The following is a 46,606-nucleotide window of genomic DNA, read 5'->3' as shown; positions in this document are numbered from 1 at the left end:
ACCAAGCACGATCCCTTGAAGAAATTCTGAAGCGGGCGGAAGAGTTAGCATCACAAGAGGTGGGGCTGTCCCCGAACACGATCAATCGTAATGCGACGATCATTCAAGGCTTCTTGAAATACGCTAAATCTCGGGGGCTAGGGCTGATCAGGTCGCGCCTGCAAAGGTGTTGCGAAAGTGTCGCGATGCTGCACGACGGGGCGATACGGCGAAGAAGAGGGCGAAGGATTGAGAGCGCGTGGGGCGACAGGGCGTTGGCGCGCGGGTTCAGTGCATTATGAACACGAGAGAAAATTCCGGGAAAAGTGGTGAAGAGCGAGCCGCATAACGGCGGCTCCGGAAAAGACCGGCTGGTGCCAGAGGCAGAGTTGAAGGCCAGAGTTTGAACTGTAACCCAGCTTGATCACGGGAAGACCCAGAAGAGATAGCCTGAGGATATAGATCTGGCTTGGCTTCGACGCCCAACTTTCTTCACAGCTCGCACAGTTTACATCGCCATACCTCATATTACCGACCGCACGTCTTGCGCGTGTCCACAGATATGCTCATAGCGGCGATAACCGGCGGTGTTCCGGACAGCCGCACCGGGCAACTGCCAATCATTTAACTCTGCGTCAGCCGCATACCGCGCCTCAAGACGCCAACCACACCCCAACTGATGCCCCTGCGGCGGCAGCTTCCACGCAGTGGTATTGTCGCCGGTCGATGTGATCCACAAGCAAACTCGAAGGGCCCGCTGTGACGGTCGCCTTGTGGATCAGGGTCTACAGGCGTTGCCCCCATTGACTTTGCCGCGTCCACTCGGCGGGCGTGAATGCAAGGCGAGCATTCCGGATCGTGCCCCAGAACAACGCTGATGCGTTTAAGGGTAGCAAAGCCACAAGCATGGCAGTCGAGGACAACATGGAGCCGGTCCATAGCGCGACCGATCAGAGAAGCCCCATGATCTTCTACCGCCTAACTATAGTGAAAACCGGCCGCTTTCATTAGCTTGGAAACTTGACGCCGAGCGAATTTGCGTTCCAACTGAACGAAACCCGAAAGATCGCTTGTAGACCGGAACAGAAACGGGGTGAACTCCAAGCCAATCATGCACAGACATTCAAACCGGACCATTTGAGTGGGGCTGATCACCGGCTAGCTCAACGAAAAGGCATGATCCAATAGAAAACCAATAATTCAAACCAGGTTCAAATAATGCATTAGAACCAGATACAACAAACATGTGCATGCCGATACGACAGCATTGCAATACAGCCCGAAGAGGTGTGACAGTTTGGAAGGCGGGACAGAATTGTGGCCACAGTGCCAACTCACTGCATATGCAACACAAGCAACCATGGATCGCATCGCTTCTGTTTGGGCTGAACGGCCCGACTGGAAACGAAATACCGGCGAAGTAAGCTACGCCAATATGGTCCCGCTGCGCCGACCCCTGAACGCCCAAATCGGTGCGCATTCGATGAAGGTTTGGTTCGATGGGTTGCAGCGCGGCACGTTTAGGCTGCGATTAGGGGAACGTAATGCTTCTTGAGTTTGACACTGTCAAAAAATCTTTTCGCGACAGTGAAGGAAGTGTTCCCGTCTTACGAGGTGTCAGTTTCGCACTTGAAGCCGGTCAAACACTGGCGCTTACCGGTGAATCGGGCAGCGGGAAAAGCACGCTGTTGCACATTGCCAGTGGGTTAGAACAACCGGATAGCGGCGCAGTCCTTCTATCCGGTCAGGATCTGACGCAGTTGGAGGACGGCGCGCGCGCCGCTGTGCGCAAGACTGAAATCGCATTGGTATTTCAACAGTTTAACCTTATCCCTTCTCTCACTGTGGCGGCGAACATTGGGTTTCAGGCACGGTTGGCTGGCAAAGCGGATCAATCCCATATCGATCATATTGCGGCGGCCTTAGGCCTAACTGACCACATGGCAAAATATCCAGAAGCCCTGTCAGGCGGGCAACAGCAACGTGTGGCAATTGCACGTGCGCTTGCCGCCAAGCCCAAGCTTTTGCTGGCAGATGAACCGACAGGCAATCTGGACGAAGCGACGGCCGACGACGTGCTGGAGCAGATGATGCAATTGGTGTCCGAGACAGGTGCCGCACTGTTCGTCGTGACGCATTCCCCGATAATTGCAGCGCGGATGGATCGCCAATTGCACTTGCGCCGCGGTCTTCTGACATGATCAGCGCCTGTCTTTCGGCGCTTACGTCGCATTGGCGGCGCAACCCGGTCCAGCTTTTTGCTTACTTGGCAGGACTGGCTTTGGCGACGGCGCTTTGGTCAGGTGTGCAAGCGATCAATGCAGAAGCGCGCGCGAGTTATGGCGCGGCAGCGTCGATCCTTGGCGAGGCTGAGTTTGATCGGCTCACCCCCAGGCAAGGTGCGATCATTCCACAGGACATTTATGTGGCGCTTCGTCGATCTGGCTGGCTTGTCTCGCCTGTCGTTGAGGGACGCTTGGGCGATGTGCGTGTGGTGGGAATCGATCCCATCACGTCCACAACTGGTCTGGGCGCTTCGACGTCTGATGGACCTTTTGTATTGGATTTTTTGGGGCCAGAACAGCTGTTCGCAAATGCACAGACCGCCCAAGACATCGGCAATAGTGTCAGTGTGACGATCAACGCCGACATCGCCCCCGGAATTGCCATCGGCGATGTCGGTACCGTCCAGCGGCTGCTAAATCGCAATGATCTTTCGTATCTCACGTTGTCACCGGAGCAACCAATCGGTCGTCCCTTGCTGCGCGAGATTGCGCCAGACCTGCGTCTGCAACCTGCGCAGCAAGGGGCTAATGTCGGGCAATTGACTGACAGCTTTCATCTGAACCTGACCGCCTTTGGCTTGCTCAGCTTTGCTGTTGGCATCTTCATCGTCCACAGCACGATTGGGCTGGCCTTCGAACAGCGGCGCGCGATGATCCGGACGTTGCGATCGCTTGGCGTCCCGCTGCGGACGCTTGTTGTGCTGATCACGGTTGAGATGCTGGGGTTGGCGACGGTCGGTGCGGTCTTGGGCGTCGTGTTGGGGTACTTGATCGCGGCGGTTCTATTGCCGGATGTGGCGGCGACCTTGCGGGGGCTATATGGCGCGGAAATCTCGGGCGCGCTTCAATTGCGGGCAGAGTGGTGGTTGTCTGGGCTGTTGATTGCTGTGCTCGGCACGGCTGCCGCACTTTCAGGGCGGCTTTGGCAAATTGCTCGGATGCCACTCTTGGCAAGTGCCCAGCCCAGAGCGTGGGTCAGGGCCTCTGCGACAAGGTTTCGTGCGCAAACCATTGCTGCCATCATTCTGCTGGCAGCCGCCTTGGGGCTGGCCGTTTTTGCGAAAGGTTTGATGGCTGGTTTCGTGCTGCTGGGGTGTTTGTTGATTGGGGCGGCGCTTTTTTTGCCTGTGCTGTTTGAGTGGGTTTTGTCGCGTCTGCAAAATCTGGCACATGGCCCTTTATGGGGCTGGTTTTGGGCGGACACGCGGCAACAGCTGCCCGGTCTCAGCCTTGCCTTGATGGCACTTCTGTTGGCAGTTTCGGCCAATATCGGTGTCTCAACCATGGTGTCGAGCTTTCGACTGACCTTTGTAGGGTTTCTGGACCAACGCCTTGCACCCGAACTTTTTGTGCGCGTTGAAAATGGCGAACAAAGCAGCGAACTCGAAAAGTTCTTGATCCAAAACGCCACGGAAGTGCTGCCGCTTCTCTCTACTCAGACACAGATCGCGGGGCAGCCTGCGGAGCTATTTGGTGTCCGGGTCGGCCAAACATATCGCTATAACTGGGTGTTTTTGGATGCGATCTCTGCGCCATGGGACGCGGTGGAAGCCGGGGAGGCGGTCGTCGTGAACGAACAACTGGCGCGTCGGTCCGGCCTTTGGATTAGCGACAGGGTTCAGATAACCGCCGACATCGATTTGCCCATTGCCGCTGTCGTCGGGGATTACGGAAATCCGAGCGGCCAGGTTGTGCTGTCCGAGCGGTTATTTCAAAAACTTCATCCGGGCCATGCAGCCTTGCAATTCGGGGTGCGCACCTTGGATGCCGATCAACTGCGCCAGCAGATCACGGACAGCTTAGATATCCCAGACAGCGCCATGATCAATCAGGCAGCGATCAAAGCCCTGTCGCTTGAGATTTTTGAGCGCACATTTACCGTCACGGCCGCGCTGAATGTGCTGACGTTGTTGGTTGCCGGTTTTGCCATTCTGATGACCCTGCTGACCCTTGCCGATTTGCGCGTGCCCCAGCTTGCGCCAGTTTGGGCTCTAGGTTTGACACGCAGGGCTTTGGGCGGGTTGGAGCTTTTGCGCGCCGTCGCCCTTTCCGCGCTGGTTTTCCTGTGTGCGATACCGCTTGGTCTGGCGCTGGCTTGGGTGTTGCTGACCATCGTCAATGTCGAAGCCTTTGGCTGGCAACTGCCGATGTACCTGTTCCCAACGGACTATATCAAGTTAGGGGGTTACGCGATGATTGCGGCACTTCTGGCGGCAGCGTGGCCGTCATTTCGTCTGATGCGCACACGGCCCTCAACACTGCTGAAGGTTTTTGCAAATGAAAGTTAGCATCCTCGCCTTTCTGTGCTTTTTTCCAATCGCCGCATTGGCGCAGGGGTTTTCGGGGCTTGGCACGGATGCTGAGGGCTTTGCCACACCGCAGCCCAACCCCAGCTTTTCTTTTCCAGCCGATCACGGACCGCACCCAGACTATCGTATTGAATGGTGGTATCTGACTGCCAACCTGAACGGACCAGACGGCACGCAATATGGTTTGCAATGGACGCTTTTTCGATCTGCTCTCGCGCCGGGAGAGGGGCAGGGCTGGCGATCTCCTCAGATCTGGTTCGCGCATGCAGCGGTCACCACGCCCAGTAAGCATTTTGTGACCGAACGCTTTGCCCGTGGAGGTATTGGACAGGCAGGGGTGGAGGCCGATCCCTTTCGAGCGTGGATTGATGAATGGACGCTTGAAGGGGCGGATTTCGACGACTTGACCCTTACCGCAAGGGGCGTTGATTTCGGTTATGATATGTCGCTGACCGCTGAAGGACCGCTCGTGTTTCACGGTGAAAAAGGTTTTTCGGTCAAATCTGCCGAAGGGCAGGCAAGTTATTACTATTCGCAACCCTTTTTCCGTATCGAAGGCACGCTGGCCTTGCCGACTGGGGACGTGTCTGTAACGGGTGACGCGTGGCTGGACCGCGAATGGTCATCGCAACCCCTATCCGAAAGCCAAACAGGTTGGGATTGGTTTTCACTGTCTTTTGAGGGTGGGTCCAAGTTGATGGGCTTCCAGTTGCGCCAAACGGATGGATCGCTTTTCAGTTCTTCAACTTGGATTGCACCCGATGGCACGACGACGGCCTATCCAAACGGCGCGTTTCGCGCGGAACCTTTGGCGCAAACCGTTGTAGAAAATCGAAATGTGCCGACACGTTGGCAGGTCACACTGCCCCAACACGGCGTTGATGTTACAGTCACGGCGTTGAACCCTGATGCGTGGATGGGCTTGACCATCCCCTATTGGGAGGGGCCGGTTTACGTTTCTGGAAGCCACACCGGACGAGGATACCTCGAGATGACAGGGTATGAGTGATCTAATTGATTTCAAGGCAAGGGCAGGGTGATTGCTCAGCCCCGCCAGATCGCAAAACGATCCCCATTTCGTCACTTGAATACCAGCCCAAAGGTGATCCGATGGCGGTGACGCTTAAGATGCGTTATTCACTTTCGCCGCGCGGATACGCGAAAACCATGCAGATGTCTCACGTGTCCCAGCGTAAAGCATCACAACAGCGGCACTCGGTCGCGGGTCACAACAGCCCCGCCGCTATTGAACGCAAGGTGACTTAACCGAACTCGGGGGCGGCACGGGTAATCCTTTGGAGCGTCAGGTTGTTCCGACTGAATACTCGACGATAATCTCGGCATCATCTGATGCGTTGCGGATTTCGTCGCAAATGGCTTCCGACAACGGCAGACTGACGGTGCCCGGCGCAAGCTCCAGCGCATGCGTTTCAGATTGCTCATTGGCGATCAGACTGGCGTGTTTGATTTCAATCTGGCGTCCAGCAAAAAGATAGGGGAAGCGGTCGTGGGTAAGGTCCACCTGTATCGTCACGGCGCCGGTACCGTTTCTGATCTGGGTCCAGGCAGTTGGGAAGTCGTGGCGCAGGCTCAGAAGTTGCGCCAATGGAATGTCTGCTGCGCCGAACGAAGAGGCGATTGCGTCAAGCGCTCCTGAGAGATTGTTTTCCACATCATCCACAAAACTTCCGTCACGCTCTGCCGTGTAAGAGATATGGATGATGACATCGGAGATCGAGCTGTAGTCGAACTGCGCGAGGTCTGGCTTTGGAAGGCGCAGCGACCATTGGCTGATCGCGCCAGCGCCTTCGAAGGGCAGATAGCGTTGGTCGCGGAATTCCAGCCGGAAAAGCCCTGCATCGGCTTGGGCAGCACTGGTTGAGATGGTCTGGACCATGGGCCTGTCTTCGGCCTCGGCGCTCAGATCTGGTGTCGGGCGCAGCTTGCTGCCGGTCAGCGTCAGACTGCAGCCGATGGTTGTCTGCGGTCCGGCCAATGCCGGGATCGTCAGGCTGATGCTTTTGATCCGTCGCCGGTAGTGACCGGGGTGGTCAAGGTCGAAGACAAACTCAGGAACTTCGAATGCGCATTCGCCGGTTGTTCGAAGGGTTAGCAAGGCTGCTGGGTTCAACCTGACCAGCGAGACGTTTTTGACCAGTTCCTGCAGTCGGTGATCGTCCGCGAGGTATCCGGCCTCCATCCGGCGCAGATCCAGCATCAGGCGCTCGCCTGCCAGAAGGCCTTTGCGCTGGCTGTCCCAGTGGCCGAACTGAATGAAGGCGGTGTCGGTCTTGTCTTGCTCGAACCGCAGGCAAGCCTCGGCCTGTTTGGCCATGTCATAGGCTAGGCTGTACGCTTGATAGTAGAGTGACGACAAAGAGTCCGACATCCAGCCATAAAGCTCGCTGCTGGTGAACTTGTCCTTCAGGAACGCCTCGACCTCCTCTGTATGGGCGATCTGTTTTTCCTGATCGGCAAGTTCCTTTTCGGCAAGTGCCAGGCGGATTTCTGCGGCAATCTGGGTCTTCTCAAGGCGGGTGATTTCGCGTTCGCTCTGCGCCTTCTGAAAGCCCCAGTCCTGAAGGCGGCGGATATGGCCCGCTTCTTTGCCTTGCATGTTCGCATTGAAGTTCATCTCGGTTCCGATCAACCGCGCAACTTCCGCAGTCGCTCCCATCGCCGGGCCGAAATTCGACCCGCCCAATTTGAAGGTCGGGATCGGCCCGTTGAACCCCACATCCGGAATGATGCCGATCACTGCGGCGATGGCGTTGATCGAACCCGCCAATCGATTGGCTTCGTGTGCCGAGCGGAGGTTCTTCTGCTCCGCTTTTTCCTGCGGCAGAAGATCATCATCGACAAGGGATTGAAAATGGTCCCGTCGATCCATGGCCGCAAACAGAGACTGGTTGATACCTTCCAACGCGGCCTTGGCTTCGGCGATCCGTTCCTTTCGGATATCCAGCATCCGCTTGGCCATCGTCGCCTCGTGCTGGTTGCGGATCAGTGTCAGCTCTTCGCTGTCACGCTTTTCCATTGCGGCCAGGATGGTAGCCCCCAACGAGCGCACATCGCCGGTAAACTCTGTCGCCTTGGCAAGCATGAAGCTGAAGCGATACTTGGGTAGCGGGGCATTGAGGTCTGCAATGGCATCAGAGATCGAGATCCCCGCAGCCGCGGCCCTAACCAGCAGATTGGGGTCTATCTGCGGCTCAAGCAGCGGCAGTTTGCGCACGACGCCTTCGATGTTCATGCAGTGCCTGATCTTGAAAAGTCGGTTGCCGAGCGTGTCCCAATAATCAAGCAACTTGTCGTTCGAGGGAAGACACATCGACGAAAACACCTTGAAGAACCCGGTGATCGGTACGTCACTTTGTGACACGTCAGACAAGCCATCCGATGGCACATAGACCAGTGGTGGAACGCCGCTCAGGACCTCCTCAACGCTGCGTCCGACCTGCTCGATCGCATCACCGGGCACCGCGACAGGCTGTGGCCCAAGAAGCTGTGTGGCAAGAACGTAGATCTGTGTTGCCTCGCTGAGGCTTTCCATCGTGTCGCGGCGAAAAAGATCATCAGCCCAGGCAATCAGGTTGTCGAGATAGGCCATGACAGTCGCACGCATGTAGGCAAGCGACCGCAATCTTGCGATGGCGTGAGGGTTGAAGGGATTGTCCAGCCATTCTTCAACCTGACGGTCGAAAGCTGCACGATCTTCCTCGGACATCTCTGCCAGATCGCCGCCACCGCCTGACAAGATGCGGGTATGTTCGTCAAAGAACGGTCCGAACTGCCAGACAGACGCCTCGGTCACTCCGTCCCGCGCGACCGGGTTGAATATGAAGTGGAACCAGCGCTGCGCATCTGCAAACTTGCGATTGCGCATTAGCCCGGTGGCAATCGCAAAGGGCGCATGGAAGAACAGCTCCCAATTATAAACGGCATAGGGCCGTGTCCGATCGAAACTGAAGTTCTCAACCGGACGCGGAAGCACGACGGACTCGGTGACCAAGAACTGATCGGCGAAATAGGTCCGATGCGCCTGCTGGTGATAAAGTTGCTCGGCGAGATCAGAACCCGATGCGATGTCGGGTGCATAAAGCCCCTTCGGCCCGTCCTGATAAAGGGCTGTAACCACTTCGTCTGTCAGCGGATGGTAAAACTCCCAGAATTTCCAGCCACGCCCGTCCTGCAAACCGGCCAAAGGCTCCAGAACGGTGCCGGGCTGCGGGGTCATGATATCGCGCATCTCGTCGACAGCAGTGATTGCCGCGGTCGCGGAAACGGTTGCATCGACCTGCACAGCAGCCGAGGCAGAGCTGGCCGTCAGGTTGGCCGCTACGGTTGATCGTGTTGCGCTGCCTGCGCGGGTTGCCGCACGCAATGCCACGGTGCTGGTGCCCAAAACGCCATCAATGGGGGGAATACGGCCGGCTGCCGCTGGCGGTGCCGGCGCAAAGTTGCGTTGCTGCGCAGACGGCGTATTGACCTGCTGGAACTGATAAACCTCAGATGCCGGAACTGTCGCGGGAACAGCCTCAAAATCTCGGTTGATTTCCACAGGGATCAGCGGGCGCACCGCAGGCCCGGTCGGCTCAATGTAATAGGTGTGGTTCAGCGAGCTGATCAGCGCAGGGGCGTTGCCTACATCATCGACGGCGCGTGTCGCTGGTACAATTGCGACACCGACACTTCCGCTGAACTGGCCGAACAATTTGTCCGCGCTGTCACCGCCATTCGCGACCATCGAGAATTCATTGAACCAGCCCGTTGTGTGTTTCTGCTCAAAGCGGCTGGCCAGTTCGACCACCTGAGGGATCGCATAGGACGTATAGGTATTGGCATCGTCTGCTACCAGAATATCGTTCACGATATCCAGCGTGAACGAGCCGAAATCCACGATTGTCTTTTCATAGGATTGGGTGCCCTCGCCTGCGGCAGAGGTGCTGAGCAGGATCGTGAGCGTTCCGCTGTCCACCAGACGCCGCAGAAAGAACTGATGCAGGTGCCGGTGATGCGTCTTGCCGTAGGCATCCGCGTTCAGGATCGTGTCGAAATGATTGGTGGATCGGCGTGGTGCGGTCCAGCCGGTCAAGCGATGGTACTGGCTCCAGTTCAGATGCGTTTCGTAATAGGTAAAAGTTGTCTTCAGATTGGCTATTTCGGCTTTTACTGCCGTTAACTCGGCAAATGCATTGTCATAATCGATCTGTGCCGCTTCGGCGATGCTTGCCATCGCGTCGGCCAGGATTTCATACATCAGATCGAATGGCGCCGGGTTGGCCTCGGCCTGCTCCAGGAACTCGGTCTCGGATGCGTTCGCATCGTCGATCCGGCGTTGCAAGGTGTTGAGATCATTGCGAAGCTTGTCTTCTTCGGCCTGAAAAGAGGCGAGCTGATCTACATAGTCCTGATTGTCGCTGTCGAGTTTTTCGGTGAATGTTGCCCAGAACAGAAACAGGCGGCCGTTGTAGATGACGGGAAGCAGGTGGTTTCCCTCAATCTCCAACTTCAACTCTTCCCACCCGGACCAAAGGCGGTTCGAGCCCCGGTGGCACCAGTGGTAACGATGCGGCAGATCGCGGGTGCGCCCAAAGACGTGAACCGTCTTCTGTTCCTGATCATCCAGCAGGCCGACGAGTTCGAGATTGCTGATCTGATGCAGCGCGCGTGAATATTCGATCAAGGCGGCTTCAGCAGTCTCGTCCGTCTGATCGGATTGATTGAGCGCATCCTCAAGTGCTTCGAACAATTCGGTTTTGTTGTCACGTAGTTCTGGCCTGACGAAGTTCTCGGGGAACAGGAAGACGACACGGTTGGCTTCCCAGACGCGGTAGTTTCGACGCCAATCCCATTCTTTGGCGACGTCCTCTGGGAAGGCCAGCGTTTCTTCCAGCCCCAGCTGTATGCGCTGAATGAATTGCTGGATCGAGGCATTTGCCTGCTTGATCCTGGAGGTTTCGTAACAAGCGCTCATCTCTACATCGATTAGGAAGTGGTCGTAGACATCCAAGGCAGACACGAACGCAGGTTTGGAAGATGTATGAATGATGTGCGCCAGCAAAGCATCGCGAGAGGCTTCGCGCACAGGGCTGTTCAATTCGCCCAGAACGTCCCAGCCTTCCTGTTCTGTGGCATAAAGGGCCAACAGAACGTCGCGCGCAAGATCACCATCGACGCCATCGGCCAGTGTCCAGACCGTCTCGGCGGAAACCGACCATTGGGCGGCAGGCGACAGCAGGGCATCAAGGTGCAGGATGCCTTGCTGAGCGATGAAAGCCTGGCCGGACGCAAGGTTCAGGCCCGATGACCCGACGAGGAAGTCGATATCGGGCACTTGCCATCCGTCCTCTGCCGTCAGCGTCTCGGATATCCCTGCCCCGCTCTGGATAATGACGAGGCGTTCAAAAATGCCGGGTGCATCCGGGAAAACACGCTGGCCGATCGCGTGGATCTTAAGAAACGTGATGGTCCGGTCCAATGGGGCCGCGGCGGCACCTTCCGCCACCGGAAGAGCGGTGGCGTCGATGATCTTCGCTCGGTTGGCGATCAATTTCGTCGCCGCCGCATCGGGCACAGAAAGGCCCACCAAATCCATTAGCCGACACTGTTTCCACAATAGCGCGCAGGCCTGCGCATCCAGCGGACGGGCAGCTTCCACGCCATCCGGGGCCGCGATGCCGGCACCTTTCAGGGCTTGGCGCAGGATTGCATCGTCATCAGCACGGATGGCCGTGTGAAGCGTTTCAGAAACGCACCCGAAGCTGGCTGCCAGCGTTTCGCCAGCCACTTCTGCCAAGGCCGCGAAAGCATCCAAATCGTCTGGCGCAATCGGCGCCGGTTCACCACCGGCGACCCCTTGAAGGGCGATGTTCAAGTCCGCGAGGGCGGCGGCCGATGCAGTCGAGCCATAGTCTGCCTCAGCGGTTTCGGCCGGGGCCAGAAGGGCCAGAAGTTCGCCCAAGCTGACGCCACTGCCGGTGATCACCGACATCTCTTCGATCAGTTGTGCTAAATCAGTCGGGTTGCTTCCCGCCAATCCAAGCGCATCCGCCGCATCCAACAGGGCGTCGGCCTCTACCCCAAGATGTAGGGCAACCTCGCCTGATCTGTCACTGTCGGGCAGATCAAACAGCCTTGTCAGGCCCTCGCCGTCCAGTCCCATGGCGTCGATGATAGCAAACGCCCCGACAAAGGCAGGCAACCACACCGCCAGACCAGTTGCCGAGATCGGGCCGGTTAGCCTCAGAACCGCGTCCAAAAGCTCTATCGGTTGTCCCGTTTGTCTCCATAGCTGGCCTGTCAGAACAAGGCGTTCCAGCCGTGCGTCGGTAAGTTCTGCCCAGATCAGTTGGCCGTCGCCGTCAACGACCGATCCGCCATCGGGGCTGACAAAGCTTGTGTCCAGCAAGGCCAGAAGATCCTCTGCGCTGACTTGCAAATGTGCCGCCAGAGACTGGAATGTCTTGATCTTCTCAAGTTGCGTTCGGTTGGACTTGCCCATGCCCTTGGCCACCGCGCTGGCACTTTGGCTAGAGATCAGACGCTTGGGTGCAGACAATCCTGCCCGTGCCGCCAAGGCACCAATGTCGCGCGAACCCGTCTCTTTGGCCGCGCGTAAGATCGACAGCGGCGTGCCGGTTTTCGCCAGATAGCCATGGCATCTGGCGAAGGCGCGATTGAACGGCAGTTGCCACGGAAAGCTTGCGCCGGCCACGAAGTTATAGGCGTCCAGGTTAACATGGTCAGGGTCCGGTTCTGCCAGCAGTTGCGACGTTTCCAGTGTGGTTTGGCGCACGCCAAGGCTCGGGTCGCGCGGTGCGACCACATCTTCCAGAACTTCCAAAACCAGATCTATATAGGGCATCAGCCGTTCAGCATTCGCGCAGGTGACATGCGTTTTGGATATATCGCCGCGCCGGGCGTTCAACTCGTCCATTCCGCTGCGCGAACCGTTCTTCGTCAACGCCAGCGCGGTGTAACTGTAGAGGTCAACCAGATAGGCTCCGGGGCTAAGCACCGACTCACAATGTGGGCACAGACCGCTAAGCGAGCCTTGAAACAGTTGGCCCGTCAGCGTCGCCGGATCGGTTATGTCGTTGGCGGGGTCAAGGGGCGTAACACTCAGCGCGCGCGCCGCGGCCGCTTCGCCAGCCCCGACCAACGCCACAGCCCGATTGAAAACCGCCGTTGCATCCGGTCGCGCCAAAGACGGGGTGACCGCATTCAGAAAGGCAGGCCGTCCCGTCGCCACGATTGATCCGACCGAGCCGAATTCGCGGGCCAGCAACACCGCGACGGTCGCCGACCGGCGAAAGGTGGGTGCCACCAGATAAAGGGATCTAAGCGCGGCAATCTCGTCCGGCTCGCCAAGGGCGGGCGGTGCATCAAACCGGATATCAGGCTTCGATTGCAGAAGGGCAGCAGCATCGCTTGCCGGTCCCGAGGACTGGAGGGATAACTGCGCGAGGAACGTCTCATACGGAAATGCCCGTTCTATCCCGGCGGCGATTTCAGCAACGTATGCCTCATTTTCGCGCTTTTTCAGCTTGCCCGTGGTCCCTCTGGGCTGGACGCCGGTGTCAGCAACGGCGCCGACAAGATCCGCCTCTGACACCGAGGCCAGATCCGCGGCGACCTTCAGCTTGTCCTTTGCGACGAGGTAGTCCAGCAGAAGAAACTGGCGATCCAGAAGCCGCCAGGCAGCGACGAGTTCGCGGAGATGGTCGGATTTCGCGGCACCAGTGATACCACCGATTTCACTCCATATGTCGTCCTTGGAAATGTCAGAGCGGAGCACCTTCAGGATTTCCGGGCCCATTGATTTGTCGATACCGGCCAGCGCCAACAGCTTATAGAAATCGCCTTCGCCGTCTTCGGCCAGTCCCGGATCGCCTGCCCGGATACGCGCCAGCACCTCTTGGACATTGATTGACGCGATCCAGTTTCGGTCGATACCCGTTCGCCCAGACAGCGCCAGACGTTTGTCCGGAAAGGCAAGCAGCGCCTCACGATCAGCCGGCAAACCGTCGCGCAACCAGGCAAAGAACAGCGAAGCTGCGCCCGTTTCCCTTTCCAGCCCGACCTGCTCTGCCAGAATCCAGCTTCGGAAATACTGTGCAAGGGTTTCCATCGACAGGCCCGTCCGCTGGGTCAGCAATTCCACATCCTGTGGCCGCATCGATTGCGGCGACTTGCCGTCCAGCCACGGCGTGACTTTGTCTGCGATCGTCGCAAATAGCGATGGACCGCGCAGCTTTCCCTCGCCGACCGCAAAATTCACTTCTTGAAGCGCCCCGGCGGAGGCGATCAGTGGCGATGCCGCTTCCGCGCCCTTGTCTGTCCGAAGCCTGACGATCAGATCTGCAGCGCCCCTTGCGGGATCGATCAGTTTCTCTCGTTCATAAGAAATCTCATAGTCACCCGTTGTCTTTGTTTCGGCGCTGCCCAGAACTTGTTCGTTGCCGAGACCGACATCGAACGCATCGACCGCGACCCGACCAAGCGGCGCACCATCGGGAGAAGTGACCCGGCCGAAGACCACATGGACCCCGCGCGGCGGCTGGGTGTCGCCGTCGCCCGGCAACGGGCCGTCGGGGCCGTCAGGCTGATCGGCGGTGGTCATGGTCCAGGTTACGAAGACCGCCTTGCCGTCACGCACGGGCTCGGGGGGCTGTATGGCTGTGTAGGAGTCGTTCTTCCACGTTGCCAGAATCTTGGAATGGGTCCAGTCGGTTGCCTTGAAAATATCATCCGTGATGTCGGCGCTGAACCTGCCTTCGGGGTCGCATACCCGCTCGATCAGCCGTAGTTGATCCTTGGCCGAAGTCCGCAGCGACACCGTCACCGCCGCACCATTCAACGGACCGGAGGCTGTCACCAGCTTTCCGGTCAACGACAGCAGCGAGCTGTCATCAGTCGGAGCATCCGGCTTGTCATCGTCTTCAAGGATCAGCCCCTCAACCGTAAGGGTCAACAACACATCCCCGGAACCGATGCGCTGCACCTCGCCGCTGACGAAAGCGCTAAATTTGCTTTTGCCGTGGCTAACCGAATAGGACCCGTCTGCGAACCGAATATCACTCGGCGAAGCGGTGCCAAGCTGCACACCGGTTCTGCCGTCAGGTCCGGAGGGGGGCAGCACCCTCTCAAAAAGAACGCCGCTCCTCAAGGGATAAGAAATGCTTAGTGTTGCATCAGGTATGCGGTCGCCCTGCGATGTGCGAAGTTCGAAAATCAGTTTCATTTCTCTACCTCTGGAGCCGAATTTGAAGTTGCGTTCTGTATAAGTTTTACCTGCGCGCCCGCCTGCTTGGTTGCACCAACGGCGCGTTGCGAATTTGGTTCTGAAATCGTGGCGTCCAGCCCGGCGGGCGTGAGGACGTGGCTTGCGTATGGAACCAGCTTGGAAACGGATCATATTGAATGCCGAAAGCGGCGATCCCTGTGCTTGATTCATTAAGATAGAATCGAGCGGTATGAAGTCGTCCCCAGTCGGTTCCTCGCGGATGGGTGTCGGTGAAGGCGTATTGTGGCGATGGGCGCGAACCCATGCCAACGATGTTGTCAGGCGCGTTTGGTCCGCCGACGCTGGATATCCGCCTTCGCAGGTCGGGTATTGTTGACACGTAAGATGCCGAATAATTCTCGATACCAATGCCGACGAATAAGCCACCAAGTTTTTGGGGTTGGTTGCTGTACGCTCGTGCCTGTCCCGGCGACAGGTAGTGTTGCACCGAAGTTGGGTTCGCTGCGAACTGATTGACGGCGCTCTGCACGATCTGTGCAAGGACTCTTGCGTTTGGTGGGACCCGTCCCTGTCCGCCAAAATCGACGACTTCCACAGGTCCGGGCTGGAAAACCTGGGCGGCCGAGACGCCGGTTAACGTGGTGCCGGGGGTACTGGCTTCTGCGACCTGGCCACTGAACAGAAGAAGCGGTCCGCCGCCAACAATGCCAATTAGGTCGGTCAGTTGATCCTCGTTGAGATTGTTGATCGGTATAAACGTACCTTCCGTCATCGCCAGTTCGGAAAGCGCATTGTGTTCGGCTCTCATCGCGTCATTGGCGCGGGCCTCAGCGAGAGCGTCGGCATTGTATCTTTCGAACCGTTCTCGATCCCGGTACCACTCAGAGGTGGAGTGCAATACCTGTTGAGTGATCATCTCACCGGAAAGTCTTGCCTCCTCTGTTGGTGGCAGTCCTCCTGCAATTCGATCAAAATACTTGTACCAAATATACTGTTCTTCCGTCATCGCAGAAATAGTTGGTCCTCTACGGACCTCCGGATTTTCAACAAGATCATTGATTAATGAATCGCCAAGGCCGGTCGGGTCTGCGGCGACTATGGGTCTCCCACCCACATAGGCATATACATTCAGCCCATCACCGATCCCGATCGGGTCGGCTGCCGTCCACCGTGCCAGCCAGGGCGCATAGTAGCGGGCGCCGTGATAGGTGAGGCCGGTTTCCTCGTCACGTTCCTTGCCGGTGTAGCGGTAGCGCTTTTCGGGCACTTCGCGAGCGGTAGTCACGGCATGATAGGCCGTGGTGCCGTAGGGGTGATATTCCTCGTAACTGATCAGTGCTGCGGCTTCGTCCAGTTCCAGCACGGCGGAGCCAAGGTGGTTGCCCAACTGATAGCGCGTCAGGGGCTGGGGGCTGGTCAGGCGCGTCCCATCCACGACCGTAGCGGTTTCAAGAAGGGCAATCTGACCGGAATCGTCGGACACCTGCAGAGTCTCGCGCTCCTGCTCGATCGCATCGCCCCGCATCTCCCGGTAGATTTCGAACCCGTTGAAATACAGCCGCTCGGCAACCCGTCCGTCGGGGAAGATCCGGCGCTTTCGCACCCGCTGACCGTTGGCATCGTAGGTGTATTCTGCATGGCCTTCGATGCCTTTGTCGACCCGGACCAGTCGTTCCGCGAAATCCCAGTCCATCGCGGACAGATGCGCCATGGCGGTCATGCTGCCATGAGCATTGTGAGTGAAAACTTCAATCGCTGATGTCCCAAGCTGGGTCGATGCCAACCGGTTCGAACTGGCCTCATAGCTGTGGTTGCGCGTCCAGCTGCCGGCACCTGCCGTATGCCGGATCTGTGTCAGGTTCCCCGCCGCATCATAGACGTAACGCTGCGCGTAGGTACGCATCCGGGCTCCGTCTTCCGGGTGTGTCTGGCTTGCCCAGCCGCTTTGCCAGTCGGGCAACCCTGCCTGATCGATATGTTCGCGCCCGGTTGCTTCTGTTAGTCGATATAGCGCGTCGTGGCGGAACGTGCTGTGCGCTTCGACGACCTGATTGTTGAAAAAAACACTTTGCTGGGCGTGGTCTCGTTGCGCTGTGATGTTTCCCACCGCGTCATAGGTAAAGGACAAATCCTGAAGGGTGGCACTATCGCTGTCGCGGGTTGTCATCAGGCGGCTGAGGCGACAAGTCGTTCGCTCATATTCATAGGCGGTCGTTACACTGTTACCGTAACGAATGTTCTGTCGCTGCCCCTTTGCGTCGTATGTCATGTGTTCCAGCAACGCCAACTCACCCATCCCGGGTACGCTGGCGCGCATTTGATCCAGCGCGCCGCCTTCATCATAAGTTGGGCGTGTGACCGAGGGCTTCATGCTGTCCGTATGAGGCGCGATCCATTCTGTGACACGGCCAAGCGCGTCATAGCTGGCCCGGCTGACGAAGACCTCATCCGACAGCACACCGAGCAATCCGCGCGGATCGTCACCCCAGTCAATTGGGTCCGATGGGCCGACGGGAAACGCGAAACGGCGCTCTGTCTCGGTGATGTTTCCGCTAAAATCGAAGGCAAGTGTCCGGGCAAGGCCGGACTGATCCCAGACCTCAATCGGTCGCCCCGCGGTGTTAAGCACCTGATCAGTGCCATAGACGATGGCCGCGACGCGCCGTTCGCTGCCATCGGGCAATGTCAGCCTTTGGCCAACGGGTCGGTTTGCAATATCGAATTCCGACGTCTGCATGTGGCCGCGCGCATCCCATGTCATGAAGGTCCGCCCAAGAACGTCGGGAAACTGCCAGCGCTCGCCGGCATCCATGCTGCTTTGGTAAAGCGGCGACTTGCCGCCTTCGCGGCCCGGCGTCATACCATAGCCATGGCGCACAACTTCGTTTGCGCGGGCATCGGTGACGCTCAGTAGATTGCCCTCTACATCAAGTTCGGACTGGACTGTCAGTGTGACACCCTGTTCGGGCATTGTGTCCGTCCATATCGCCCGTCCGAGTGCATCCGAGTGGGTGCAGGCAGGCGTCGCCGCATGTTCGCCCGAGGCTAGCGCCGCCACCTGCGCGTCGGCACCGAGTGCCCCCCCCGCGCGCGCCGAAAACCAAAGCGGATGCACCAGTTCTGGCGGCAGGCCCGCGAAATGGCCGCCCAGTTCGGCATCCGCTGTAGGGTCGGCGATCAGGCACGTATCGGCGGCATCCCAATCTTCTGATCGCCACGCGGTCCGAGACGTCTTCACCCATGTGCCGTCGGCGTGGAACGCCCCGATACCGCGCCCGGCCGCATCATAGAAATTCAGCGTGCTGGGGCCTTGTTCGACCAGTTGTGGATCGTTCTCAAACTCTGGCGTGGTCGAGAAATAGGGCTCGAATGTTCGAAGTGGCGCGCCCTTGTTGTTATAGATCGTCCGCCCATTGCCGACCCAGCGCAAAGCCGGGGGCGACAGGGCGCTGGTGTCCACCACCGCCAAATTGCCGTTCTCAGCAATTTGTTGGGCTGGCCCCGGGGCGGCCTGGACTTTAGTCATGATCACGTTGCCAGTGCCGTCGGCATAGGCGTGCGATGTCAGCGTCTGTCGCGGCTCAACGCCCGGATTCTGGTGGTGATAGGTCGTATGACTGGTGGTTGATGCCCGCACCGGTCGCTGCTCGTTCACCCAGCGTTGCATATCATAGCTATGGACCACGCTGGGATGGTCAAGCGTGTCGCCCTCGCAGGGCTCATGCCCGGTCGGCGCGTCGGTTGATGCCACCTTGCCCATCCGAGCCACCGCTGACACCTGACCCAGCGCATCAAAGGTTGCGACCGTCCAGTTCAGGTTTTCGTCGCGAACGGCGCGCGGGGCCAACACGCGGTAGTCATTCAGCGCGCGGGTTTGAAGACCGACCGCATTTGTGGCGCGAACCGGCAGTAAATGGTGCCCATCCAGTTCGATCAAGGTCTCTGCTCCAAACGGGTCCTTTGTACCAAGCGGCATGTAGAAACGGGCAGGCGCGTCTGATCCGAAGATCTGTGTTCCAGACGGTGCCCAATACCCCGTGTCGGGAACCCCGGAGGCATCCAAACTGTGGATATACCGCGCCTGATCCAGAAGCGCCGCATCCACCTTATCCCCATAGAGTTCGGTCAGCGTTTGCGGCGTGAAGGCAAGCTGTTCGGTGCGATAAACCATGCCCAGCGACCCGTCCTGACCCAAGTTCAGCGGGGTCGTCAGGTCATCGTTCAGATAGAGTGTGCGCCGCCGGGACAGTACCCGGCGCGTGATCCCGGGGCCGGGCCCTTCGGAATAATCCCGGATCGCGGCGCGGCTGAACCCGTCGTCCATATCCGCTGCAGTTGTCGGGATGTCAGGCGACAGCCCCGAGAGTTCCTCGACCACCTCTTCGACCGGCCTTGGAAGGCTGCGCGCGCGCCCTGATTGCCAAAGGGAGTTGGGGATGGCTGCATTCTCCGCAATCCGTGCGTCGGCAAGCACCTGTTCAGTCATCAGGATATGGGTGCGCGATTGCGCTGCGGCGACCGCGGGCGGCAGATCGTCGGGCAGGGCAGTCCGCGCAGACGCGACGCTGGCCGAGCGGAGTGGCTGGCCGAATGCGTTCCAGTCCAGCACGATCGACTGACTGATGCGTGGATCTTCCGGGCGGCGGTCGAGCTCCAGATTGATGGTCCCGCCGTCAAGGCGCTGAAACACCGCGCAGCCATCTTCAACGCCATCGGCCGGGTCTGCCGACGGTTGGCGCATTTCCAGCCGGTACTGCGATGAGGTGATCGTATAAGGATGCGCCATCTGTGGCGTGTCGTCGAGGGTATAGATTTCTTGACGCAATACTGCACCACGCATGGCACGCTGCGCCTCGCGCCAATCGCGGGTGCCGATATTGTCTGGTAACACTGGTGGGACGGTGATCAACGGCAGCGCGGGGTGAGAGTAGAATTCGCCTGCCAAGACCTCTCCCAGATCACCATTTTCGGTGGTGACGCCGGTGTGAAACCAGGTTTTCGTCAAGATGGGCGGCTGTATGAAAGGCCGCCCTGGATGGTCGGTGTCACCTGTTTCGGCCAGAACTTCCTTGTCGGTCTGATCAACCCGCGCGAAGCCGCGAAATTCCCGGTCATACGTGTCATAGGCCCCGTGGTGGTAGGTGTAGACCGAAGTGAAACTTAAGCCAGACACATTGTCGATCTGCTCAGACCTTGCCAAACAGTGCACCGGGAAGGGCAGGCGGGTTGACCACGGCCTACCACTGGCTTCGTCCTGCAAGTAGAAATCCGTCGACGGCGAATAGCTCAGCCGCGTCTCTGCCCCCATGCCGTTGTCGACGTGGGACAACAGGTATGGCTTCACGCCGCCGGTCAGCTCAGCATAGTGCAGTTCCGCCCCCGCCCCGGGAGTGTTTTTCCAGACCAGAGCCGCCGTGCCGCTGCCCGAGACATCGGCCAGCTCAATATCTGCGGGTCGTGTTGTTGCGGGGAATGGCGCGGGAAGCGCCTGCCTTGCCGTCCAGCCATTGCCCGCCCGGTTCAGCCACAGCGATGGCCCGTCCCGCCCAAGATAGAGGAGGTCGGCCAATCCGCTGCCATCAATGTCACCCAGACGAATACGCGCCGGGTCAAACTGATCGGGTCGGTCGAACAGTGGCGCATCTCGCATCTGGACAGGGTCCGCAAACCTGCCATGGCCGAGATTGGGCCAATAGAAGACGCGGCCGTTTTCGACGCGAACCACATCGGTCAACCCGTCGCCGGACATGTCCGCAAGGAAAACGCGACCACGTTTGTCGTCAAACAGAAAGCCAATCTTACGCGCACCCTGCAATGGAAACTGCAACCGCCTTGGCTTGCCGTGGCCATGAACCCCGCGAGACGGGTACCAATAAAGAAAGTCACCGTCCGTCTGCAGCACGTCTGCCAACCCGTCGCCAATAAGGTCGACATAACGCAACTGCCTCCCGCTGGTGCCACCTGTCGGCGTTGCCGCGAAACTGCGCGCAAGGCCCGGCAACCCGTCGTCGCCCAGCTGGGCCAGGCTCGCAATTCCCCGGTCGCGGTGGACCACAGTCCGCCCGCCTGCCAATGTCTCGATTGTTTGCACACCGCCCAGCCCCCGCAGGCTGAACTGTCGGGCTAGTGTTTGTTCTATTCCCAGACGACCGTCCCCAAGATTGCGCCGGAACAGAAGCGCCTCGCCTGCCTCGCGCACAAGCCCCGGCAGGCCCTCGGACATCAGATCCTGCCACTGTTGCCTTGGGGCGCCGCTGATCGCACTGCCGGTCCCGGTGGTCACCGGACGAGCCTCGCCGTTCAAGGTCAGGCTCTGGTATTCAAAACTGATCCGGGGTGCGCGTTGCGCTATCAGTGCATTGCTATCGTCGCGCTGATATCCAAGGGAACGAACGCCACTTATCAGGCTCAGCCCATTTTCGGCCTCTTTGTGCAAAATCTCCAGCGCGCGGACCGGCTCGGGATCTGTGCCCAGTTCTGGGAAAGAGTGCAGCATCAGAACCCGTTGGCACCGACGATAGTACCTTCGTTCAAAACCTGCATCATACCGGGAGAAAGGGTCTGGGCGCACCGACCATTCGGCCACGGGCGCATCGCCGGGCGTTGCAACATCATGGTCGCCATAATCAAACAGCAGCGTGAAGCAGAAATCCTGTGCCGGTGGGGCCACACCGTCGAAGGGCGTTCGGTTGCCGTACCGGACACGTTTCAGATAGTTCGTGGCGGGTGCGCGGTCAGAGCGATGCGCTTCAGAGACCTCATTGAAGTCGATGCCCGCGTGGTTTTCGCGCGCGTACTCAAAGACCGTCAAGTTGCCAAGCGCATCGAACTGCCGCTCTAGCTGCCAAGCAAACACTTGCGTTGGATCGGCGGGGTTGAAGACGCGCGCAGCGGCCGTCAGGCCGAAGACCGAGACGACGTTCCCCGATGACCACATCCGCCAATGGCCTTCGCCCGACGCCCGATCAACCCACATCTCAATCTGGTCATGGGTGCTGTCGATGCGTGGGCGAAACCGCGCAATCTGATAAGTACGGCTGTTTTCCTGCGCCAAGCCTGTCCCGGCAATACCGGTCACCCGAACCAGGCCTTCACCACCCAGGATCGAAAAGATATCGCGTCCGTTGTCGTAGTCGGGTAATCGCTTGGACGCGCGCCGATGAATCTGCGGCACAGGGACATCCCAGCCAAGTCCGAAGGAGGACATCCCGTTTCCTGAATCGTGAACAAGAGCCAGTTCAGGCGTTAAGGCCCGCGCTGGGCTGAGCGGCAAGGGGACGGTGAATGATGCGGTCCCGGTTGCTGGATTTGCCTTGAAAGTTTCGCCGATACTTCTGATCGCGCCGCCGCCACTGGGCAGCGTGAAGGCCGCCTCTGGCGCAGGTGCCGGGTCTTGGCGCCCAGGGTCATCGATGGTCGTTTCCGTCGACACAATCCTCGCCCTAACGTTGAATGCTACAACGCCATATTAACACAGGATTGCGCACGGGCCTAATCTCGGCAGCGGTAAATGACCAAAGCAAAATTAACATCGCATAACGTCATCGACAGAGAAATCGAGGCAACTGACTTCAGACACTTCCCTGTCTTAAGGCGCAGCGAACTTACCTGTTTCGTAACAGTTAGCCATTTCGCGCCAGTTGGTGATGTCGATTGCGTCAATCTGTGATGCCGTGTTGTCCGTGCCTTTCGTCGCGGCGTGGCAGGTGGCAGGCGTGGTATCCGAAAGGTCAGGCGGATCATGCTTGATCCAGCCGGAGTGTCGGCCACGTCAAGCGACGACCCCTTTGAGGATCATCAAGAATGTGTGTGAGACGGCGGGGGTATCTGGGGCCAGCAATGTGGCCCCAGATGATTAGCTTACTGCCAAGATTGGATCAGCTCGTCATAGGCGATCGTGACAGGCGTTTCGTCCTCGTTTTCCAGTTTCGCTTTTGGCGAACCGGGCTGGCTAAGCCAGTGAGACGGGTCCTGCTCATCGTTCATCAGCGGGCCGATGTCACCCTGAACGCCAGCGCGCTCAAGACGGATCATGACTTTTTCCTGATCTGCGCAAAGCGTATCAAGCGCTTCTTGCGGGGTCTTTGCACCGGACATTGCGTCGCCGATGTTCTGCCACCACAATTGTGCCAGCTTAGGATAGTCAGGGACATTAGTACCAGTCGGTGACCACTGAACCCGCGCTGGTGAACGATAGAATTCGACCAGACCACCCAGCTTGGGCGCACGTTCGGTAAAGCTTTCGTGCTGGATCGTCGATTCACGAATGAATGTCAGGCCAACATGGCTTTTCTTCACGTCCACAGTCTTGGATGTCACGAACTGCGCATAGAGCCACGCAGCTTGCGCACGATCGACTGGCGTCGATTCCATCAGGGTCCAGGAGCCAGCATCTTGATAACCGATCTTCGTGCCCTCGGTCCAATATGCGCCGTGCGGTGAAGGTGCCATACGCCACTTTGGCGTGCCATCTTCGTTCATCACTGGCAGATCAGGCTCAACCGAAGCGGCCGTAAACGCGGTATACCAGAACATCTGCTGTGCGACGTTACCTTGGGCAGGAATTGGGCCTGCTTCAGAGAAGGTCATACCGGCAGCGGCAGGCGGGGAGTATTTTTCCAGCCATTCGATTGCTTTGGTCACAGCATAAACCGCTGCTGGGCCGTTCGTGGCACCGCCACGCGCGACACAAGAGCCAACTGGCTGCGAGTTCTCGTTGACGCGGATACCCCATTCGTCAACTGGCAGGCCGTTTGGTTCACCGACGTCTCCGGCACCGGCCATGGACAGCCATGCATCAGTATAGCGCCAGCCCAAAGATGGATCTTTTTTGCCGTAGTCCATGTTACCGAAGACTTCGCCTTCAACGCCAAGCCGTGACAAATCACGGCCAGTGAAGAATTCCGCGATGTCTTCATAAGCAGACCAGTTTACCGGAACGCCCAGATCATAGCCGTAGGCTTCTTTGAAATCCGCTTTGTTCTGTTCGTCGTTGAACCAATCATAGCGGAACCAATAAAGGTTCGCGAATTGTTGGTCTGGCAACTGATAGACTTTGCCATCTGGACCGGTTGTGAACGAAAGGCCAATAAAGTCTTCCAGATCAAGGTTCGGGTTCGTCACCGAAGCCCCGTCGCCAGCCATCCAGTCGGTCAGGTTGCGTGCCTGCTGGTAACGCCAGTGCGTCCCGATCAGATCGCTGTCGTTGATATAGGCGTCATAGATGTTTTCGCCCGACTGCATCTGTGTTTGCAGTTTTTCGACAACGTCCCCTTCACCGATCAGGTCATGAGTGACCTTGATGCCGGTGATGGCTTCGAATGCAGGTGCCAGAACGGTGGATTCATAGGTATGCGTTCCAATCGTTTCGGACACCACGTTGATCGACATGCCAGCGAATGGTGCGGCTGCGTCGACAAAGAACTGAAGTTCAGCTTCTTGGTCTGCACGCGACAGCGATGACAGATCACCAATCTCTTTGTCGAGGAATGCCTTCGCAGCATCCATGTCTGCGAACGCAGGCGCGGCAATCATGCAGGCAGCAAGACTTAACGCAGTCGTTCCTTTAAGTCGCAAGTTCATTATTGTTCCTCCCTAAAAATAGAACATTCAAGACGGTCCTGATCTTGCAAACGAGACCGTCGTATAATGCCGTCCTTCAAACCCAGCGGAAAACCGCGATGGCATAAAAGAGACATACGATCAGTGCGCCCCATTGGGGTGCGCTGAGCATTCCAAGCCAAGCCAAATTGATAAAAGCCGAGCCGAGCAGCGTGATGAACAACCTGTCACCACGTGTTGTTTCGATCCCGAGGACACCGTTGCGCGGCACTTCGGGAAATTTGATCGCGAGGATCGTAAAAGTGATCAAGGTCACTGCAATCACGCCGAAGAAAGCGGCGGTCGGCCAAGTCCATGCCATCCAGTCCATTGTTTTTCTTCTCTTTCTTTTCTTAAACGCGGCCCAAGGCAAAGCCTTTGGCGATGTAGTTGCGAACAAAATAGATCACCAAGGCACCAGGAAGGATTGTCAGAACCCCCGCTGCTGCCAGAACCCCCCAGTCGATCCCAGCCGCCCCGACGGTCCGTGTCATAGTGGCCGCGATTGGTTTGGCCTCAACACTGGTCAGGGTCCGGCTCAACAGAAGTTCAACCCATGAGAACATGAACAGGAAGAACGCGGTCACCCCGATACCGGATGCAACCAGTGGTGTGAAAATCCGAATGAAGAACCGCGGGAACGAATACCCATCAATATAGGCTGTCTCGTCAATCTCTTTTGGGACGCCCCGCATGAAGCCCTCAAGTATCCACACCGCCAACGGCACGTTGAACAAACAATGCGCCAAGGCCACCGCGATATGCGTGTCAAACAGACCGACCGAGCTATACAGCTGGAAGAATGGCAGCGCGAAGACGGCTGGCGGTGCCATGCGGTTGGTCAGCAACCAGAAGAACAGGTGCTTATCGCCAAGAAACGTGTAACGGCTGAACGCATAGGCCGCAGGCAGTGCAACCACCAGCGAGATGACCATATTCATCACCACATAGGTCATCGAATTCAGATAGCCGGTATACCACGATGGATCCGTAAGGATCGTCAGGTAGTTGTCGAAGGTCAGGTTACGCGGCCAAAGGGTGAAGCTGTTCAAAATCTCTGAGTTCGTCTTGAGGCTCATGTTGAGAAGCCAATAGATCGGCAGAAGCAGGAACAGCAGGTAAAGACCCATGACGATGGCGTTGCCTTTGACCTTTGGCAACGCAAAGCCGCGCTTGGCGGATGTGTTGGTAACGTCTGACATCAGTGACCATCCCTTTTGTCGAGGTTCGTCATGACCGTGTAGAAGACATAAGAAATCAGCAGGATCACCAGGTAATACATGATCGAGAAGGCGGCGGCCGGACCAAGGTCAAACTGCCCCAGCGCCATCTTGACCAAGTCAATCGACAAGAACGTCGTAGAGTTCCCGGGTCCACCACCCGTCACCACGAAAGGCTCTGTATAGATCATGAAGCTGTCCATAAATCGCAGCAGGATCGCGATCATCAGCACACCCATGATCTTGGGCAATTCGATAAACCGGAACACTTTCCAACGGCTGGCTTGGTCGATTTTGGCCGCTTGATAGTAAGCATCAGGGATCGACTGAAGCCCTGCATATGCCAACAGCGCGACCAGCGACGTCCAATGCCAGACATCCATCACGATCACAGTTGCCCACGCCGCATAGAAGTCTTGGGTATAGTTATAGTCGATCCCAACAGCGGCCAAAGCATAGCCGAGCAGACCAATATCAACGCGCCCGAAAATTTGCCAAATCGTGCCGACCACGTTCCATGGAATAAGCAATGGCAGTGACATCAGGATCAGACAAAACGAGGCCCAGAACCCTTTTTTCGGCATATTAAGCGCCACGAAGACACCCAGCGGAATTTCAATCGCCAAGATGATGCTGGAAAATGCGATCTGACGCCCCAGTGCATCCCACATCCGTTCGGACGCCATCATTTCCCTGAACCAGTCAAGGCCGGCCCAGAAAAACTGGTTGTTTCCGAACGTATCCTGCACGGAATAGTTCACAACGGTCATCAGGGGAATGACAGCAGAAAATGCGACGAGCAGAAGCACGGGCAAGATAAGGAACCAAGCCTTTTGGTTGACTGTCTTATTCATGACGCTCTCCTTGCAAAGGGGTGACGATTGGGTGGGCCGCGTTGCGCATCACACCACCTCGGGCGCGACGCGCCAGCTGTTGGCATAAACGTTGATCCCAACTGGGTCGAAGACAAGGCGGTTCATGTCAGGCGAGATATCCTCGCCTTCGCCCGCAAGAACATTGACCTCGACACCCTGGAAGTCGGCGCGAACAATTTTGTGACGCCCCACATCTTCAACCCGCTTAATGGTGACAGGCAAGCCGACATCGCCCGTGCTGAGCGAGGTGAATTCTGGACGCACCCCCAGTTCAACATTGCCAGTCGGGTGGCCGAAACCTTTACCCAGCGCGATCTGCGTTCCACCAATAACGGCCTTGTCACCTTGCACATCGGCCTCAAGCACGTTCATTCCCGGAGAGCCGATGAAATAGCCGACAAAGGTGTGTTCCGGTGTTTCAAACAGCTCTTGTGGCGTGCCCATTTGCACAACGCGCCCATCGTACATCACAACCACCTTGTCCGCGAAGGTCAGAGCCTCGGTCTGGTCATGGGTCACGTAAATCATCGTGTGACCAAATTCGTGGTGCAGCGATTTAAGCTGCGTGCGCAGTTCCCACTTCATATGGGGGTCAATCACGGTCAGCGGTTCGTCGAACAAAAGCGCATTCACGTCTTCACGCACCATACCACGGCCCAAAGAAATCTTTTGTTTGGCATCTGCGGTCAAGCCACGCGCTTTGTGGTCCAGCGTGGCCTCCATGCCGATCATCTGCGCAATCTGTTGGACGCGCTCTTTGATGTAAGCCGGATCAGCGCCCCTGTTGCGCAACGGAAACGCCAGATTGTCGCGCACAGTCATCGTGTCATAGACGACGGGAAACTGGAAAACCTGCGCGATGTTACGCTGTGTTGTCGGCGCCATTGTGACATCGCGGTCGTTAAACAGGATGCGTCCCTGACTGGGGTGCAACAGGCCGGAAATAATGTTGAGCAGTGTGGACTTGCCGCACCCGGATGCCCCCAGCAGGGCATAGGCCTCTCCATCAACCCAATCATGGTTTAACTCTTTAAGGGCGTAGTCATCTTCATGCTGTGGGTTTGGCAGATAGGAATGTGCCAGATTTTGGAGGGTGATTTTTGCCATGTTTCCGTTCCCTCAGACTGCAGCAGCGTATGACGCAGGTGCGACAGACGTGCCGTCCTGCGCAAAGATATAAACATGGCTTTGATCGAGATAGACATTCAGCGCCGTGCCAATCTGCAAGTTCTTCACCCCATGAACCAAGCCGACCCAGTTTTCCCCGTGATGATCAAGGTGGATAAAGGTTTCAGAGCCGGTGATCTCGGTCACGTTCAGTTTTCCCGAAAAAGCCAGCGAATCTGCTGCTTGTTTTTCTAGCTTAAGGTGGTTGGGGCGGAAGCCTGCGACGTACGCTCCATCATCAAGGCCCGCGAAAGCACCGGACGTCGCCGTTGCTGTCTGGCCATCGCCAAAACGCAATTCATCGCCCGTCTTTTGGAAACTCAGAAAGTTTATCGGCGGATCAGAAAAGACCCGCGCGGTCGTCGCATCGACGGGCTTTCTGTAAACAATCGGAGTTTCGTCAAATTGGGTGATGCGACCTTCCCACATCGTGGCCGTATTGCCGCCGAGCAAAAGCGCCTCTTCCGGCTCAGTGGTCGCATAGACAAAGATTGACCCCGCTTCTTCAAAGATTTTCGGAATCTCGGCGCGCAGCTCTTCGCGCAGTTTATAGTCGAGGTTGGCCAATGGTTCGTCCAGCAAGACAAGGCCTGCATCTTTGACAAGTGCGCGCGCAAGGGCGCAGCGCTGCTGCTGGCCGCCCGACAATTCCAACGGTTTGCGATCAAGGAACGGCGAAAGTTTCATCAGGTCGGCTGCCTTCTTCACAGCCGCGTCGATCTGGTCTGCGGTTTGCCCCAACAGCCGCATTGGGCTGGCGATATTTTCGTAAACGGTCATAGACGGGTAGTTGATGAACTGTTGGTAAACCATGGCAACACCGCGATCTTGCACCCGCATTCCAGTCACGTCCTTGCCGCCCCAAATCACCTTTCCGGTATGGGGCACATCAAGACCCGCCATCAGGCGCATCAATGACGTCTTGCCCGAGGACGTAGGCCCAAGCAGCACATTCATCGTGCCTGATTGTAGCTCTAAATCAGTGGGGTAAATATGAGTCTGGCCATTCACGACCTTAGATACACCCTCTAGAACAAGTGACATTTCTCTCTCCCGTTTTCGCAGCTTACACTACGTTTGGCTTTGAAGACGAAGCAGGCGCTTTTGCCAGCCATGCGTCAAGCGCGTCAATTTCTTGGCCCGTAAGACGAAGGCCTAATTTTGAACGCCGCCAAACGATATCGTCCGCGGTGCGCGCAAATTCGTTTTCAACCAGCCAATTCACTTCCCGTTCGGTCAAATTATATCCAAAATTCTGACCAAGCTCCGCTTCGACCCCAGCGTCGCCAAGAACCTCAACCGCATCCAAACCATAGGCCTTGACCAATCGAGCCGTCCAGCGCTCGTCCAGAAATGGATATTGCGCTGCCAGCCGCTGCCGCAATGCTGCAACCCCATCCACGGGAAAGTCGCCGCCCGGCAAAGGAACGCCAGCGGTCCATTGCCCCCCCGTGGCTGGAAAGAATGGCGCGATTTTTTCCAAGGCGGTCTCAGCAAGCCTGCGATATGTCGTGATCTTGCCGCCAAAGACGTTGAGAATTGGCGCGCCTGCCGATTGGTCAACCTTCAAGACGTAATCGCGCGTTGCCGCCGTCGCCGAACTGGCACCATCATTGTAAAGCGGTCGCACGCCGGAATAGGTCCAAATGACATCATCGTTTGTGATGTCCTTTTTCAGATATTTTGACGCAAAATCAATAAGGTATGCTTGCTCTTCTGGCGTGCAAGTCGGTTTTTCATTAACATCCAGGTGGTCTGCGTCGGTGGTGCCAATCAGTGTAAAGTCAGTCTCGTAGGGGATCGTGAAGATAATCCGACCGTCTTCACCTTGGAAGAAATAACACTTGTCATGATCGTACAGCTTGCGCGTCACAATATGGCTGCCGCGCACAAGACGCACGCCTTCGGTTGAATTTATCCGCACCGTATTGCGAATGACGCTTTCAACCCAGGGCCCACCAGCATTCACCAACATACGTGCGCTGACAACACGTTGCTTGCCGCCATCCTTCGGCTCAAGCGTGACATTCCAGATACCGTCAATCTGCTTTGCCGACACGACTTTGGTGCGGACATTTATGCGCGCACCACGCGCTTGTGCGTCACGTGCATTCAGAACGACCAATCGGCTGTCTTCAATCCAGCAATCAGAATACTCGTAGGCCTTCTTGAAGCGGTCATCGAGCGGCGCGCCCTCGGGCCCGCCTTCCAGATCCAAAGAGGTGGTTCCTTTCAGAATTTTGCGCCCACCGAGATGGTCATAAAGAAACAGACCGAAGCGGATAAGCCATGCGGGACGTCGCCCTTTCATCCAAGGCATCACGACGCTCAGCAGCTTTGAGGTTGGGGTGTCGCCATCAAACCGCATGTCCTTGTGGTAAGGCAACACGAACCGCATCGGCCAGGATATGTGCGGCATCGCGCGCAAAAGCGTCTCGCGCTCGATCAACGCCTCACGAACAAGGCGAACTTCCCAATATTCAAGGTAACGTAAGCCGCCATGGAACAGCTTGGTGGATGCAGAGGATGTCGCCGACGCCAAATCGTTCATCTCGGCCAGCTCAACGCTCAGACCACGACCAACTGCGTCACGGGCGATACCGCATCCATTGATGCCGCCGCCAATGACAAAAAGGTCAACGATGTCGTGAGCTTCATGCTGCTTCACCAATGCCTCCCCGCATTCAGGTTTTATCGCAGCCTCCCAGCTTGCGACGTCGTGTAACCCTCTACTAAGCTCGATCACTAATCAAGAACGAGTGTTCGTTTATTTTCGTTATTGTGTAATTGGTTGATATTGCCGTGCTATTTCTTTCGGGATTTTAGCATTTGACCTACTTCCGGCCCTATTTAACGAATCGTCCCCTTGACGCTATGGCCGTATTGTTGATTGTCTAATGGCAGCAGAAAAGCTCGTTTTGCGGCCCAAGAGTGGAAGAGATGGTTACAAATTTCAGACAGATAGAAATACTCGATCTCGCACGCAAAGAAGGTAAAGTCACCGTAGCTGGCCTTGCAGAGCGGTATGATGTCACCGTGCAAACCATTCGGCGCGACCTGTCCGATCTGGCCGATAGCGGCAGGTTGGAACGGGTCCATGGCGGCGCGGTCGTCCCGTCCGGGGTTGTGAATATTCAATACGAAGAACGTCGGCGCCTGAACGAAGCAGGCAAAAAAGCGATTGCCGTGAAATGCGCGCAAGAAATTCCAGACGGAGCGTCCGTCTTCATGAATATCGGAACGACCACAGAAGCCGTGGCGCTTGAATTGCTTGATCACGAAAACCTACTCGTCGTGACCAACAACCTGAATATTGCAAACATTCTGGCTGCCAATCACAGTTGTGAAATTATCTTGGCAGGGGGTGTGCTGCGTCGGGCCGACGGCGGCATCGTCGGTGGTCTTACGGTTGAAATGGTGAAGCAATTCAAGTTCGACTATTCTGTGCTGGGCTGCTCTGCCATAGATGCAGATGGTGATTTGCTGGATTTCGACGGACAGGAAGTCATGGTCAGCAGCACCGCGATCAAGCGATCACGCAAAGTGATGGTCGTCGCAGACCGCCTTAAGTTCGAGCGCAAAGCGCCGCTCACGATCTGTTCGCTTGCGGATGTCACGATGCTGGTGACCGACAAAGGCCTGCCCGCAGATCTTATGGACAATTGCAATACTTGGGGCACCGAAGTGGTCGTCGTGTAAACGGAACTATAAGTCGGTCGGCGGCAGTGACATAAAAAGCCGCGCCATACGATCAATCCGCCGCAACTGATGGCCTGTTGATCTGCCGTCACTCGCGGGACATTTCGTTAACCTCTCTGATTTGGGACGAGGGTGGTCTTCTCAGCGTTCTTTGAACTCAGCCGTAGGCAGCATCGACAATAAATTCCACCTTCAGCTCAGCACGGGCCAGCTTGGCTTCGCCGCAAGCGCGTGCCGGTGCATGGCCGGTGGGCACCCAAGCGTTCCAAACTTCGTTCAACCCAGCAAAATCCTGCATGTCGGCAAGCCAGATGGTGACGCGCAGCATTTTTTCGCGCGATGATCCAGCTTGAAGCAACAGGGCGTCAATCTTTTCCAGACAAGCCTTTACCTGTTCTTGGATGGTGTCGCCTTCTGCAACTTGGCCGGTCAGATAGGCCACGCCGTTATACTTTACGATCTTGGACGAGCGTTCTCCGGTTTCAATACGTTCAATCATGGACTTCTCCTTAAGTTATGCCCGTTCGGCTCAGCAAGGCGGTGGCCTTGGTCAGGGCTGCTATATGGACAGGAGATGGAAATGAAGGCAAATATGATTTTATTTAATTGAATTCAGGTTTGCTGAAGATGGCCATAAAGATCGAAATGCTTAGATGCTTCACCATGGTCGCCCAACATGGAAGCCTGTCGAAGGCCGCCGATGCCCTTGGGCGCACGCCCTCTGCGGTTTCCATGATGCTTAAGCAACTTGAGGATCATGTCGGTTCTGCCCTGTTCGAGACGGCGCGAAAGTCGCGTCTGACCCCGATCGGCGCGCTTATCTACGCCGAAGCGCGCCGCGAAGTGGCCCATTTCGAGAACACAGTTTCGGTGATCGAAGGGTTGTCGCGATCTGAGCTGGGGTATCTGAGGTTGGCCGTCACACCGTCGGTGGCAAGCGCCATTTTGCCTCCGGTGATTTACGCGTTTATGCAGAAATACCCCAACATCCAGCTTGACCTGCGCGATATGGATTCCGTTTCGATCGCCCATGAAATGGCGCGTGAGCGGGCCGATATAGGGATCGGGACCCTGTCCCAGATTGACGGCATGCAACGGACCAAGCTGTTCAGCGACGCGTTCGGTGTGGTGTGTCGCAAGGATCATCCGCTTGCAGACAGATCGGATCAACTGACGTGGCACGACGTAGGCAACCATGTCCTGATCGCCAATGGTCTGTGTAAACTGATTACGGATCCTGATTTTGCCCCCGTTCTTGAAAAGTCACGCCTTATGGTGCCAAACTCTGCGTCCTTGCTGGGGCTGGTGCGTCAAGGCGTCGGCATCACCGTACTGCCGCGACTGGCGATCACGGGGCTGCAGGATGGCATCGTTTTCCTGCCCCTAGCTGATATGACTGCGCGGCGAACCGTGCATGTGGTGTCTCGGCCAATGAATGTCTTGATGCCCGCGGCGCAAGAATTCCTGAAGCTGATCAACGACATGGTGCGGGATGGGTCCTTGGCGTTTGACACCTAAATTCAGGAAGCCTGAATAAAATTACAATTTATTCTAAATGCCTGAATCACAGAGATGTAATAGCCTAGGCGTGCGCGCGGCCCTGCGTCGTATAGCCAAAAGGATACATCATGCAAAGCTTAAACAAGAATTTCATTGCGGGGGAGTGGGTCGCCGGCGGATCAGAGGTCGAGAACCGCAGCCCGTCTGATTTGAGCGATTTGATCGGCATGTATGCGCAAGCGACCCCCGACCAGTTAGAGGCAACACTGGATCAAGCGCGACGTGCGCAGGCAGAATGGGCCGCCTATGGGATCGAACGTAAATACAACGTGTTGATGGCAATCGGCACAGAAATGATGAACCGCGCCGAAGAACTAGGCACGTTGCTGGCGCGCGAAGAAGGCAAGCCTTTGGCCGAAGGCAAGGGCGAAGTGTACCGCGCGGGGCAGTTTTTCACATATTACGCAGCCGAAACACTGCGCCAGATGGGCGAGGCTGCAGATTCTGTGCGCGACGGGATCGAAATTGACGTGCGGCGCGAACCGGTTGGGGTCGTCGCTGTCATCTCGCCCTGGAATTTCCCGACGGCGACCGCGTCTTGGAAAATCGCGCCTGCGTTGTGCTATGGCAATGCGGTGGTTTGGAAGCCCGCAAATGTCACACCGGCCTCGGCTGTGGCGCTGGTTGAAATCATATCGCGCCAAGACATCCCCAAGGGCCTTGTCTCATTGGTGATGGGGGCAGGGCGCACCATTGGCCAGCGGCTGGTCGACAGCCCGAAGGTCAACGCGATCAGCTTCACTGGATCGGTGCCGGTGGGCAAAGGGATCGCCGCGTCTGCCATCCAGAACCTGACGCGTGTTCAGATGGAAATGGGCTCGAAGAACGCGCTGGCCGTGATGGATGATGCCGATCTGGAGCTTGCAGTATCTCTTGCCCTTGGCGGGGCATTTGGCGGATCGGGCCAGAAATGCACCGCCTCGTCGCGCCTTGTTGTGCACCAATCTGTGCATGACCAGTTTGTCGAAAAGCTGGTGGCAGGAGCCAAGGCCATGAAGGTGGGCCACGCCCTTGAGGCCGGAACACAGATGGGCCCGGTCGTGTCCGAGCAGCAGTTGGCGGAAAACCTCGCCTACGTTGATCTGGCCGCAACCGAAGGCGCAGAACTGCTGTGCGGTGGCGAGCGCTTAGAGATGCCGACCGAAGGCTACTATATGTCCCCTGGCGTCTTTGTCGGGACAAACAACAACATGCGGATCAATCGTGAAGAGATGTTTGCGCCCTTGGCCTGCGTCATCCCCGTGGCCAGTTATGATGAAGCACTGCACGTGGTGAATGACACCAATTTTGGCCTGACCGCAGGGATCGTGACCACCAACCTTGCCCGCGCCACGCATTTCCGCCGCAACGCGCAGTCAGGCTGCGTCATGGTTAACCTGCCGACGGCAGGCACCGATTATCACGTGCCGTTTGGCGGACGCGGCGACAGCTCTTATGGGCCGCGCGAACAGGGCAGGATGGCGGCAGAGTTCTATACGATTGTGAAGACGTCCTATATCGCATCGGGCACGCCCGCGTGATGCGGATCGACAACCTTCAATACGCCAACTGGTCGGAAAAGATCTTCCGTCAAATGCGCGAAGGCGGCGTCGATGCGGTGCATGTCACCATCGCGTATCATGAGAATTTTCGCGAGACGGTGCTGAAATTTGAACAGTGGAACCGCTGGTTCGAGCAGTATCCAGACCTGATTATGAAAGGCCAGTGGGCAAAAGATGTGGACGTCGCGCGCGACACCGACCGCACGGCCATATTCTTTGGTTTCCAAAATCCCAGCCCGATAGAGGATGACATTGGCTTGGTGGAAATCGTACACAGCCTTGGCGCGCGGTTTATGCAGCTGACCTATAACAACCAGTCATTACTTGCGACGGGCTGTTACGAGGCCGAAGACACCGGGATCACTCGGATGGGCCGTCAGGTGATCAAAGAAATGAACCGCGTCGGACTGGTTATCGACATGAGCCATTCTGCGGACCGGTCCACCATCCAAGCCGCCGATCTGTCTGAACGCCCGATCGCGATCACCCATGCCAATCCGTATGAATGGTCGCCTGCGTTGCGAAACAAGAAGGATGACGTCATTCGCGCCGTAACCGAAAACGGCGGTATGCTGGGGTTTTCGGTCTATCCCCATCACCTGAAGGACAAGTCTGACTGCACGCTGGACAGTTTTTGCGAAATGATTGCCCGGACAGCAGATAAATTTGGGGCAGAAAACTTCGGGATCGGGTCGGATCTGTGCCAGGATCACCCCGACAGTGTGGTCGAATGGATGCGCGTCGGGCGTTGGAGCAAAGAGATCGACTTTGGCGAGGGCTCTGCCGCAGCCCCCGGTTTTCCACCGATGCCGACGTGGTTCAAAGACAACCGCGATTTCGGAAACATCGAACGCGGTTTGCGCGCGACCGGTCTGAATGACGCAGAGGTGGCGGGCATCATGGGCGACAATTGGCACAAATTTTACGCGGAAAACTTCACACCAACAGGATAGGAGGGCAGAACGTGCAAGCAAGACCAGACGCAGCTAAGGCGATTGCCCTGCGCGACCCCGCACGGGTCATGCGGCTTGCGCGATTGGGGTCCTTTCACCAGTGCCGCCTGTCCTTCATGCGCATCCTGACCCGCCGGATGACGCGCGAAAACTGGACCTTCACACGCCCCGTCTTTGACATTGACGCGAACGGTGTTGGTCACGCAGTTTATTGCGCCCATACGCCTGACCGCACCTATTCTCTGGTTGCTTTTGCCCATGACCTGCCGGCCGAAAGCCGGTCCGACCGGGTCATTGCAGAAGCATGGGACAGCACGTTCACGCTGTTTGACGGCATCCCCACGGCGGAGGATATCGCGCGACTGCGTGACAACATCCCGTTGCAGGAAGCAGGCCGCGTGACCGAGACAGAGCTTTCGGTGTCACGTGCCAACCGCTCTGTCCGTCTGTGGAAACATGTCGTGTCCCGTCTTGCCGCTGGGCGCCAGCCCGACGTTGGTGAGCTTACGAAAGTCGGCTACCTGATGCGCACCACTGCCGTCTATGGCTCGGGCAAGTTGGGCGCGGCGGATCGTGAAATGATCGCATCCCGCCCCGAATGTGCAGCGCCGTTCCAGATCGAAATGCTGTCGGTCTTCCTGACGCGCGCTTATGTACGTGATCTGGCCCAGCACATGGCCAATAAGCGCGGGGGCGACAAAGCCGTAACGCTTGATCCGGACATTGCGCGCTGCATGGGTATAGGCAATTCAACGGGTCTTGGCATGGCACCGTTTCTGGTGAATCATCCGAACCTGATCAACAATTGGATTGCCGCCCGTGAAACTGCGATTGCCCGCGTTCGCAACGTCGCCTCGGCGTCGGCAAGCGAAGTTGGGGTGTTTCGCGATCTTCTTGCGCGCTCAACGCGGTCGGCTGACCTGTGGCAATCGGAACACCCAATCCAGATTGAAAAGCTGGCCGTGCTTCGCGCTGACCTGCAGAAACTGACCAAACATGTTGAGACGGCGGATTTTCAGTCCAACAGACCGTGGGACCGCCTGTTTTCCTGGGCAGAAGCAACCTTGGGGCTCGATGGGCAAGAGTGCCTCGCTTCACTAATGTTAGAGCCGTACGCCAATCTGGTGGACCCCTTGGCCGATCAGATGTCGGACGCGGACGCGGTGTCGTTTCGCATAAATGGCGCGATGACCTTGGCCCAATTGCGCCGGGTTTTAGAGCGAAATTACAGGTGGGCATTGGATACCGATTGGACCGCTCACGATAGATGCGCCCGGGTCTGGTATGTCTCGGAAGAGAAGTTAGAGCCGCGTCTGGGCGAGCGGTTTGAAGAACCCATTGCTGATTATGAACAACCGCTCGCTCCGGGTCGCGATGCGGCTGCATTATATGATGCGCTCAAGTCCTGGGACGGTGACGATCCTGTTGCCGCATTCTTACTGCCGCACTCAGAACATCGCCATATGGTCCGCCGCGCCCAAATCGTAGAACGCGCGCCTTACGCGGAAATCCGGGACAACACAATCGGCTCAGATCTGCTGCCTATCGACATGCTCCGGTGTAAATTGGCTTTCTTTGGTGCCACGCATTTTGACCCCAGATCGGATCGCTGGGTGCGCATTTGCTTGTTCGGGAATGCACCCTATCCGGAAGAGCTGCAATCGCGCGACGCCGACGATTGGCCCTATCCGCCGTTAGAACTGGCGCGATCATGAGCTATTCTCTGAACGAAATCGAGGCATTGGCAAAACGGGCGGCGCGCGGGGCAGGGCTGTCATGGGGGCTGTCAGAAGAGTCAGCAAAGGCCTGCCGCTGGCTGGCATCACATGACTTGCCCGGTGTCGCATTGCTTGCGGATGTTTTGACCCGAAATGATAAGGTACCATACAGCCATGTTGCCCCAGTCTCGCTTGACGGCATTTGGCAAGCGCCGTCCGGCACGCTTTGTCCGCTGGCAAGCGGTGCGGCGTTGAACGACTGCGCGGATCGGTTGTTGCCGGGGCAGGGCATCGAGATGTCTAATCTGACCAGCCCCTTGCTTATGGTGCCTTTCGCGGCTTGGGCAGCCCTTCACATAGGGGCGCCTGTCACCGTGTCTTGGTTGGATTCCCAAATCGTCACAGACGGGTACAAAATCTGGATTGACGACCCGAAATCCGAAATCGAGGTGAGCGCGGCAGTCGCACTGACCTGTTGCCGCGCAACCCACATGGATGATCGCGCAACCGCCCCAGCGCAGCGTGGCAGCGTGGACCAGCCCGCCTGGGCGCGTCTGGGCGTCTTTGCGCACCGCACCTATGCACCAGCAACGCCGCAATCTCGACGATTTGGGGCCGGGGCAGGAGCAACCGACAATGATTGACCAGAACCACCCAACACCTACTGCAATTGCGCCGACACGCAGCGGGACATCAAAAGCACGGCGTGCAACAATCAACAGGGGACACTTATGTCTATAAAATCAGCATTTACCGAGCTGGAGATCAAAAAGGCTCCAGGCGGTTTCTATGAAGGCTACAGCCTTCCCATCGCACTGATCAGCAAGGCGATCATGGTCGCACTGGTCATTTGGGCGCTTGTCTGGCCCGGCAATGCCAACAGCGTTTTGTCTGCTGTGAACGGATCGTTACTGAACGGGTTCAACAGCTTTTACATCATCTCGGTCGGGTTCTTTGCGTTCTTCCTGTTTGTCCTCGCGATTTTACCGGCGACTGGCAGCAAGAAGTTGGGAACTGCCGAAACCGTGCCTGAATTCTCAAACTTCTCATGGTTTTCCATGATGTTTGGGGCAGGTTTGGGCGTGGGCCTGATGGTTTTTGCAACCGCCGAGCCGTTGGGCCTGTGGGGGTCGAACCCCTTGGTGCTGTCGGGCGAAGTGGCTGCAAACTCTGAAGAGGCCGTGAAATCGGCTTACCGCTATACGTTCCTGCATTATGGATTTCACGCTTGGGCGATCTACGTTTTGACCGGTCTTTCCTTGGCCTATTACGCCTATACCCGTGAGATGCCGCTGACGATCCGGTCTGCGCTGACGCCGCTGTTGGGCAAGGCCGCGAATGGTCCGCTGGGGCACCTTGTGGACGTTCTTGGGGTTGTTGCGACAATCTTGGGTGTGTCTGTCACCATCGGGTTTGGTGTAAGTCAGTTCGTTGACGGTGTGTACGCCGTGTCCGGGATGAACTGGTTGATGAATGGCGAGGTTGAGGCTCCGAAGCCAAGCACGGTTGGGTTGCTGTCGGCCTTGATTGTGATCATGGCGCTTTCCATTCTATCGGCGGTGTCGGGCGTGGGTCGTGGGATCAAATATCTGTCAAACCTCAATCTGGTACTGTCCGTTATCCTTCTTCTGACGTTTGTGTTCTTTGGCTCGTTCTTCTTTGCCATGACCAAATTCGGGGCAGGGCTCGTAGATTACATCCTGCACTTCACCCAATTGTCATTTGGCGCCTATAGCCCGCAAACAGCCGACGCCTTTTCTTCGGTAATCCCGGAAGCCGCGAAAGCGCTGCCGGTTGAAGATATCAGCGCCATCTACGGGTCGGCCACATCACCTTGGGGATCGCTGGCTGGCTTCTCGGAAGGATTGCCAGCATCTGCGGCGGCCTTGGAAGCAGAAGATCTGTATGCCGCTGGCGAGCAGGGCCGTCAATTTGGCTGGCAGGCAGGTTGGACCACGTTCTACTGGGCTTGGTGGATCGCGTTCTCGCCTTTCGTTGGCTTGTTTCTTGCCCGTATTTCCAAAGGCCGAACTGTGCGGGAGTTCATCTTGGGCTGCGTGATTGCGCCCGCGATCGTTTGTTTTTTGTGGATGACCATCCTTGGCGGAACAGCCATTGATCTGGAACTGAACGGCAGCGCTGCCGGTTCCCTGATCGGAGCGACCAACACTGCCAAATTGTTTGCGACACTTGAGCAGATGATTTCGGGTGGTTTCCTGTCGGCGATTACCATCATGTGTGTGGTTCTGATCATGACGTTTCTGGTCACCTCGGCTGACTCCGGCATTTTGGTGATGAACACCATCATGTCCGGCGGCGAGCAGGAAACAGGCATCAAACACCGCATCATCTGGGGCCTGATCCTTACGGCTGTGATTGGGGCGCTGATCATTGCCGGCAACAGTGGCGCGGAGGCCAACCCGTTTGGGGCATTGCAAAATGCGATGATCATCGGAGCGCTGCCGTTCACGGTTGTCATGATGTTCATGATGATCTCGCTAACCAAAGCACTGTATCGCGATAGCATCAGGGCCAAGCAAGACTAGGCCTGGCCCACAACAGGCCGCGTTTCGTGCGCGGCCTGTTGAATTGTCCCTACCGGTAACGGCGTTCTTGCCGGAACTACCGCACATTCGGTTTCAGATTCGGACCGTCATCCGGGACTCCGCGAAATGGCTCACTGGCCGTTTTCCGGTCGAGAGCGTACCCTTTTTTGTGTTCCCAGCGATGATCTGCTTCGAGCCCTTATTAACATTGTCAGGCAATTTATGTTCATGCTATGTTCCTATTGAGGATGCAAACTCAATAGATTGGAAAAAACCCGTGAAAATCCCCGGAAGTTGCTGCTGTGGAGCGGTCAAGTTTGAGCTATCAGAAGAGCCATCATTCATTGGAACTTGTCATTGTTCGAGATGTCGGAAGGTTGGTGCGAGCACAATCGTATTTGTTAACAAGGCAAATCTGACTTGGCTGCAGGGAAAGGAGAAAGTTCGGGTTTTTGAAGCAACTAAGCCTTATATCTACAACCGATGCTTTTGCAAAATCTGCGGGAGTTCATTGGGCGAGATTCTGTCTAAGGAGGATAGCTTTCCCATAGCTGCGAACGCCCTCGACGGAGAAATTGATCTTAAAAACCGGTCCCATGAGTTTGTCGGCGAGAAACCGTCATGGTATGAAATCTGCGACGATGCTCCACAAAACGACAATCATCCGGAGTAACCTTGATTCAGAGAGATTTGCCCGCATTGCGGCCATCGGATACGCGAGAACGCCGCGCCAAGTGTGAATGACCACAACGCATCTGGCACAATCGCTGGGTTGCAAATGGTCAACTATGGTCTGACCTGTGGCGCGACCTTCCTGGGCGCGGCGGCGGCGGCGCGAACCGACTTCCCTGGCTCCTCCGCATGTCGCGTCGTCCACCGCGCCCCAGCGCGGTTATGGTGTTAGGTTAGCAGCGAAGGGCAGAGCCGATTAGGCTGATGGGTGCCCCCTCACTGTGTGATCGGAGGGCGCTTTGCCGGCATGTCGCGGCGGACCTGCGCGGCGGATTAGCCACGCGGCGCCCAACAGATCGGGAATGCCAACCAACGCGCGCCGCAGGTTGGAGTATTTCGACTGCCCCCCTTGGCGTGCCTGATGGGACACGGACACGGTCTGCACCTCCCAGCCCTCGCGTAGCATCATGGCGGGCATGAAGCGATGGATGTGATCGAACCATGGCAGATCGAAGTAAGCTTCGCGTCGGAAGGCTTTGAGACCGCAGCCTGAATCCCGCACACCATCGTGAAGCAGCGCCACGCGGATCGCGTTTGCCGCCCGTGATGCCCAGCGTTTCGCAGTTGTATCCTGACGGGTGACCCGTTGACCCTGCACAAGCCCCAGCGCCTCGCAGTCACTGGCCGCGAATGGGGCGAGCAGGTTGGGGATCTGATCGGGCGGGTTTTGTCCATCGCCATCCAGCGTCACGATGATCTTGCCACGCGCCGTGCGTACGCCTCGCCGGATCGAGGCCGATTGCCCAACGCTTTCGTCATTTTGCAGCCAGCTCAGCCAGTCATGCGTTGACGCCAGCCGCATAAGCGCATGATGGGTGCCGTCGGTTGAACCGTCATCAATCACGATGACCTCGAACGCCTTGTCATTCAGTATGCGGCCGACCTCTTCAACAAGAGGTGCGATGGCGACAACTTCGTCACGCGCCGGGATGACGACGCTGATTTCAGGGGTGGTTGGGGTCATGAGGAAGGCTCCGGAATTGGGGCATCGGCGACACGCCAGACGGCGTGTGGGACGTTGCGGAACAAGATTTCGCGATATGGCTGCCACATCGGGCCAACCTCATCGGGTCGACCGATGATCATGCCATCTGGCCTTTCAGCCTGCCATGCGGGTAGGGCCTCAGGGTCAATGATCTCGGCGACAGGAACGGTCAAGCGCCCGGCGAAATTGAATTCGGCGTTATATTGGCGACCGACATAGGCAATGCTATTGTCTTGATATGGCGCGACAATGGTTGCAATTTTATTCGTGTCGAAAACATCGTGGATCGCGCTGAGTCCGATCAGAATATTCAGCGACAGCACTGTGCCCATGGTCAGGATCACGCCACCGGGCAGACCGCCCCGATGCACCGCCAACCAACATACCGCCAGCATGAACAACCCCCAAGCCAACAGGTTTGTCGGGGGGGCCAGCAGTGGCGTGGCAGATCCAAGATCGACAAACCCGGCCCCGGCAAAAATTGCGGTTGCGGCGGCCAGCAGCAGTGGGACGGTGGCCAAGACCGGGCGAAAAGACACGCTATGGGTCAGTAATCTGGCCACGATCAATGCGACCGCTGGAAGTTCGGGGACGAGGTAGTGTACCTGTTTGCCGCTGATCAGGCTGAACAGCACCAGCGCCGACAGCGCCCAGATGGCGGCCAAACTCAGCCCAGCGTCCCGCCACTGGGCTTTGATCGCGGCTTTCCAAACGGCGGGCACAAAGCACCACGGGAATAGAAACAGAGGAAGTAGGGCCACAAACCACCACCAAGGGCGGGCATGGGCAAACGAGGCGCTGATGCGCCCCACGCTCTGCGTCCATAGGATTTCGTCGCGGTAATCTGGCCCACCCGTCACGATGGCAGGCACCAACCACAGAGCGATAACGCCAAGGGCCGTGGCAAGGGCGATACCCGCGCCCGACCACGTCGATTTCCACGATATATCGTGTCGTGTTCGCGCCCAGACGGGTGCCAGAAGGATTGCAGGACCAAGATGCACCAAAATCACCGGCCCTTTTGCCAGCACACCCATTGCCAGCGCGACGCCAACACCGGCCCACCAGCGACGGTCGTGGGTGTCGACCGCATTCACCAATGCCAGATATCCGGCCAGCGTAGCGGTCGCCAACAGGGCGTCAAACATGGTCAAGCCACCCGAGATGGCGAACAGGACCATGCCGGACAGCACCATCATGGCCCGCGACCCGATGTCTGTATCGTCGGGCCACAGCTTGCGGGCCAGACGCCCCGTCAGCACAATAGCAAGCACCGCGAAAAGCGGTCCCACCAAGCGCGCGGCAAATTCGGAAACCCCCGTGAACGCCCAAATGACGTTGATTGCCCAAAACAGCAGCGGTGGTTTATGTGTGTAGATGCCATAATTCTTCGTCGGGACGAAGTAGTCGCCGCTTTGCCACATTTCCCACGCCACAGCGACATAGCGGGTTTCGTCTATCGGCGTGAGCGGGCGCAGCAATGTTCCCGCCACCGCGATCAGGAAAAAGGCAAGCAGCGTCCAGCGCGCGGCAACGGGCGGTTTCATGACGTAACCTCGCCCTTGCGGCGTCTGATCAGGATCAGGTTGCGCACATAGACAAACAGACCCGTAGCCTGTCCAAGGATGAACACCGGGTCTTGGCGCCAGATGGCATATGATAACAGCGTCAGGCCGCCTGCCAGGCTGAACCACCAAAACGCCAGCGGAACCACACTTTCCCCCCTACGTTCACTGACAATCCACTGAACAAGAAATCTGGATGTGAAGAGCAACTGACCCAGAAACCCGATTCCGAGCCAAACAGAGCTTACCGACATGATTTTTCCAACGCTTGCCACCCGGCCCTAGTGCCGGAGTCGGGGTCATCTCATCCCTACCTTACCGATTGCTGACGAATGTTTTATGGTTGCGAAAAAAGTGGACCAAACGGAATGCGATTGCTGGTAATCGAAGATGAACAGGGACTTGCTGATGCGGTCGCGGACCACTTGCGCGAAGCCAGCCACGCCGTCGACATCGCGGGAACTTTGGATGACGCACAGGCTGCCGTGCGCGCGACGCAATATGACCTGATCCTCCTGGACCTGCATCTGCCCGATGGTGACGGGCTGTCCTTGGTTCGTGACCTTCGCAACAGGTCGGCCAACACGCCAGTCTTGATCGCCACAGCGCGCGACCGAATTATGGAGCGGATTGAGGGGCTTGAAGCTGGCGCCGACGATTATCTGGTCAAACCCTATGATCTGGACGAAATGCTGGCGCGCATCTCCGCTATTTTGCGGCGGGCGGACAGCAGTCGGGCAACCCAGCGACAGTTTGGATCTATCAAGGTCGTGCCATCCGCCAAGTCGGTATATCTGGACGGACAGCCTGTCAGCCTTACCACCAAGGAATGGGCGATCTTGGATCGGCTGAGCAGACGGCCCGGGATAACCGTCGCAAAGGCCGAACTTGAAGACGCGCTCTATGGGTTTGGAAATGAAGTAGAAAGCAACGCCATCGAAGCCCATGTCAGCCGTCTGCGGGCCAAGCTGGGGCGCGATGTGATCGAGACGGTTCGCGGATTTGGATACAGGATGGGCAAGGGATGAACGTGCGCAACAGCTTGGCCCGGCGTCTGTCGCGTCTTATCATTTTCGGGTTTGCCTTCATTTGGCTGCTTGCGCTGGTCGCAACCTCTGTCGTGTTGCGTCACGAACAGCTAGAGTTTGCGGACAAGATTATTCAGGAAACTGCCCAGATATACCTGCCCGCCATTGTTAGTGATTTCCGGATCGCAAAGGCGAACGGTGACCCCCTTCCAATCGAGTTTGAACGCAGAATGCGATTTGATCCCGACGGCGGAATGGAGCTAGAGGACGAGGTGTTGGTCTATCGCCTGCTAGATCGATCGGGCAACGCGCTGATGGTCTCGGCCACACCGCCTGAAACCGTATTTCCAGCGGCAGGTTCGCGGGGCTATACCAGAACCGAAAGCCATGTGTTTTTTACTACGCCGCCCAACAAAGAAGGCTTTGTCATGCAGGTTGGTGACCTGCGCGAGGAACGGTCCGAAGTCTTCTTTGAAAGCGTTCTGGCGTTGGTGATCCCCATGCTTGCCATTCTTCCGCTAGTCTATCTGACGGTGGCATGGATTGGCAAAAAAGCGTTGTCCCCGCTAGACCAGGTGCGGCGCGAGATTGAAGCGCGTAACGATGCGCGGCTCGACCCCATTGACGCCAGTGGTCAGCCTGCTGAACTGCGCGCGATCACCGCCACGCTGAACGGGTTCATGATCCGGCTGTCACAGGCGTTGGACGGGGAACGCGCCTTCGCCACAAATGCTGCGCACGAGTTGCGCACACCCGTCGCAGTGGCATTGGCTCAGGTTCAACGGATGCGGGCCGAGGCGGGTGGCGACGCTGGGGGACGGCTTGCCGCCATTGAGGATGCGCTTAAGCGGATGAGCCGACTGGTGACGCGACTTTTGCAGCTGGCACGTGCTGAAGCGGGTATTGGTATGTCGCAGGACGCGCAAGATCTATCAAAGCTCATAGATGTCGTTCTGGACGATAGCTGCCGAGATGCCAACCGGCGCAACCGGCTGCGAATTGTGCGACCGAAGCAAGCAGTCTTCGCCAATATCGACCCCGATGCATTTGCCATGATTGCTGGCAACCTGATCGACAACGCTTTCCAACATGCCCCCGCCGATACACCGATTGAGGTTGAACTGACGCAAGCAGGCGTGCTGCGGGTCAAGAACGACGGTCCAGTGCTATCACCGTCAGAGCTTGATCATTTGCCAAAGCGCTTTCAGCGCGGGACGAAAACCACTGATGGGTTCGGCTTGGGCCTCTACATCGCCGACAAGGTCGCGCGTCATTCTGGCGGCAAACTGGAATTTCATTCCCCGCCGATTGGCGAGGTGTCCGGGTTTGAAGGCCGGTTCCAAGCACCAGTGCATCGTTCGGACAGTGCCTAGCGGGTGAGCGAACAAAGAACTGATGTATGGCACTCGTTGGTGCCAAACGGCAAAAAAACTTTCACTGTTCAGTAATGGCCTTCTATGTCAAAGCTTGTTCGCATGGCTTTCAAAAATTATCATTCTATTTCTGATATTTGCGTACGTTTGTGGACACGGCATTCAATACTAGAGCTTCGTCAAACGATGCGAGGTCTACCAGTGCCGACAATTAATGTTGATCTAGGTCAATAGGGCGCGAGCCCGTCTCGTTTAAGGATTGTCGTGCACTCCAAGAAACAGCGAGCGACTTGAATATGTCTGAATCACCCGTCAGACGCTCTGATCTGAAAAGCGATGTTCACGGAACTCTGCGCCAACGTCCGCCGGGGGCGGGTGTCGAGGCGGCGTTTCTTGACGCCTGCACGCAATGCGGTGATTGCGCCGAAGCGTGCCCCGAAGGGATCATCGCCCATGACGCCGATGAACGTCCATTTCTCGATTTCAATAGCGGTGCGTGCACCTTCTGTCATGCATGCACGGATGCCTGCGACTTCGGCGCGCTGTTGCCAGAAAACGAGTGGCTGTGGAAAGGATCGGTGGACAAAAGCTGCCTGTCGCTGAACGGTGTTGAGTGTCGCACCTGCGAAGCTCACTGCGACCAGCGCGCCATCGGATTTCAACCGCAAACCGGCGGCCATGCCCAACCAGAGCTGGACGAAGACCTGTGTAACGGCTGTGGCGGCTGTTCCATGGCGTGCCCGGTGGGCGCCATTTCCTTCAAAAAAACCACGCCGAAAACTGAGGTCCACCGCTGATGCTAACCAGCAGCCTTAAGGCTTGCTGGAAGGTGGCGATTTCGCGGTGTTGATCGCCAATTTTTTTCGATAGTCCAAAATGAAAACGGCGCACTGGTGACAGCGCGCCGCGTTCAGTAATTTAGCAGGTTTTAGTTCAGCGCTGCATCGGTGATGGCACTGGTCCATGCACCTTCAGGCTCCATCGTGATGACGGGGTCCGACCCGCCAGCCAGAAGCGTCTGAACCGTCCGCTCGTAAGCGGCCGGGTCAAGTGCACCGTTCGAACCCGCCGTCAGCTTGGCGATCTCGCCCATCATGCGCACCTGATGGTTTTCGGTCTGGGCGCCGGTTTCGTCATACTCAAGAACGATCATGGCGGCATCGGCCGGGTTTTCTTCGGCCCATTTCCAACCCTTCATCGAGGCGCGCACGAAGCGTTCCAT

At 57.3% G+C, this 46,606-nt stretch carries 28 protein-coding genes (1 of these 28 cut by a window edge); 14 read left to right on the top strand and 14 right to left on the bottom strand.

Annotated features, from left to right (window positions below; genetic code table 11):
- Positions 1 to 1,523 precede the first annotated feature (1,523 nt).
- From MUY35_RS04785 to MUY35_RS04775, 3 genes are read left to right on the top strand one after another with little or no spacing between them, the layout of a single operon-like run.
- Positions 1,524 to 2,180, top strand: a complete 657-nt coding sequence (locus tag MUY35_RS04785) for an ABC transporter ATP-binding protein (protein WP_248364299.1) — start codon at positions 1,524 to 1,526, stop codon at positions 2,178 to 2,180.
- Complete coding sequence (locus tag MUY35_RS04780) at positions 2,177 to 4,552, top strand: ABC transporter permease (protein ID WP_248364298.1); 2,376 nt, start codon at positions 2,177 to 2,179, stop codon at positions 4,550 to 4,552. Before MUY35_RS04785 ends, MUY35_RS04780 begins: the two co-directional genes overlap by 4 nt.
- Positions 4,542 to 5,582, top strand: a complete 1,041-nt coding sequence (locus tag MUY35_RS04775; protein ID WP_248364297.1) for a lipocalin-like domain-containing protein — start codon at positions 4,542 to 4,544, stop codon at positions 5,580 to 5,582. Before MUY35_RS04780 ends, MUY35_RS04775 begins: the two co-directional genes overlap by 11 nt.
- A 294-nt stretch (positions 5,583 to 5,876) precedes the next feature.
- Here the strand turns inward: MUY35_RS04775 and MUY35_RS04770 are convergent, their stop codons facing one another.
- The 9 genes from MUY35_RS04770 to glpD form a co-directional block, all read right to left on the bottom strand.
- Positions 5,877 to 14,819, bottom strand: a complete 8,943-nt coding sequence (locus tag MUY35_RS04770; protein WP_248364295.1) for a neuraminidase-like domain-containing protein — start codon at positions 14,817 to 14,819, stop codon at positions 5,877 to 5,879.
- A gap of 46 nt (positions 14,820 to 14,865) precedes the next feature.
- The gene (locus tag MUY35_RS04765; RefSeq protein ID WP_248364293.1) at positions 14,866 to 22,254 is read right to left on the bottom strand and encodes a SpvB/TcaC N-terminal domain-containing protein; all 7,389 of its coding nucleotides are present in this window, start codon (positions 22,252 to 22,254) and stop codon (positions 14,866 to 14,868) included.
- Between the two features lie 428 nt (positions 22,255 to 22,682).
- Entirely contained in the window at positions 22,683 to 24,404 is a 1,722-nt protein-coding gene (locus MUY35_RS04760; RefSeq protein ID WP_248364290.1) for an ABC transporter substrate-binding protein, read from the bottom strand.
- Positions 24,405 to 24,480: 76 nt separating this feature from the next.
- Positions 24,481 to 24,753, bottom strand: a complete 273-nt coding sequence (locus MUY35_RS04755) for a DUF2160 domain-containing protein (protein WP_248364288.1) — start codon at positions 24,751 to 24,753, stop codon at positions 24,481 to 24,483.
- A 22-nt stretch (positions 24,754 to 24,775) separates the two neighbouring features.
- Positions 24,776 to 25,624: a carbohydrate ABC transporter permease gene (locus tag MUY35_RS04750; protein WP_248364286.1), complete on the bottom strand. Its 849-nt coding sequence runs from the start codon at positions 25,622 to 25,624 to the stop codon at positions 24,776 to 24,778.
- Complete coding sequence (locus MUY35_RS04745; protein WP_248364285.1) at positions 25,624 to 26,496, bottom strand: sugar ABC transporter permease; 873 nt, start codon at positions 26,494 to 26,496, stop codon at positions 25,624 to 25,626. Before MUY35_RS04745 ends, MUY35_RS04750 begins: the two co-directional genes overlap by 1 nt.
- A 48-nt stretch (positions 26,497 to 26,544) precedes the next feature.
- Complete coding sequence (locus MUY35_RS04740) at positions 26,545 to 27,624, bottom strand: ABC transporter ATP-binding protein (protein WP_248364283.1); 1,080 nt, start codon at positions 27,622 to 27,624, stop codon at positions 26,545 to 26,547.
- 12 nt (positions 27,625 to 27,636) lie between these two features.
- Complete coding sequence (locus tag MUY35_RS04735) at positions 27,637 to 28,728, bottom strand: ABC transporter ATP-binding protein (protein WP_248364281.1); 1,092 nt, start codon at positions 28,726 to 28,728, stop codon at positions 27,637 to 27,639.
- 22 nt (positions 28,729 to 28,750) lie between these two features.
- The gene (gene glpD / locus MUY35_RS04730) at positions 28,751 to 30,352 is read right to left on the bottom strand and encodes a glycerol-3-phosphate dehydrogenase (protein WP_248364280.1); all 1,602 of its coding nucleotides are present in this window, start codon (positions 30,350 to 30,352) and stop codon (positions 28,751 to 28,753) included.
- A gap of 272 nt (positions 30,353 to 30,624) precedes the next feature.
- On the opposite strand from glpD, the gene MUY35_RS04725 reads away from it, so the two are divergent.
- A complete protein-coding gene (locus tag MUY35_RS04725) occupies positions 30,625 to 31,383 on the top strand; it encodes a DeoR/GlpR family DNA-binding transcription regulator (RefSeq protein ID WP_248364277.1) in 759 nt (252 codons plus the stop codon).
- A 157-nt stretch (positions 31,384 to 31,540) separates the two neighbouring features.
- On the opposite strand, the gene MUY35_RS04720 is transcribed toward MUY35_RS04725, so the two are convergent.
- Positions 31,541 to 31,882 carry a RidA family protein gene (locus tag MUY35_RS04720; protein ID WP_248364275.1) on the bottom strand — a complete coding sequence of 114 codons (342 nt, stop codon included), beginning with the start codon at positions 31,880 to 31,882 and terminating at the stop codon, positions 31,541 to 31,543.
- A 128-nt stretch (positions 31,883 to 32,010) separates the two neighbouring features.
- Here MUY35_RS04720 and MUY35_RS04715 point away from each other — a divergent pair, with 128 nt between their 5' ends.
- The 7 genes from MUY35_RS04715 to MUY35_RS04685 all read left to right on the top strand — a co-directional run bounded on the left by MUY35_RS04715 (position 32,011) and on the right by MUY35_RS04685 (position 40,374).
- A complete protein-coding gene (locus MUY35_RS04715; RefSeq protein WP_248364273.1) occupies positions 32,011 to 32,901 on the top strand; it encodes a LysR family transcriptional regulator in 891 nt (296 codons plus the stop codon).
- Positions 32,902 to 33,011: 110 nt separating this feature from the next.
- Positions 33,012 to 34,463 carry an aldehyde dehydrogenase family protein gene (locus MUY35_RS04710; protein WP_248364271.1) on the top strand — a complete coding sequence of 484 codons (1,452 nt, stop codon included), beginning with the start codon at positions 33,012 to 33,014 and terminating at the stop codon, positions 34,461 to 34,463.
- Positions 34,463 to 35,437, top strand: a complete 975-nt coding sequence (locus MUY35_RS04705; RefSeq protein WP_248364316.1) for a membrane dipeptidase — start codon at positions 34,463 to 34,465, stop codon at positions 35,435 to 35,437. The genes MUY35_RS04710 and MUY35_RS04705 overlap by 1 nt, the downstream gene beginning before the upstream one ends.
- A 68-nt stretch (positions 35,438 to 35,505) precedes the next feature.
- On the top strand, positions 35,506 to 37,152 hold the full coding sequence (locus tag MUY35_RS04700; protein WP_248364315.1) for a hypothetical protein: 1,647 nt from the start codon (positions 35,506 to 35,508) through the stop codon (positions 37,150 to 37,152).
- Positions 37,149 to 37,799 carry a DUF3726 domain-containing protein gene (locus MUY35_RS04695; RefSeq protein WP_248364270.1) on the top strand — a complete coding sequence of 217 codons (651 nt, stop codon included), beginning with the start codon at positions 37,149 to 37,151 and terminating at the stop codon, positions 37,797 to 37,799. The genes MUY35_RS04700 and MUY35_RS04695 overlap by 4 nt, the downstream gene beginning before the upstream one ends.
- Positions 37,800 to 37,886: 87 nt before the next feature.
- Positions 37,887 to 39,701: a BCCT family transporter gene (locus tag MUY35_RS04690; protein WP_248364268.1), complete on the top strand. Its 1,815-nt coding sequence runs from the start codon at positions 37,887 to 37,889 to the stop codon at positions 39,699 to 39,701.
- 181 nt (positions 39,702 to 39,882) lie between these two features.
- Positions 39,883 to 40,374, top strand: a complete 492-nt coding sequence (locus tag MUY35_RS04685; RefSeq protein ID WP_248364314.1) for a GFA family protein — start codon at positions 39,883 to 39,885, stop codon at positions 40,372 to 40,374.
- A 255-nt stretch (positions 40,375 to 40,629) separates the two neighbouring features.
- Here the strand turns inward: MUY35_RS04685 and MUY35_RS04680 are convergent, their stop codons facing one another.
- From MUY35_RS04680 to MUY35_RS04670, 3 genes are read right to left on the bottom strand one after another with little or no spacing between them, the layout of a single operon-like run.
- Entirely contained in the window at positions 40,630 to 41,397 is a 768-nt protein-coding gene (locus MUY35_RS04680; RefSeq protein ID WP_248364267.1) for a glycosyltransferase family 2 protein, read from the bottom strand.
- Positions 41,394 to 42,965, bottom strand: coding sequence for a glycosyltransferase family 39 protein (locus tag MUY35_RS04675; protein ID WP_248364266.1), 1,572 nt, complete (start codon positions 42,963 to 42,965; stop codon positions 41,394 to 41,396). Before MUY35_RS04675 ends, MUY35_RS04680 begins: the two co-directional genes overlap by 4 nt.
- Positions 42,962 to 43,237 (bottom strand): lipid-A-disaccharide synthase N-terminal domain-containing protein, encoded by a 276-nt coding sequence (locus MUY35_RS04670; RefSeq protein ID WP_248364265.1) that lies wholly within the window; start codon positions 43,235 to 43,237, stop codon positions 42,962 to 42,964. Before MUY35_RS04670 ends, MUY35_RS04675 begins: the two co-directional genes overlap by 4 nt.
- A 114-nt stretch (positions 43,238 to 43,351) precedes the next feature.
- On the opposite strand from MUY35_RS04670, the gene MUY35_RS04665 reads away from it, so the two are divergent.
- The 3 genes from MUY35_RS04665 (at position 43,352) to napF (ending at position 46,181) form a co-directional block, all read left to right on the top strand.
- Positions 43,352 to 44,011 (top strand): response regulator transcription factor, encoded by a 660-nt coding sequence (locus MUY35_RS04665; protein ID WP_248364264.1) that lies wholly within the window; start codon positions 43,352 to 43,354, stop codon positions 44,009 to 44,011.
- Complete coding sequence (locus MUY35_RS04660; RefSeq protein ID WP_248364261.1) at positions 44,008 to 45,384, top strand: HAMP domain-containing sensor histidine kinase; 1,377 nt, start codon at positions 44,008 to 44,010, stop codon at positions 45,382 to 45,384. The genes MUY35_RS04665 and MUY35_RS04660 overlap by 4 nt, the downstream gene beginning before the upstream one ends.
- A gap of 296 nt (positions 45,385 to 45,680) precedes the next feature.
- On the top strand, positions 45,681 to 46,181 hold the full coding sequence (napF, locus tag MUY35_RS04655; RefSeq protein ID WP_248364258.1) for a ferredoxin-type protein NapF: 501 nt from the start codon (positions 45,681 to 45,683) through the stop codon (positions 46,179 to 46,181).
- 131 nt (positions 46,182 to 46,312) lie between these two features.
- Here napF and MUY35_RS04650 read toward each other — a convergent pair whose 3' ends face one another.
- A protein-coding gene (locus MUY35_RS04650) for an ABC transporter substrate-binding protein (protein ID WP_248364255.1) crosses the window boundary here: on the bottom strand, positions 46,313 to 46,606 show its final stretch. The gene runs 696 nt beyond the window's last position; only the last 294 of its 990 coding nucleotides appear in the window; its start codon lies beyond the right edge, outside the window; the stop codon is at positions 46,313 to 46,315.

Origin of the sequence: Aliiroseovarius sp. S1339 (assembly GCF_023195695.1) — a bacterium.
Taxonomy (GTDB): Bacteria; Pseudomonadota; Alphaproteobacteria; order Rhodobacterales; family Rhodobacteraceae; genus Aliiroseovarius.
Note: the sequence above shows the minus strand (reverse complement) of the source record. Positions and strands in the feature narration are given on the sequence as shown.

Coding starts and splice junctions, on each gene's coding strand:
- MUY35_RS04680 (WP_248364267.1), bottom strand. CDS start 41,397: ATGACCCCAACCACCCCTGAAATCAGCGTCGTCATCCCGGCGCGTGAC.
- MUY35_RS04695 (WP_248364270.1), top strand. CDS start 37,149: ATGAGCTATTCTCTGAACGAAATCGAGGCATTGGCAAAACGGGCGGCG.
- MUY35_RS04700 (WP_248364315.1), top strand. CDS start 35,506: ATGCGGCTTGCGCGATTGGGGTCCTTTCACCAGTGCCGCCTGTCCTTC.
- MUY35_RS04760 (WP_248364290.1), bottom strand. CDS start 24,404: ATGAACTTGCGACTTAAAGGAACGACTGCGTTAAGTCTTGCTGCCTGC.
- MUY35_RS04740 (WP_248364283.1), bottom strand. CDS start 27,624: ATGGCAAAAATCACCCTCCAAAATCTGGCACATTCCTATCTGCCAAAC.
- MUY35_RS04710 (WP_248364271.1), top strand. CDS start 33,012: ATGCAAAGCTTAAACAAGAATTTCATTGCGGGGGAGTGGGTCGCCGGC.
- MUY35_RS04725 (WP_248364277.1), top strand. CDS start 30,625: ATGGTTACAAATTTCAGACAGATAGAAATACTCGATCTCGCACGCAAA.
- MUY35_RS04755 (WP_248364288.1), bottom strand. CDS start 24,753: ATGGACTGGATGGCATGGACTTGGCCGACCGCCGCTTTCTTCGGCGTG.
- MUY35_RS04745 (WP_248364285.1), bottom strand. CDS start 26,496: ATGAATAAGACAGTCAACCAAAAGGCTTGGTTCCTTATCTTGCCCGTG.
- MUY35_RS04780 (WP_248364298.1), top strand. CDS start 2,177: ATGATCAGCGCCTGTCTTTCGGCGCTTACGTCGCATTGGCGGCGCAAC.
- MUY35_RS04785 (WP_248364299.1), top strand. CDS start 1,524: ATGCTTCTTGAGTTTGACACTGTCAAAAAATCTTTTCGCGACAGTGAA.
- MUY35_RS04720 (WP_248364275.1), bottom strand. CDS start 31,882: ATGATTGAACGTATTGAAACCGGAGAACGCTCGTCCAAGATCGTAAAG.
- MUY35_RS04715 (WP_248364273.1), top strand. CDS start 32,011: ATGGCCATAAAGATCGAAATGCTTAGATGCTTCACCATGGTCGCCCAA.
- MUY35_RS04675 (WP_248364266.1), bottom strand. CDS start 42,965: ATGAAACCGCCCGTTGCCGCGCGCTGGACGCTGCTTGCCTTTTTCCTG.
- MUY35_RS04705 (WP_248364316.1), top strand. CDS start 34,463: ATGCGGATCGACAACCTTCAATACGCCAACTGGTCGGAAAAGATCTTC.
- MUY35_RS04735 (WP_248364281.1), bottom strand. CDS start 28,728: ATGTCACTTGTTCTAGAGGGTGTATCTAAGGTCGTGAATGGCCAGACT.
- MUY35_RS04670 (WP_248364265.1), bottom strand. CDS start 43,237: ATGTCGGTAAGCTCTGTTTGGCTCGGAATCGGGTTTCTGGGTCAGTTG.
- MUY35_RS04770 (WP_248364295.1), bottom strand. CDS start 14,819: ATGAAACTGATTTTCGAACTTCGCACATCGCAGGGCGACCGCATACCT.
- MUY35_RS04685 (WP_248364314.1), top strand. CDS start 39,883: ATGATCTGCTTCGAGCCCTTATTAACATTGTCAGGCAATTTATGTTCA.
- MUY35_RS04665 (WP_248364264.1), top strand. CDS start 43,352: ATGCGATTGCTGGTAATCGAAGATGAACAGGGACTTGCTGATGCGGTC.
- MUY35_RS04690 (WP_248364268.1), top strand. CDS start 37,887: ATGTCTATAAAATCAGCATTTACCGAGCTGGAGATCAAAAAGGCTCCA.
- MUY35_RS04660 (WP_248364261.1), top strand. CDS start 44,008: ATGAACGTGCGCAACAGCTTGGCCCGGCGTCTGTCGCGTCTTATCATT.
- napF (WP_248364258.1), top strand. CDS start 45,681: ATGTCTGAATCACCCGTCAGACGCTCTGATCTGAAAAGCGATGTTCAC.
- MUY35_RS04750 (WP_248364286.1), bottom strand. CDS start 25,624: ATGTCAGACGTTACCAACACATCCGCCAAGCGCGGCTTTGCGTTGCCA.
- MUY35_RS04775 (WP_248364297.1), top strand. CDS start 4,542: ATGAAAGTTAGCATCCTCGCCTTTCTGTGCTTTTTTCCAATCGCCGCA.